The organism is Hymenobacter puniceus (assembly GCF_014333525.1).
GTDB lineage: Bacteria > Bacteroidota > Bacteroidia > Cytophagales > Hymenobacteraceae > Hymenobacter.
In genome coordinates, this window is sequence record NZ_JACSCX010000001.1 from 172,257 (window position 1) to 229,927 (window position 57,671).

The window sequence follows — 57,671 nt, forward strand, 5'->3', positions numbered from 1 at the left end:
AGCAGCACAAAAAACACCACGCCGGCCACCACACCCACCATCGTGCGGTCCGACTGCTTGGTAAGGCGCTCCACCCAGCGGTTGGGGTTGTAGTGCCGGAACAGCCGCAACCCGCAATACGCCGCCAATGCCAGCAGCAACGCATTAATGAACAAGTCGCCGAGAGACGGTGACAGCCAGGATGCCGCGTACACTCGTGGGTCGAAGAACGGCAGTTCGATAAAGGAAAACGGCAAGCCCAAATACAGCAGCACGGCCCGCAGTAGCCCCAGCGGCACCAGCAAGGCGGCAGAACCAGCCAGCACCCGCCCCGCACTGAATAGTCGCCGGGCCCAAATCAGCCAGCCAGCCAGGTACACAAGCAGGCCCGCCACCAGCAAGGCCATCGGGATATACTTGCCGGTAATTGGGTTGGGCTGCAGTCGTTCCAGCGAAAACAAGTAGTTGCCTTGCTCGGAATACAGCGTGGGCAGCGCCGGCTGTTTTTCAGTAACCAGCCGCACATTGAGCCCCCGGAACAACGCTTTTTCCGAACCGTCACGCAGGTAACGGTTGCTGATGCCGTAGCTCTTTTCCAGCGGCACGTAGGTCAGCACCACATAAGGGCCCGACGCCTGCCGCAACGCCAGGTACCGCCCAAACTGCATATCCACCAGCTTTTCGCTGAAGCTCTGCCCAACATTCTCGGGCTGTGGCCGGGTGGTGTGGTCTGACCAATAGCGGAGCTGCCCGTTCTGGTACACAAAGCACGGATAAGTGGTACGCCCCACCAGCGTACCGAAGCGCAACTCACCTTGGGTGGCCTGAGTCAGCACTTGAGTGGCTTCCCGCTCGGCTCGTTGCTCGGCTTCCAGCACCAGCTTTTGCAGCCGCAATGCATCAGCACGCAGCAGCACAGCGGGCGTCTGGCTGTATCGGTTGCTGAGGTAGGCCCCCGCAAAACAAAGGAAAGCGACCAGCAGCAAAGCGGGCGGCAGGAATCGGGCGAACTTCAACAGGCGCAGGATTGAGCGGCAGCACACGGCTCCGCAGAAGCCGCTACCAAACAAAAATGCCGCCAATTGGCGGCATTTCCTAGCTGGCCCTCATTCAGGATGGCGTACCAGTATTTTTCAATTCGGCAGTCTTGGCAGTTACTACCGGCGCGCCGGCTTCTTGGCTTTGGCGTTGCGATACCAGAAATAGCCGACAGCCCCCACCAACAGGTAAGGAATGGCTGCCATATACAGAATGCCTTTGTTGAGGCCCGAGAAGTCGTAGCCATCTTTCTCCGAACGGGCCGACTCCACCTGCGTTTTGCACATGGTGCATTGCGCGGCAACCTGGCGCGGCGTCAGGCAAAACAACACGCCCAACAGAAGGGCAAAAACCGAGGTAACAAACAGCTTTTTCATACTCTTACCAACTGCGTTTACAGCGTAATGGTTTGGTGACGTGGCCGGATAAGTGCGCCGGTTTTTTAGATTGTTGCGCGGGCTTCGTCAAATGGAGCTAGGTGCTAGCTATCGGCTACTCCAGCCACCTTCTTAGGTGTAGTAAGGCGAAATCATGAAGTACACAATCACACCCGTCACGGACACATACAGCCAGATTGGGTAGGTCCAGCGGGCAATGCGGCGGTGCTTCTGAAACTGCTCGGTGAGGGCAAAATAAAGCGTAAACAGCACCAGCGCCACTGTTACGGCCGCCAGTAAAATGTGCGTCAGCAGAATGAAGTAGTACACGCTCCGAATCAGCCCCTGGCCCCCAAATGTGGTGCTGGGCACCTGCGAGTGATACGCCACGTACGACACCAGAAACAACGAACCCATCAGGAACGCCAAGCCCATCATGGCGCGGTGCTTGGCCACATCCTTGCGCCGGATGAAATAGTAGCCAGCCATCAGCAGCAGCGCCGTCAGGGAATTCAATACGGCATTCACGGCCGGCAATGCCTTCACCTGCGCGCCCTCAATGCGGAACACGTTAGGAAAGTAATAGAGAACTGCCACGGCCACCGGAATGACTGCGCCAAGTACAGCAGCCAGCACTTTGAATTTGGTGTTACCACCAGCCGGAGCAGAAGGATTATTCGTGTTCATACGTGTAGAGCAGCACGTCGATTTCCGTCATGAGGCGTTCAACGTCTTTGGGTTTGGTACCGTCGTAGATGCCGCGCACGCGGCGGGCACGATCTATCAGGTAGAGGTTCTGGCTGTGCTCAATGCCGGGCGTTTCGCCGCGGGGAGCCTCCAACCGAAACTCATCGGTGATTAACCGGTAAAGCGCCGTTTTGTCACCGGTCAGAAAAAACCATTTACCAGCAATAGCGCCGTACTGCTCAGCGTAGCGTTCCAGTACGGCCGCTGAGTCGCGGGCCGGGTCTACGGTGAAGGACACGAGCTTTACCCGGGGGTCTTTACGGAACCGTTCCTGCACCCGGGCCATCTGGCTGTTCATGCGCGGGCAGGCTCCGGGGCAAGTGGTGTAGAAGAAGTTGGCCACATAGAGGCCGTTGGCTGCCACCTCGCGCTGCGTTACCACCCGGCCGGATTGCGACGTGAGTTGGAAATCAGCCAACTGGTGGAAAACAGTGTCGCGCCGCCACTTACCTTCCACCAAGGTCGAATCGACTTTGGTGGGCAGGTAAGTGGGCAGCGCGTAACGGTTGGTGCCGAAGGTGTATAGAAACACGAAAGCCAGCACCGGGACCAACAGCAAGAGGCCCAACAACAGGACGTGTTTGGGCCTCATGCAGTTAGTTGAATACGTTCCAGAACGAATTCTGGTAAGAACCCTCTGTTACCAAGGCAATCAGCAGCCAAACGAGCAGCGCCATTGGAATAAGGATGGTCCAGATCAGGGCTTTCACTTCATGCTTTAAGTGCATGAACTCAGCGACGATAAAGAACGCCTTGAAAATTGTGAGAACGATGAAGATAGAGTTGCGAAGTGTGCTCGGATCCATCAGGAATACGAACACGAACTCTAGAGCTGTGATACCAACCAGAATCCAGAAAGTCTTCCAGATCCAACCGGTATTTGGCTTGGCGATTTCGCCGGGAGCGGTAGGCTCAGTGCCTGCGTGGTTAGCCATTGTCGTGAATGGTTGAAGTGTTGAATAGCTGCGTAGCTGAGCTACCTGAGAGTACCTGGTGTACCCTTCGTAGCTCAGCTGCCAAGCCGATTAAACCAGATAGAAGAAGGTGAAGACAAACACCCACACCAGATCCACAAAGTGCCAGTATAGGCCAATCTTCTCGACCATCTCGTAGTGGCCGCGCTTCTCAAACGTGCCGTTGGTGGTGGCAATAAACGACCATACCAACAGGCAAACCCCTGAGAATACGTGCGTGCCGTGAAAACCGGTAATGAAGAAGAACAAGTCAGCAAACAGCACTGGGCCGTACTGGTTGACCGCTAGGTTGGCGCCATACACTGTGCTACCGTCCAGCATCTTTGTGCCTTCTTCGGTGCCGTGGATGAAGTGGCTCCACTCCCATGCCTGCGAGGCCAGGAAAGTTGCGCCGAACAGAATAGTCCAGAGCAGCCATTTCTGCACATCCTTTTTGTCCATGCGGTGACCAGCTTCTACGGCCAGCACCATCGTCACGGAACTGAAGATGAGAATCATCGTCATCAGGGCCACGAAGCCCAGCGGAACGTCCATGCCATGCAGGCCAGGAAAGCCGTTGAATACTTTGTCGGGCACCGGCCAGTACGCCGTCGAAAACTCGAATGCCTTGCCTGCAGCAGCATCAAAAGCTGGATAGCGGTGACGAATCAGGCCGTAGGTGGTCAGGAACGCGGCGAACGTGAAGGCGTCCGACAGCAGAAAGAACCACATCATCAGCTTGCCATAGCTGGCCTTGAAGGGCTCGTTGCCTCCGTCCCAGTTGCCGCTACGCGGCCGGTCGGCGGCGTTGGCAGTAGTGAGGGGCTGCGTCGTGGAAATCGTGGACATATAGTGCGGGGTAAGACGAAACTAGTGGTTCAAAAGTAGGAACAAATACAGGTACAACCAAAGCCCGCCCAGGAAGTGCCAGTAGATGGTACAGTTGGCAATAGGCATCATTTGCCGCGAATGCACCTGATAGCGAAGGGTTTTCAGGTAGGTCTTGACCAGAAAAATCACGCCGGTGATGAGGTGAAATCCGTGGACGCCCATTAGTACATACACAAATGAGCCGGAAGGGTTGGCATCTACCCCACCAAAATAGGTACGGCCGGCAATCAAATCACCCCACGAGTACCACTGGCCCACCAGAAAGGCGAAGCCCAAAAGCACCGTCAGGCCCATGGCCAGCTTGGCACGGCCCAACTCGTCGCGCTTGGCCGAAGCGTAAGCCCACTGCATAGTAGCGCTGCTCAGCACAATCACAATGGTATTATAGAGCAGACTGATTGGCAAGTCGAACTCGCGCCAGTTGCCTTCCTCGCGGCGCACGATGAAGCCGCTGGTGAAGGCCGCGAACATCATGATGATACTAATGATCATCAAAATCAGCAACAGCCGCATCGGGTGCAGGCCGGAGCCGGGCTCTTTGGTTTCTAAAGATTCGGTGGTTTGCATGAGAGTTGGGGTTTGTTACTCGCTTTTGGGGGCAGTGGTTGCGGCGTATGTCAGGCAGCAGGCTGGCCCCATAGCTTCAACAAACAACCACGCAAAAGAGTCAACAAGCAACACTAGAGTTTATCAAGAACGAGGGCAATCTGCACGATGGGCAGGTAAAGAAAGGAGCCGAACATGATGCTCATGGCTGCTTTCTTCGTGCAGGTGCGCATCAGGTAGAAAGTCTGCATCAAAAACAGCACGCCACACACCACCGCCACCAGCGCTGATACTTTACCACTGATGCCAAATTGCAGCGGCAGCAAACTCATCGGTATCAGCAGTAGCGTGTAAGTCATGATCTGAAAGGCTGTGCGCAGGTCCTTACGGCCTGGTGAAGGCAGCATCTTGAAGCCGGCGGCGCGGTAATCATCATCCAGCACCCAGGCAATGGCCCAGAAATGCGGAAACTGCCACATGAATTGAATGCCGAACAGCACCCACCCACCAATGCTGGCGTCGCCGGTAATGGCGTTGGTAGCGGCCACCCACCCAATAAACGGTGGCAGCCCGCCCGGAATGGCGCCCACGAACACGCAAATCGGTGACAGTTGCTTGAGCGGCGTGTAAATGAAGCCGTAAATAATCAGCGAAATCAGCGACAGGGCTGCGGCCAGCGGATTGAAGCAGTAGGCCAGCAGCGCAAGCCCAAATGCGCCCAAAACGATGGTGAACACCCAGGCTTCAGATACCGACAAGATGCCGAGCGGCAACGGCCGCTTCGCAGTGCGCTTCATCAGCTTGTCGAGGTCTTTCTCGTAGATCTGGTTAATGGTGTTTGCCGAGCCGGTGATGGCCAAGCCACCCAGCATTACCAGCAGCGCCCGGCCCCAATCAAACGCCTGAGCCCCCAATAAAAAACCAATGGCACTGGAGAAGGCGACCGTCAGGGCCAGCCGAAACTTAAGCAGTTGAAAATACGCCCTGGCTTTGATCATTAGCAGTTAAAACAACACGGGCGGCGGAAGCACTCCAAACCGGGCCGCAAAGTTACGCAACAACGCGCGGAATAGCGGCCTGCGTTGGTGTTTTCGTCTGGCGCCGGTAGCGGATGATGGTCAGAAACTGTGCGCCGAAAAGCACGGTGGCCAGCGTCAGGTGCACCGGCTGCACAGCAGCAGGCAGCGCGAAGTAGGCCAGCGTTACACCAGCCGCTATTTCCAGGCCCAGCAGCAGCAGCACAGCGTTGGCAAGCGTGCGCAGGTGCTGAGAGCGGGTCTGGTACAGCCGGAAAGCCACAAACAGGTTAAGCAACAGCAGCAGCAGCGAGAATGAGCGGTGTACCTTAAACGTCAGCCCCAGTTGCTCAACCCAAGTACCTCGGCTGCCATACTCGGCGGCAACGGCCACCACATCAATCTGCTCACGCACCTGCGTACCCAGAATAATCTGACCGAACGTAGCTAGCGTAATTACCCACAGCCACAGCGTAAGGCCCGACGCTGGTATCCAACTCGTATCGGGCTGATCAACAGCAGCCCTTTCGCGCTGAGAACGGTCCACGGCATAAATGAGCAGCGCCACAATCAGCAAGGCCACCGCCATGTGCACCGTTACCATCTCCGGCAGCAGGTTGGTAGATACCACCAAGGAGCCTAGCCAGCCCTGGAAACCCGTCAGCACCAACGAAATAAAGGCCAGCCAGAACACCACCGGGTCGCGGCGTAGATACGGCAACGCCAGCAACACCGTCAGGAAGATAAATACGCCAATCAGCGCCCCTAGCAACCGGTTCAGGTACTCAATCCAAGTTTTGGTAGCATTAAAGTCGGTTTCGACATACTGCGTAGGATGCGCAAAAATCTGTGCAGCTACCTCGCTGAAGCCTAGCTTATCCAGCGTCTTAGCAATGCGCTGATTTTTGGCCACCCGCTGCTCGGTATAGATTTCCTTGTAGTTGGCCGGCAACTGGCTAACAGTTGTGGGCGGCACCCATGTCCCGAAGCACTTAGGCCAATCTGGGCAGCCCATACCAGAGCCTGTGCTCCGGACAATACCACCTACCAAAATCAGCAGGTACACTGCTACTACCGTCAGAATGCCAAAGAAGCGGAAACGCCGTACGAAAGTAGATTGGGTCATAGGAAAAGGAGCGTCACCTACCATCACGCCATCAGTCAAAAAAAGAAAATCTAGTTGCCTTACGCCGATAGTAACGCCAAGTGTAAAACAGCACTACTGTGGGCTTAGTTTACTGCAAAACAAAACGGGCCGCCGTAAAAACAGCGGCCCGTTTCGGGAAGATTGCCAAATGTTGACTACTCCATTTCGCTTTCGTACGGCAGGTTCGAGGACTGGGTCTTCGAGTACGGTACGTTCTGCGGAATAAAGTCGTCTGCAGCGCCTGGTTTGCTATAATCGTAGGGCCAGCGGTAGACAGCTGGAATCTCACCAGGCCAGTTGCCATGGCCGGGAACAACCGGCGTAGTCCACTCCAGTGTGGTCGAGCGCCATGGATTTTCGCTGGCGCGGCGGCCGCGGAAGATGCTGTAGAAGAAGTTGAAGATGAACACAAACTGAGCGAAAAACGCCAGAATAGCAGCCACCGAAATAAACTTGTTCAAGTCAGCAAACTGGCTGAAAGAGTCGAAGCCAGTCCAAGCGTAGTAGCGACGAGGGAAACCGGCAATACCTACGTAGTGCATCGGCATGAACACCAGATATACTCCAATGAACGTCAGCCAGAAGTGGATATAACCCAGCTTCTCGTCCATCATACGGCCGAACATCTTCGGGAACCAGTGATACACACCAGCAAACAGACCAAAGAAAGCCGAGCTACCCATTACCAAGTGGAAGTGAGCCACTACGAAATAGGTGTTGTGCATCTGGATATCGAGGGCCGCGTTGCCGAGGATGATACCCGTCAGACCACCCGAAATGAACAGCGACACAAAGCCAATTGAGAAAAGCATGGCCGTGGTGAAGCGGATGTTACCGCGCCACAGTGTAGCCAGCCAGTTGAAGGTTTTCACGGCCGATGGCACCGCAATGATCAGTGTCAGGAACATGAAGACCGATCCAAGGAAAGGGTTCATGCCCGTTACGAACATGTGGTGAGCCCACACTACGAACGACAGCAAGGAAATACCCAGCAGCGAACCAATCATGGCGCGGTAGCCGAAGATGGGCTTACGAGCGTTGGTAGCGAGAATCTCCGATACCATACCCATAGCAGGCATGATTACGATGTACACCTCGGGGTGACCCAGGAACCAGAACAAGTGCTGGAACAGTACCGGCGAACCGCCCGTGTTATTCAGCGCCTGACCGGCAATGTAGATATCCGACAAGAAGAATGACGTACCGAACGAACGGTCGAAGATCAGAAGCAAAGCAGCTGAGAACAACACCGGGAACGACAACAGACCCAAAATAGCCGTCAGGAAAAACGACCAGATGGTGAGCGGCAGCTTGCTCATGCTCATGCCGCGGGTCCGGAGGTTGATTACCGTAGTGATGTAGTTAACACCGCCCAGCAGCTGCGAAACGATGAACAAAGCCATCGACACCAGCCACATCGTCATGCCCATGCCGGAGCCGGGAATAGCCTGAGGCAAGGCGCTCAGCGGTGGGTAGATTGTCCAGCCAGCCGAAGCAGGACCGGTTTCCAGGAACATCGAGGTGAACATGATGATACCGGAAACAAAGAAGAACCAGTACGACAACATGTTCATAAAGCCCGAAGCCATGTCGCGGGCACCTACCTGCAGCGGAATCAAGAAGTTGGAGAACGTACCCGACAGACCCGCAGTCAGCACGAAGAACACCATGATGGTGCCGTGCATCGTTACAAGCGCCAGATAGAACTCCGGGTTCAGCTTACCTGCCTCAATCCACTTGCCAAGGAAAGGAGTCAGCCACTCCATCGTCGACTCGGGCCAGCCGAGTTGCAAACGGAACAAGCTGGAGAGCGTACCACCCAGGATAGCCCAGAAGATACCAGTAATCAGAAACTGCTTGGCAATCACCTTGTGGTCCGTGCTGAACACGTACTTGAACAGCCAATGCTGGTCGTGGTGATGATCGTCGTGGTGCAGGTGCTCGTCGTGCTCGATGCCTGGCTCGGTTACCCCGATGCCGCCCTGCACTTGAGTGGGAAGATTAGCAGCCATAGAAAGCGTACAAATTAACTGCGTTGAATTAGAGAGAAGCATTGGCAGCAGGTACCGTCACGGCAGCAGCAGCCTCCTTTACAACCAGCTTTTCTTCTTTCTGTTTGAAGGAAGCCAGTACATCTGGGTTCTGCTCCGAGAAAGATTTCTGCTGACCAAACCAAGCAACATAATCGTCTGGCTCGTCTACCACAATGTTAAGCTTCATGGCAAAGTGACCACGGCCGCAGATCTGGTTGCAAGCAAGCTCATAGTTGAACTTTGGGTTGCCAAGCTGGGCGCGCATCTCGTCGGTGGTTTTGGTAGGCGTAAACCAGAACTTGGTCGGCATACCGGGTACAGCGTACATCTGCACACGGAAGTGCGGCATATATACAGCGTGCAACACGTCGCGCGAGCGAATCTTCAGCAATACCGGGTGGCCTTTTGGCACGTGGATTTCACCGGCAACAAAATCATCCAAACCCGTCTTATCGGTCAGGTCGAAGCCAAACTCGTTGGTGGCATCAATCAGGCGGTAGTTAACTACACCCAGCTTCAGGTCACGACCTGGATAACGTACCAACCAGTTGAACTGCTTGCCCATTACTTCCAGAACTACTGCATCCTTAGGAGCTGGCCCCGTAATACGGGTCCACTCCTTCCAGCCAGCGAATACAAGACCAGCCATCACAATAGCCGGAATTACCGTCCAGATGATTTCGATCTTGTTGTTATGCGGGAAGAAATAAGCACGACGGCCGTCTTTCTGCTGGTATTTATAGGAATAGTAGAACAGGGCAACCTGCGTCAGCACGAACACGATACCGATGATGATCATCGTAGTCCAGAACATGCGCTCTGTGGCCAAGCCGTGTACCGAGGCAATCGGCGGATTCATCTTATTGAAGTTGTCGCCAAACGACCAAGCGAAGGCCGCGCCACCAACTACCATAAAGATGATCATCAGCACCGCATTCACGCGGTTGCTCATCCCAAATTCGCGGGCCGAGCTGCCAGAGAAAATCGAGGTTAGAATCTGGAGGCGGAACAACAGGCCGAATACGACCAGCAGCAACACCAACACCAGCAGAATACCAAGAGCAGTCATTAGGTAAGGAAAGAGGTGAGATTTTTGAGAGTGGTAGCGGAGCAGCGAGATGCAGTGAAGCCTACGCTCCTCCCCTGCCAGTACTCATGTCTGATTAGGTGGTATGGTGCACGCTCTCGTCGAGGAATGGGTGGTGCAATGGCACCAGCGAAGCCTGCGACAACCGCTTGGTCATGAGCAGCAGGAAGCTACCCAAGAACACCAGTGCAACACCAAACTCAATAATGAACCCGTTATTCTCCTGCATAGTTGCAGGCATGATCATCAAATAGAAGTCAAACCAGTGGCCGATCAGAATAGCTATGGTAACAATTTTCAGCATGATCATCTGGCGCTTTGCATCCCGTGTCATAAGAACAAGGAAAGGAAAGGCAAAGTTGATGATCAGGTTGAAAAAGAATAGCCATGTATACTGGTTGTTAAAGCCGCCCAAACGCTGGTTGAAATACACCGACTCTTCAGGAAGGTTAGCGTACCAAATAAGCATGAACTGCGAGAACCACACGTACGTCCAGAAAATGCTGAAGCCAAACATGAACTTGCCCAGATCGTGCAGATGGCCTGCTTTCACCCAGCGCAGGTAGCCAGCATCCTTCAGCAGAATAGTGCACAACGTGGTGGCCGCAATGCCGGATACCCACCAAGAAGCGAATACATACCAGCCAAACATCGTCGAGAACCAATGTACGTCAACTGACATCACCCAGTCCCAGGCAGCAATCGACGATGATACTGCGAACAGTACCAAGAAGATTGCTGATACGTTGATGCATTTGTGGAAGTACTCGGTGCCACCGTTTAGATCTTCTGCCAACGACAGGTCGCGGAGCTTTTTGGTGAAGAATGCCCAGATGGCAATAAACAACACCATACGGAACAGATAGAACGGCATGTTCAGGAAGCCCGACTTGCCGGCAATGATGGCATCATAGGTTTCGCTGCCCTTCTCCATGATGCCTGGCACCGTCCAATGGAAGATGTCATTGTTGATCAGGCTTACCAAGAAAATGAGCACCATCAGTACACCACCTGGAATAACCCAGGCACTGAGAGCTTCATACACCCGCTTAATCAGAACCGACCAGCCGGCGTAGGCTACGTATTGAATAGCCATAAATACTGTACCTACCACCGATACTCCGGTGAAGAATACGTTGTTGTGCCATAGACTTACAATCAGGCGCTTCAGCCACAGAGGGCTGCCGTGGTGGCCTCCTGCATGACCAGCCACAGCACCATGGGCGCCAGCGGCGCCTTCAGCGTGCTCAGCACCGATGTTGAAGTAGGCGACAATCAAACCAATCACCAGCAGCAGAATGCCGGCCAAGATGATCATCATGAATTTCTTGCGAGTACCGGCTGAAACCTCCAGGTATTCCGCCGTAACGCCTTCGTGTTGCGTCAGAGTTGCCATAGTGGATTAGTTTGCGGTGCCGTTACGTGCCTGGTCTCCTTGGCCCGGATTTTCCGAAGCCTTGTTTGCCTGAGCTTCCTGAACAGGAGCCTGAGTTTGCGAGTCGGTAGTCTGCGACGAATCGGCAGCAGTTACGCCCGTTGCTGAACCACCATTGGCCTTCAGCAAGTCAGCAACTCCATCAGCGCCTTTGCCTAGCTGTAGGGCCCGAACGTACATGGAGATTTTCCAGCGCTCTTCAGGATTTACCTGTGAGCCATGCGGCATCATCCGGTTGCGGCCCCACTGAATGACGTGGTAAATGTGCCCGTCATTCATGGTTTTATAAGCACCTGCCGAGTAGTTCGGTACACCTTTGAACTTGATGCCTACCGGCCCCTGACCATCGCCTTGCTCGCCATGGCAGTGCTGGCAGTTACGCACATACAGTGCCTTTCCTTCCTCCAGATTTTCCTTGGTGTAGGAATAGGGGTTGCGCAGTTTGGTTTCGGCAGTAGCCACATCATCTTTGGCGATGTGCGAATAATACTCAGCTTTGCCGCGGGCTACCGTACCCACCACAGGGGTGCGCTGGTTGATGCCCATTGGATTTACTGTATTGGCATTCACCTGACGCAAGGGGTCGTACGGAATAGACTCGTACATCTCCGGGGCGTACTCAATGCCAGGATCATCGGCGCGGTTGCAGCCGGTGGTCAGCACCGAAGCAAACAGGATGGCCGACGCTTGCAGACCTAGTTTCAGCGAATGCGTCATTAGAATTTGGTCATTTCTTTTTCGTTCACCTCCGAGGCGCCGTTGGCGCGCAGCAGTTGCGTCAGATGGTTCAGGTCGGTCTTCTCGTTCAGCTCGATGGCCATCACAAACTTGTCGTCGGTGGAGCGCACATCCAGAACAGGCGTCTTCCAGCGAGGATACAGCTTGCTGATGGTATAGAAGGTAATCACCATACCATGGCAGCAGAAGAATACCGTCAATTCAAAGGATACTGGAATGAAGGCGGGAAGTGCGATGTGCGGCTTACCACCGATAATCATTGGCCAGTCGAAACCGAGCGTGTAGATCTGCAGCCAGAGGGCAAAGCACAGACCAACCAACCCGTAGAAGAAAGCGGCAATGGGCAGCCGGGAACGTTCAATGCCAAGGGCATCGTCGATACCGTGGATCGGAAACGGGGTGAAGACTTCGTAGATTTTAACGCCCGCTTCGCGGACGTTTTCAACGGCGTGCAGCAGCACGTCTTCGTCTTCGAAGATGCCGAGGGCGAAGCGCTTAGTCATGCTTATCGTAGTTTATGGGAGCCGAAGCCGGCACGCCGTGGGTGGCGGGTTGATGAACTGCGTTGTGGTGTGGATCGTGGCCGGTGTACGTCGGGCCGTTATCGACCGTGTACTTCAGCACTGACTTCACTTCAGCCATGTTGATTACCGGGAAGAACTTGGCGAACAGTAGGAACAAGGTGAAAAACAAACCCAGCGTACCAACATAGATACCGATATCGATGATGCTTGGGGAGAACATAACCCAGCTGGACGGCAGGTAGTCGCGGTGTAGCGAGGTAACAATAATCACGAAACGCTCGAACCACATACCAATGTTCACGATAATCGACAGCACAAACGTAGCTGGAATGCTGTAACGAATACGCCGAATCCACACTAGCTGAGGCGAAATTACGTTGCAGGTCATCATCGACCAGTAAGCCCACCAGTAAGGACCAGTTGCGCGGTTGATGAAGGCATACTGTTCGAATTCAACACCTGAATACCAAGCAATGAAGAACTCCGTAATGTAGGCCACCCCTACAATCGAGCCGGTTACCATCATGATTTTGTTCATGAGGGCAATGTGCTCCAGCGTAATGTAGTCTTCCAGCTTAAATACGACGCGGGTGATGAGCATCAGCGTCAGTACCATGGCGAAACCCGAGAAGATAGCGCCAGCCACGAAGTAGGGCGGGAAGATGGTGGTGTGCCAGCCTGGTACAACCGAGGTAGCAAAGTCCATCGATACAATGGTGTGTACCGAAAGTACCAGCGGGGTCGAAACACCAGCCAGAATCAACGACACCGTTTCGTAGCGGCTCCAGTGTTTGGCCGAACCTTTCCAGCCCATGCTCAGCAGCGAGTACGCTACTTTGGCAATCGGGCCTTTAGCCCGGTCACGGATGGTGGCGAAGTCAGGTACCAGACCCGTGTACCAGAACACCAGCGACACCGTGAAGTAAGTCGAAATGGCGAATACGTCCCAGAGCAGCGGCGAATTGAAGTTCACCCATAGTGAGCCCAGTGTGTTCTGCAGCGGAAACACGTAGAAAGCCAGCCACGGACGACCCATGTGCAGTACCGGGAACATGGCCGCGCAAATTACTGCGAAGATGGTCATGGCTTCGGCAGCACGGTTGATAGAGGTCCGCCACTTCTGACGGAACAGCAGCAGAACGGCTGAAATTAGGGTGCCGGCGTGGCCGATACCTACCCACCACACGAAGTTGGTGATGTCCCAAGCCCAACCAACGGTTTTGTTAAGGCCCCATTCGCCGATGCCGTACCATAAGGTGCGGTATACAGAATAGAAAAAGATGCCGAGGAAGAAAAGAGCCACGGCCAGAGCGGCCATCCAACGAACGTTGGGAGCGGCTTCTACCTGGCGGCACACGTCTTGGGTGACGTCGTGGTACGTTTTCCCCCCGGTTACGAGCGGCTCCCGTACAGGCGATACGTGCTGCATAGTTTTAGATTTTTGGGTCTTGGGAACTCAGGGGCTCAGCTTCTTGCGGAAATGGTATCTGGTTGAAAAACCAAGACCTCAGGCTCCCAAGCCCCCAACTACTGGTTTATGCGTTGCGAACTTCTTCCGTGTTGCGGATTTTTGTCAGGTAGGTCATGTTCGGCTGCACGTTGATGGCATCAAGTACATGGAACGCCCGCTCGCCATCTTCCCGACGCAACAGCTTCGACAGACGTGACTCAGGGTCACGCATGTCACCGAATACGATAGCCTGCGTAGGGCAGGACTGGGCGCAGGCCGAAACAATCTCACCATCCTTCGGACGACGCTTTTGCTTCTTGGCTTCAAGCTTACCAAGCTGGATACGCTGCACACAGAGCGAACATTTCTCCATCACACCACGAGCCCGTACCGTCACATCCGGATTCAGCACCATACGGCCGAGGTCGGTGAACATGTGGCCGTTTACAGCTTCAAACTTCTCGTTGGAGTAGTACGAGAACCAGTTGAAACGACGAACCTTATACGGGCAGTTGTTGGCACAATAGCGGGTACCTACGCAGCGGTTGTAGGTCATCTGGTTGAGTCCTTCCGAGCTGTGCGTGGTAGCCAGTACCGGGCACACTGTCTCGCACGGTGCGTGGTTGCAATGCTGGCACATCATCGGCTGGAAGATAACCGAAGGATTTTCGGATGGGTCTTCCATAGCGGCATAAGTAGCCAGCTTGCCTTTTTCCTCGAAATCCTCCTTGCTGGCGTCGGAGCTGTAGTAGCGGTCGATCCGCATCCAATGCATCTCGCGGCGGTTGATAACCTCCTGCTTGCCTACTACGGCTACGTTGTTTTCAGCCTGGCACCCCACTACGCACGAGCCGCAGCCAATGCACGAGTTGAGGTCGATGGCCATACCCCAGTGGTGATTCTTGTACTCGTAGTCCTGCCACAACGACACCTTGTTGGGCTTCACGTTGCCTTCCGGCGTCGTGAGCAGCTCATACTCGGTTACTTCTTTCGGGTTTTTGATGTACTGGGCCAGCGTCGACTCCTGCACCACCGGCTTGCGGTCCATGATGGTGTGGTGGGTCTGGGTCTGGGCGATGGGCGAGGTGGCACCGGTTTTTTCCAGCGTCACTGAGTTGGCGTACTGAATAGCCCCGTTGCGCATTACCGCGAAAGGCAATACGTTCTCCCCTACTTTGTCACCTACCTTACCAGCCTTGGTACGGCCGTAGCCCAGCGCAATCGAAACCGAACCGGCGGCTTGGCCTGGCTGAACAAGTACTGGCAGCTCAATGGACTTGCCGTTGGCCGTCACCTTCAACACGTCGCCTTGAGCCCAGCCTTTTTCTTCGGCCATTTTGCGTGGCACAGCCACGTAGTTGCCCCAAGTAGCTTTCGATACCGGGTCAGGCAGTTCCTGCAACCATGGGTTGTTGCCCTCCGAACCGTTGCCTACACCTACCTTTTCGTAGATGCAAAGCTCTGTGCCCGTAGGCTTGGGAGCCGAGTTGATTGCGCTGATAGCTTCAGCAGCCCCCATAACGGCACCTTGCGCTGGAGCAGCCGCCAAGGCCGAGCCCATAGCTACCCCATCGTGTACTGCCTTATCCCACGCTTTTGCATCGCCACCGAGCAGTGTTTGCCACTGGGCACGCAGGTAGTTGTAGTAGCTGGTCGGATTACCGGCCCAAACCAAAAGCGAATCCTGCGCCTGACGCGTAGCAAACAGCGGCGAAATAACCGGCTGCGCTAAGCTCAGATAGCCGCGCTTAGGCTCATAGTCGTTCCACGACTCCATCCAGTGGTGGTCGGGAGCGGCGTAGGTGCACAGGCTGCCGGTTTCGTCGAGACGGTCGTTCAGTGAGATGGTAGTCTTTACTTTACCACCTTTCAGTGCCTCTCCCAGCTGAGCACCCATTGGGTGGTCAAACACGGGGTTGGCGTGGTAGAAAATCACCGTGGCAATCTGGCCGCTGATGATATCTTTCACCAACCGGTCCATGCGGGCGTCGTCACCCTGGCGCACCATGGATGGTGCAGCTACGTCAACGGCGGCGCTGCCGAGGCTCTGGTTGATGGCGGTAACGAGGGACTGAACAGCCGGGTCGTTGGAACCCGAAACCACCAGACCGCGGCTACCAGCCGCTTTTAGATCAGCAACTGCTTTCTTCAGCTGAGCACTGCCGGCAGCAGCACCGCCTGAAATACCATTGTAGAGAGCCACTGCCGTAGCGCCCATTTCCGAAGGCTTCACTGGCACCCGCACGTCGGCGTTGGAGCCGGTCAGGGTTAGGGCGCTTTCGAACTGGTAGTGACGCGACATGGAGCGCTTTTCGGCGCTAACCTTGCGGTTAGTGACGTACTGACGGGCGTGTTCTACCGGCGAAATCCAGGTACCAAGGAAGTCAGCACCTAGGCTTACGATAATGTCAGCTTTACTGAAGTCGTAGCTGGGCAGTACCCCGCCGTTGGCGCGGAGCAGGCCTGAAGCTGAATTCACGTCGTACATGACGTGCTCGGTACCAGCGTATCGGCCCGCAAATTCAGCAATAACTTTCTTGGTGCTAGGGCTAATGATGGTTGGCGACACAATAGCAACGCGGCCACCCGCGGCCAGTGCCGTGCGGATTTCCTGATCGACCTGGTCTTTGTCCTTCTTCGCGCCTTTGATAGCGAAGTGCTGCAGACGAGCACCATCGTAGAGGCTCAGTACCGAGGCCTGCGCACGGGCCGACAGGCCACCACGCGTAATCGGCGACTCTGGGTTGCCCTCCAGCTTGATCGGACGACCTTCGCGGGTCTTCACCAGCACGCTGTTGTAATCCTGACCGGTGAAATAAGTGGAAGCGTAGAAGTTGGCAATGCCTGGATCAACCTCCTCCGGCTTATTCAGGTACGGAATTGCCTTTTTAATTGGGGTTTCGCAGCTGGCGAGGGTAGCGGCAGCCAGGCCGAAGCCCATTAGCTTGAGGAAGTCGCGGCGTGGGGCTACCGTAGAATCGGAAGAGCCATACGTTTCCTTCACCGGCAGGAAGTCTGCAAACTCGGTGAGTGCATTCTTCATGAACTCCGGTGAGTTCTCCAGTTCCTCAATTCCCTTCCAGTACTTGGGCGACTCTTGCATTTGTTATGGGGACTTAGGGTCTTGCAGGCGTGAGTCTTAGTTTTCTGACGCAGCACAGCCCGCAAGTTGAAGGCTTTTTTTAAGGGCTTTTCGGCGGAGAATCCTGCGCTGCCGGGAAGATAGTCATTCCGGCGCCGCAGGATTCAATCAGACGATTAGTAGTGGCACTTCGAGCACTCCGTACCGCCGTTCGACGACACTGTGAAAGGAGCGGCACCATTGGCGCTGTCGTGCAGCTTCACCAAGTTGTTGTAGTAGCCGTTGCCCTTCGTGTTGAGTGGAGTTTCGCGGTGGCAGTTGATGCACCAGCCCATAGTCAGGGCCGAATACTGGTACACTACTTCCATGTTCTGGATAGGACCGTGGCAGGTCTGGCACTCAATGCCGCCTACCTGCGTGTGCTGCGAGTGGTTGAAGTACGCCAAGTCGGGCAGGTTGTGCACGCGCACCCACTGAATAGGCTGCTTGCGCTCAATAGCACGGTAAATCTTTTTGATTTCCGGCGACTCTGTTTTGATCTGCGAGTGGCAGTTCATGCAGATGTTAGCCGAAGGAATGTTGGCCGACTTGCTCTTGTACACCGAAGTGTGGCAGTAAGCGCAGTTGATCTGGTTTTCACCGGCGTGCAGCTTGTGCGAGAAGGCAATCGGCTGCGTAGGCTGGTAGCCCTGGGTCAGGCCCACGCCCATGGCGCCCTGCACCGAGGTGTAAAGGATGGCCAGCACGAATACTACACCAGCAATACCACGCAACACCGGCGACTTGTAGAGCTTGCTCCAGTCGGTGCGCTGCTCCAGCACCTCTACGTCCCGACCATCCAGGTCTTTACGGCCGCGGAGCACGTCTTTCATGATGTTGGCAATGATAACCAGCGTTACCACCAGCACAATCAGCACCACTACCAATACGATGAGCAGGATGTCCATGTACTTACCGCCATCAGCTTCACCATTGGCAGCAGCCGTACCATCGATAGCGGCTTTGTCACCATCAGTGGGCTTAATACCGGTAGTAGTAGTCTGTACACCTTCTTGAGAAGTAACGTACGCCAGAATCGAGGTGATTTCGGTGTCGCTCAGCTGGAAGCTGGGCATCTGCTGCTTCTGGTACTGGTTGTAGATTTTCACGGCGTACTCGTCGCCGCTGGCTACTACTTTGCTGGAGTTTTTGATCCACGGAATCAACCAGGATACCGGACGGCGCTTGGTGATACCGGCCAGCGCCGGACCAACTACTACGTCGTTGATGGCATGGCACTGGGCGCAGTTGCCTTTAAAGAGGGCGTCGCCGGCAGCAATTGCAGCGGCGTCGCCACCGCCAGCAGCGGGAGCAGCCGCCGTGGCGGGAGTGGCGGCAGCCGTAGCGCCGGGTGCCACGCCTTCTTTGCTCACGGCCGGAGCCGACCCAACGTCCTGCGCCGAAGAGTTACCTACGGCAGCAAACGTCAGGAAAAGAGCGAGAAAGAGGCGGGAAAGGGGACGAAGTCGGATGCTATTCATAGCACAAATTGACTGGAAAAAAGAAACGCGGGGGGTGCTTCAAGGCCACAAATGTAGGTCGGGAAACCCAGAGAACAAACCGGTTCGGGCTAATTTTCGCCCTGTGCAGCTTGCTTAGAAGGATTCTAAAAGGGCATACTTACTCCTTAGTATATAGCTGACGTGAGCTTACTGCTCAGTGCTTTCCCTTTCTTCTTTAGATAACTGTTGCCTTCTTATAAGGTTTGCTTCTTGATAAACAAGCTGTTAAACCTTCTAAGGGTGGTAGCAATATTCTAGCTGACAGCACCAACAATAGGATAAAAAGCGTATCTTTGCCGGCTCATTGATTTTTTTTCACATCACAATTTCACCCCGTCGTAATGGAAGTAAGAAATTACGAGACGGTCTTCATTCTGACTCCCGTTCTGAACGAGAGCCAAGTGCAAGAGACGGTCGAGAAGTTCTCGCAGGTGCTTAAGGAAAATAGCGCCGACATCATCAACACTGAAGCTTGGGGCCTCAAGAAACTGGCGTACCCGATTCAGAAGAAAAACACTGGCTATTACTTCCTCGTGGAGTTTACTGGCTCAGGCAACATCGTAGACACGCTGGAACTTGCGTTCCGCCGGGACGAGCGAATCATCCGCTTCCTCACCACGGTGATGGACAAAAACGCAGTAGCCTACGCCGAGCGTCGTCGTAAAGGCGAAATGAATCAGCAGAAAGCTAAACAGTCAGAAGCAGTTGCCTAGTCAGCCTAAGAAGATGAGTCTCGCCAACGAACGTATCCACAAGCAGGATACCCGCAAGAAGTACTGCCGCTTCAAGAAAAACGGCATCAAGTATGTTGATTACAAGGATCCGAACTTCCTGCTGAAGTTTGTGAACGAGCAGGGCCGCATTCTGCCCCGCCGTATCACGGGCACCAGCCTGAAGTTCCAGCGCAAAGTGGCTCAGGCTGTGGCCAAGGCCCGCCACCTCGCGCTGATGCCTTACGTAACCGACTCGTTGAAATAAGTTGTCAGTGTTTAGTTGTCAGTTGTCAGTTAACGGTCTTGTGCCAGCACATGTACCAACAACCAACAACCAACAGCTAACAACTCAATAAAGACATGGAAGTAATTCTGAAAGACGACGTAAAGGGCCTGGGCTATAAGAACGACACCGTAACGGTGAAGCCTGGTTTCGGTCGCAACTACCTGCTCCCGCAGGGTCTGGCCATCCTGGCCGACAAGACCAATAAGAAAATCGTTGCTGAAAACATCCGTCAGGCTGCTCACAAGGCTGACAAAGTGAAAGGCGACGCACAGGCTATTGCCGACAAAATCGGTGATGTAGTTCTGGATATTCCGGCAAAAGTGGGGGAAAGCGGCAAAATCTTTGGCCGCGTAACCACGCTGCAGCTGGCCGATGCTCTGAAGGCGAAAGGTATCGATGTAGAGCGCAAGCGCCTCTCCTTCGACCAGGAGCCCGGCTCGGTAGGCGAATACACGGCTACCGTGGATTTGCACCGCGAAGTGAAGCACAAAGTGCGTTTCAACGTGGTAGCTGAATAAGCTCATTCTTCTGAAGAAAGGCCCGGCTGTCTGTACAGTCGGGCCTTTTTTTTACCTGTTTGTTTACTTCCTGCTCACGCGGCAGAAACAAGTGCTCTGCCTTTGTGTGTTTGGTTGAACGCACGATGTTGAGTAGGTTGCCCGTCCGTTGGCTTGATTTGGCCGTATCTTTTAGGAATGTTTCGCACTGAATTACCGCTACCTCCGCACCCCCACCAGCTGCCGCTTTCCGCGCGCGTGCTGACGATAGGCTCTTGCTTCTCGGAAAGCATTGGCTCGCGCCTGGCCGCCGATAAGGTGCCGACGCTGGCTAATCCGTTCGGCACTGTCTTTAATCCGTTGGCAGCGTGCCGCTTGCTGCGAGCTGCCGCCGGCGAAGACCAAGACTGGCAGCAGCACCTCGTGGAAGCCCGGGGCCGCTGGCAAAGCCTGGATTTGCATTCCACCATTGGGGCAGAGTCGCCGGTGGACTTGCTGCAGCAGCTGCAGCAGCTGTTGCGCGACACGGGCGTATTTGTAGCAACGGCCGACGTGGTGGTACTGACGCTGGGCTCAGCCTGGGTGTACCGCTACAAGGAAACCGGCGAACTGGTAAGCAACTGCCATAAGCTGCCCGCCGAGAAGTTCGACAAAGAGCTGCTGACGCCCGATGAGTTGATTAACGCCGTAGCAGAAACACACGCATATCTGCGCCTGCACAACCCCAAGCTGCGTTTTATCCTGACAGTAAGCCCTGTGCGCCACGCCAAGGACACGCTGCCACTGAATGCTGTAAGTAAATCGGTGCTCCGAGTGGCCTGCCATTACCTAAGTGAGCTGCTGCCCGATGTATCTTACTTTCCGGCTTACGAACTGCTATTGGACGATCTGCGCGACTACCGCTTCTACGCGGAGGACATGCTGCATCCTTCCAAAGTAGCCGAAGACTATATCTGGGAGCGGTTTGCCCGCACCTACTTCGATGCCGGCTTTGGCCGCTTCCGCAGAGAATGGGAAGCTGTACGCCAGGCGTTGAGCCACCGCCCGCTGTATGCCGCGGCGCCCGAACACCGCCAGTTTCTGGAAAGCACGCTGGCGCGGTTAGAGCGGCTGGCTTCGCAGGCCGACGTACGGATGGAGTTGCTGGAAATTCGGCATCAGCTGCAGAATCTGCCTGTGCCCACTGTTAAGCCTGAACCGGCGCCGGAAGACGATGGGGAAGAGCGAATTGATATTGGAACATATGCGGCTCCCGTTCCTGCCAAGCCAGTTCTGGTGGCGCCTGTGGAAGTGGAAGAGGTAGAAGAGTTCGAAGAATTTGAATCGATTCGGAACGAGGCAGCGCCAGACAGCTTCGCGGCCGAGGATAGCAACGACGAAGACTCGGAAGCTACAGCTGAAACCGACACCGCTGCCATACTCGATGGGTTAGCGCCTAAGAAAAAACGCCGCAGCCGTGGTGGGGCCAAACGCAACAAGAAAAAGCATGCAGCTCGCTTAGCCGCTGAATTAGCTGCGCAGGAAGGGACGGCAGTGGTAACGGCTGTGAATGCTGACGGGCAGCCAATAGCTTCCGTCCAGCATGAGGCGTCCACCCCACTTCCTGCTGCTCCGGCAGTGTCTATCCTAGCTGATCCGGACATGGCACCGCAGACAGCAATGGAACGCCGCAAACGCAACTCGCGGCGCGGGCGTGGACGGGACCAGCAGAATGTTCGGGCAGCGGAACATGCAGAAGACACTACGGCAACGGAATCTTCTACCAGTTCGTCGCCAGCTGCCGAGGATGTTTCTGAGCAGCCTGCACCTGCAGTGTCGCCAATGAGTTCAACTGCCCCGACACCTCAGCCTGCTGATGTATTTGAAGAGGCAGTTGCCACAACGGATACAGGTGCTGTGGAAACTGACGCCACACAACGCCCGGCTCGCACTGGCCGCTCGGCAAGCGAAAAGCGGGCCGACGCCTTGCGCAAACCTCACCGCGCAGGCTCTCGTCTGAAGCCATTATATGTGGCCCAGGCAGAACCAGGCAGTCAGCCACAGGGCAAGCAGCCAGAAAGTGCGGCGGAGATGCCAGTGAAAGCAGAACCTGCTATTCCGGTAACAATTGGCACCGGTGCATCAGGCAGATTAACAGAATCGGGCAAGGCTACGCTAACTGCGCGGGCCGCTGTTTCAGTAGCGGCGGCTCCAATACTGCCAGCACAGGAGGCTGCTTCCTTAGTATCGGAGCCGGACTCCACTATTCCAACAGAGGTGGCAGCAGCCCCATCAGCAGCTGATACATTGTCAGCGGGGAGTGAAAGCAGCCAGCCTGCGCTGGCAAAAAAGGCGAAAGCCACGCCGCGCCGGGCGCCTGCTCGCAAGGCAACAACTGCAGCCGCAGTAGCAACACCTGTAGTTGAGCAGCCCCATATAGCAAAACCAACCCGCGCACGGGCACCCCGCAAACCGCCGACGGCGCCAAAAGCAGCGCCGGTTGCTGAAGTGCCGGTGGCGGCTGCGCCTGCTGCTTCTCCACCAACTCCAGTTCGTAAGGCAGCCACGAGCAAAAAGCCAGCCGCTGAAAAGACAGCAGCAGCGGCCGGGAAGGCGGCACCAGCCAAAAAGGCAGCGGCTAAAAAGCCTACTCCACCAGTTCGTTCTAAAAAGAAGCCGGATACGCCCGCAGATCAATAAACCCTTGTCACTCGAAACCCGGCCACTAGTGGCCGGGTTTTGTTTTTTCACCTTCCCCCCTGCCCATGTCATCAGCTGCCGCCCCCAACCGTCTGGCGAAGGAAACCAGCCCCTATCTGCTTCAGCATGCGCACAACCCCGTGGATTGGTACGCGTGGGGCCCAGAGGCTTTGCAACGTGCCCAGGCAGAGCAAAAACCCATCCTCGTAAGCATTGGATATGCCGCCTGCCATTGGTGCCACGTAATGGAGCGGGAATCGTTTGAAGACCCACAGGTAGCGGCGGCCATGAACGCGCATTTTGTGTGCATTAAAGTAGACCGGGAAGAGCGCCCCGATATCGACCAAGTGTATATGGGCGCCTTGCATGCTATGGGCGTACAGGGTGGCTGGCCGCTGAATGTTTTCCTGACTCCGGAAGCCAAACCGTTTTATGGAGGTACCTACTTCGCGCGCGGCAGTTGGCTGCAGCTGCTTACCAGCATCGGGCAAGCCTACCAGACCGAAAACCGCCAGGAGCTAGACGAGTCAGCCGAACAGTTTGCACAGGTGCTGCGCGTCAGCGAACTGGAGAAATACCGGATTGCGCCTTCAACTGACCTGCTTTCCTTCGAGCAACTAGCCACCTTTCTGCAAAAGATAGCCGCCCGGTTCGACCTCGAAAAAGGAGGTCTGCTGGGCGCACCTAAATTTCCTATGCCTAGCGTGTGGCAGCTGCTATTGCGTGGCAGCCACCTTACCGGCACCACGGCCTTGCTGGCTCAGGCCATGCGCACGGTGCGCCATATGGCCTGGGGTGGCCTCTACGACCAGGTAGGCGGCGGCTTTGCGCGCTATGCAGTGGACGAAGATTGGCTGGCTCCGCATTTCGAGAAAATGCTCTATGACAACGGCCAGTTGCTCAGATTGTACGCTGAAGCTTACCAAGTGCAACCCGACGAATTGTTGCGGGAAGTGGTGTATGATACAGTAGCCTTTGTGCAGCGGGAGCTAACCAGCCCCGAAGGTGGCTTTTATGCGTCATTGGATGCCGATAGTGAGGGGGAAGAAGGTCGGTTTTACGTTTTTACCACTGCGGAGCTACAGCATATCCTGGGCGACGAAGAGCCACTAGCCTCAGCCTACTACAGCTGTACAGCGCTTGGCAACTGGGAGCATGGGCGCAATATCCTGCACCGCCGCCAGACAGCAGAAGTATTTGCGGAAATCCACCAGCTACAGCCTGCTGTAGTAGCTGAGTTGGTGCGAAGCTGGAAGCAGAAGCTGCTGGCTGCCCGTGCTCAACGCCCCCGCCCCGCCCTCGACGACAAGATCCTGACCAGTTGGAACGCCCTTTTATTGCAGGGGCTGCTGGATGCGCACCGGGCTTTTGCTGAGCCGGATTTTCTGGCGCTGGCCTTACAAAATGCCAGGTTTCTGCAAGCCAATGTGCGGCACGCAGACGGCTTGTGGCACAGTTATCAGCGCGGCCACGCCACCATTATAGGCTTTCTGGATGATTATGCGTTCCTGATTCAGGCGTACATCAGCCTCTACGAAGCTACTTTTCAGGAAAGTTGGCTGCAAGAAGCCGAGCAGCTAACTCAATTTACTCTCAGCCGCTTTTTTGACGCTGAAGAAGAGCAATTTTTCTACACCGATGCGCGGAGTGAGCAGTTGATTGCGCGCAGTAAAGAACTGATCGACAATGTCATACCCTCGTCTAACTCTGTAATGGCCCACAACCTGCACCGGCTGGGCTTGCATCTGGCGCGCCCAGCGTACACTGAGCTAGCCGCAGCTATGCTGAAGCGGGTGCAGGAGCTGGTGGCAGAGCAGCCACAAGCTGCGGCCAACTGGGCTATGCTTTACACCACTCTGCTACAGCCCACCGCCGAAATTGCCATCGTCGGCCCCGACGCTGAAGCCTACCGCCAGGAGCTGGGCCGCCACTTTTTGCCCAACGTGGTGGTGGCGGGCACTACCACCAGCAGCACGCTACCGCTATTGGAAGGCCGAACTGCCCTGCAGGGGCGCACCACGCTGTATGTGTGTTTCAGCAAAACCTGTCAGCGGCCGGTGCACTCGGTGGCCGAGGCACTGGCACAGCTGTAACCGCAACTTCTGCAGCACCGCGCCGGGCTAGCGTGTATCTTTACCTTTCGCTTTCTGATTGATTTCCCTTTGAGTCTTACGTTCGACTTTGTTCAGTTGCAGCCGGAGCCGGCCGCCGACCGGGTTACGCTCTTCGCCGACGTGATTCTGCCGCTGCCGCTGCCCAGGCTCTATACCTACCGCGTGCCTTTCGAGCTGAACGACCAGGTCGTGATTGGCGGGCGCGTGATTGTGCAGTTTGGGGCCAAGCGCACCCTGAGCTGCATTGTGGCGGCCGTGCACGAAACGCCACCCAAAGACTATCAGGCCAAATATATCCTAGAGTTCATCGACGAAACACCCGTCGTGACGCAGCCGCAGCTCAAGCTGTTTCGCTGGATGGCCGACTACTACCTCTGCACGCTGGGCGAGGTGATAAATGCCGCACTGCCGGCCGCCCTCAAGCTCAACTCGGAGAGCCGCGTGCAGCTGCATCCAGTGTGGCTGAACACCGACGAGGCCGACCGGTATCCGCTCAGCGAGCAGGAGCAGAAAGTGGTGGCGGCCTTGCTGGACGGCGAGGAAGGCAAGTCGATGACGTTCACGGAAGTGGGCGACGTGCTGGGCATTGCGTCTTTCCACAAGGTTATCAAGAGCCTGATGCATAAGGAAACTATCTTCCTGTTCGAGCATCTGGCCGACAAGTACTCGCCGAAAGTGGTCAAGAAAGTGCGGCTGGCCCATCACTACGTAGCCGAGGCGGCGCTGGAAGGCCTGTTTGCGCAGTTGGCCAGCCGCGCCAAGCAGCTCGATGTGCTGATGCGCTACCTGCAAAAGGTGCCCGTGTACCAAAACGAGCACGCCAACCACAACGGCATCGAGAAAGCCTACCTCACTTCTGCTCCGCACCTGTCGCCGTCGGCCGTCAATACGCTCATCAAAAACGGTGTGCTCGAGCAGTTCGACGTGATTGTGTCACGGTTTCCGCTGGATGATGCCACCGAAGCCAACATGCACTTTCGCCTCAGCGAATCTCAGCAAGCCGCCCACGACGACATCCTGGACCAGTTCAACACCAAGGACATTGTGCTGCTGCACGGCGTGACCGGCGCTGGCAAAACGGAAATCTACATCGAGCTGATCCGGCAGGCGCTGGACGGCGGCGGCCAGGTGTTGTACCTGCTGCCCGAAATTGCCCTCACTGCCCAGATTGTGACCCGCCTTATGCGCGTGTTCGGCTCGCGGCTGGGCGTGTACCACTCCAAGTTCTCCGACAACGAGCGGGTGGAAGTCTGGAACGGTGTGCTTTCCGGCCGTTTTCAGGTGGTGGTAGGCGTGCGCTCCTCGGTGTTTCTGCCCTTCGACAACCTGGCCCTGCTGATTGTGGATGAAGAGCACGAGAGTAGCTACAAGCAGTACGACCCCGCCCCGCGCTACAATGCCCGTGAGGTAGCCCTAATGATGGCCAACTTCCAGGGCGCCAAAACCCTGCTCGGCTCGGCTACGCCCTCGGTGGAAACCTACTACCAGACCCGCACCGGCCGCTACGGCCTCGTGAGCCTCACCAAGCGCTACGGCGAGGCCGGCCTGCCCGAAATTGAGTTGGTAGACACCCGCAAGGCCCGCGAAGCCAAAACGCTGCTCAACCATTTCACGCCCGAGCTGATGGCGGAAATGGAAAGCAAGCTGGCCCAGAAAGAGCAGGTGATTCTATTCCAGAACCGCCGCGGTTACGCGCCGTTCATCAACTGCCTGGACTGCGGCTGGATACCGAAGTGCACCAACTGCGCCGTGAGCCTCAGCTACCACAAGCAGGCCCACGAACTGCGCTGCCACTACTGCGGCCACCACGACCGGATGCCGGTGCAGTGCCCGGCCTGCGGCTCGCGCAACATCAAAACCGTGGGCTTTGGCACCGAAAAGATTGAGGACGACCTGAAGGTGATGCTGCCCCAGGCCAACGTGCAGCGCATGGACCTCGACACGACGCGCGCTAAAAACTCCTACCAGCAGATTATCAGCGACTTCGAGCAGCAAGCCACCAACGTGCTGGTGGGCACCCAGATGGTCACTAAGGGCCTCGATTTCGCCAACGTGAGCCTGGTAGGCATCATCAACGCCGACAGCATCATTCACTATCCCGATTTCCGGGCGCATGAGCGGGCCTTCCAGATGTTTGTGCAGGTGAGCGGAAGGGCGGGCCGCAAGGGCAAAAAAGGCAAAGTCATCATTCAGACTGCCGACCCGCAGCAGGTGATTTTCGACAAGGTGATTCGCAATGACTACCTGGAGTTCTACGAGTACGAAATCCTGCAGCGGCGCGAGCATGGCTACCCACCCTTCATGCGCATCATTCGGCTCACCGTCAAGCACATGGACCAACTACTGTGCGAGCGGGCTGCTATGTTGCTCACCGGCGAACTGGTAGAACGACTGGGCCGTGAGGCCGTGCTGGGGCCGGAAGCGCCATACATCTTCCGCATCCGCAACTTCTATCTGCAGGAAATCACCATCAAACTCAGCCGCGAGCATACGGTACTGCGGGCCGCCAAAGCCGATATCCTAGACGCCATCAACCTGATCCGTGACCAGAAAGACTACAAGCAGGCTCGTTTCGTGGCCGACGTAGACCCAATGTAGCGGCAGGCACTGAGCCAATAACTTGCCTGCTATACGCCGATGATGGACATGACTGCACCGACCAACAACACTATCACGGCTACAGGGAGCAGAAACAGGAAATAGCCACTAACCAGCAACCCCAACAGCCCTAGTACTCCGCCAGCTATCATCAGGCGAAACCCTGTTTTTTGCTTTTGACTTGCACGGTTATTAGGGCTTGCGGATTCTGGCGCTAGGTTCGGGCTTTGATCTGGAGCAGGTAGTAAAGCGGCTTTCCGGGACTCACGCAAACGACGGAGGCGACCGTTCTTCCCCTGAAAGAAAAGCAACCCGAGGCCTAGCAGAGCCAATATCAACCCTCCCAGAATACCTATAGCTTGCCCTAATCCACCCCACTCTGTTTGGGGAGCTTCGCCGGAATTGGCAATTGCTACTCCCAGTCCTACTGCGGTTATTGCACCGCCAATGCTATTTACTACGGTAGTTGCCGGATCGGGTTTGCTGTACGAAATCGGTGATGCCGCTGCTTTTACTGCAGTATCGGGTGTCAAAACTTGGGGAGCAGGTGGCAATAAACGGGGTGATGGCTGCTCGTAACCATTCCTGGTTTTGTCCCAGGCAGGTTGCTTTGGCAGGGCGGCTGTCAGCTCAGGAGCTGGTGCAGCATTAGGTTTCGGAGTAGGTACCAGTGGCTCGCGTACATCCGCCGTTACTGATGAATACATTTTGGCAGTTGGCCGAAACAGAAAAGCCTGCTGACTCTGGCAATTGCCTAATAGAAATACTGCACTTAGCAACGTTACTAGCGAATATCCTTTCATAGTAATTCAGTAGAATACAGCGCAAGAAAGCATTATTCCTGCCCACACAAACAAGACGCTTGAAATATAGCATCAACAAGGCTACCTGACGCACAAAAAAGCCCTTCCAGCATGCTGGAAGGGCTTTTTTGTGCGTCATTAAAATCTAAATGCTACAACTCATCGAGCAGCCAGAGGATGATGAAGATCAAGCCGATGATGGCAATGATGCCACCAACGAGGCCAAAAATACCGCTGATACCGCTGAACAGCGACACCAGCAAACCAATCAGCAACAGGATGATACCCGTGCGCAGGTTGCCGCTGATAGCATTGGCTTCTGCCGTTTCGCCTTTCTGCTTGATCTGCAGCTTAGGCGCATATTTGTCCAGCTTCTTGGCCACTTTATTGAGCGCCACGCGCTCGGCCAGACGCAACTTTTGTGGGGCCGCCGTAGCTGGTTCAGCTTTAGCTGTGGCTACCGTAGCAGGTTTATCAGCCGCAGCCGACGTAGCAGCAGAGGCCGCAGGTGTTACCACTGCAGTGGCCGTGGCAGGTGCAACTTTTTCTTCAACCACAGCAGCCGGGGCCTCAGCAGCTGCTACTGTTTCGGTGGCAACAGCCGGGGCCGGATTAGCCTTGGCAGTGCCATGATAGGTGGCGTGATACGGCGTGGTTTTGGGCAGCATGGCATACTCGGCGCGGTTGCAGCTGCTCATACTCAGGGCAATGGCGGCAACAGCAGCCAGCTTGGGCAGATGATTGAAGAGGTGCTTCATGGGTAGTAGGAGGGTTGGTGAAAGTGTTAAGAACGGACTTTGTACGATACAAACCAGAAGTAGGCGAAAAAAACACGCGTTAAAACAGCATTAGCGCCACTTTGATGGTTACTCCACCAGAGTACCAAATGACGCCGAACGCTTCTACCAACTGGTTTGTTGAGCGGAACACAGTTTATTTGCACCTGTGCGTATGACTCCTTACCCTTTATTTCAGGCGGCTCTCCTATTTGTTCTGCTGCTGCCAACAGCCTGCACCCAAACACCCATGGAAAGCTCTGCGGCCATGAGCGCAGAGCGCAGGCTGCTGGAGAATCAGTCGGCAACGCCCGATACCTCCGGCTACCGCATGGGCGCGCCACAGGACCCCAACGGCATTGGCAAGTATTACCAGGGCCGCCAGATTGCCCACGTAATGGGCCACGAAGGCGCCGACTGGCTGGAACGCAACGACCGGCAGCAGGAAGAAGGCACCGATATTCTGCTGCGTGAGCTGCAGCTCAAGCCGACCGATGTAGTAGCGGATATTGGAGCCGGCACTGGCTACTTCTCGTTCCGCATTAGTCCGCTAGTACCTAAAGGCAAGGTGCTGGCCGTGGATATTCAGCCGGAAATGATTGAGTATCTGCGCGACAACAAAACCCGCAACAAGGCGCCTAATGTGCAGCCGGTACTCGGCACCGTGCAAAACCCCAACCTGCCGACAGCAGGTGTAGATCTGGTGCTGATTGTGGATGCATACCACGAGTTCGACCACCCGCGCGAGATGATGCAGTCGATTTATAAGTCGTTGCGGCCGGGGGGGCGGCTGGCGCTGGTAGAGTATCGCGCCGAAGACCCTAACGTGCCCATCAAGCGCATCCATAAAATGAGTGAGGCCCAGGCCCGCAAGGAAGTGGAAGTCACCGGCCTGGAGTTCGTGGAAAACCGCCGGACGCTCCCGCAGCAGCATTTACTGATCTTCCAGCGCAAAAAGTAGAGCACCCCACTGCGCCAATGCACACAATGCAATTGTTGGTAGCATACGGCCCATTCTGAAGCCTGCGCTACCTTTGCGGCTATGCCGACCTCTTTGCCCGACCCGCGCCAGATTTCCATCCACGATTACACCTACCAGCTGCCATCCGAGCGCATTGCCCCGGAGCCGCTGGCCCAGCGCGACCAGTCGCGGCTGCTGGTAAGCCGGCAGGGCGCTATTGAGGACCGAACGTTTCATGAGTTGCCTGCCGAGCTACCGGCGGGCTCTTTGCTGGTTTTTAACGATACCAAAGTGGTGCGGGCACGCCTGTTCTGCCACAAGCCCACCGGCGGTCAGATCGAGCTATTCTGCCTGGAGCCAGTAGCGCCGCACCGCACCCTGGAGTTGGCCATGCAGCAAACCGGAAGCTGCGTCTGGAAATGCCTGGTTGGGAACGGCAAGCGCTGGAAAACCGGACCAGTCTTGCTCGAGTTTGAAGCACTGGGTGAGCCAGCTGAACTCACGGCCGAACGGCTGGAAGCCACTACCGAGGGCTATTCGCTGATTCGGTTCAGCTGGGAGCCCACCACGCTGCCGTTTGCCGAGGTGCTACGCGGCGCTGGCCACCTGCCCCTGCCGCCCTACCTCAACCGCGACGATACCGCCGTAGACGCTGTGCGCTACCAAACCGTGTATGCGGCCCACGAAGGCGCCGTAGCGGCCCCCACCGCCGGCCTGCACTTTTCTGATGCCGTACTGGCCGAACTAGCCAACTACGGCATGCAGCAGGCCCGCGTAACGCTGCACGTAGGTGCCGGCACCTTCCAGCCCGTGAAAGCCGACCGCATGGACGGCCACGCCATGCACGGCGAGCCCATCAGCGTGAGCCGAGTAGTACTGGAGCAGCTGCTGCATCATGCCCCACAGCCGATTATTGCAGTAGGCACCACCAGCCTGCGTACCCTGGAAAGCTTGTACTGGTTGGGTGTGCAGGCTGCCCAGGGCTTGCTCCCAACGGATAGTACGCCGCATGTAAGCCAGTGGCAGCCCTACGAACCGGGCTCCGACTTGCCTACCGCCGCCGCGCTGCAGGCGCTGTTCCAACACCTCGACGCCCAGCAGCAGGATGTGCTGCACGCCACTACCCAACTGCTGATTGCGCCTGGCTACCGCTTCCGCCTCATTCAGGGTTTGGTCACGAATTTTCACCAGCCTGAAAGTACCCTTCTGCTGTTAGTGGCGGCGCTGCTCGGACCTGACTGGCGCCGCGTGTACGACCATGCTTTGGCTAACGGCTACCGCTTCCTGAGCTACGGTGACAGTTCTTTACTGCTGCCGTAAGCTCATTTACGGTTCTGCTTGGTTACCGCCGTACTGTTCTGCTTGGCTTCAGCAGCACAATCTGACCACCTACAGCAACCTATTTCAGGAGTACCGTATAAAGGCTCAGGTTTACTAAAAACCTCTCCTAAAATCTGACTCCATGAAAAAGATGTTCATGCTGCTTGCTGCAGCAACCCTGTCCACCGCAGCTTTCGCCCAAGGCGACAAAGTAGTTGTGCGTGATGAAGCCACCGGTGCCAAAGCCGAAACTACCGTGCGCGACAACGGCACGGTGAAAACCGAAACCCGCACAGGCCGCACGGAAGCTGGCCAGAAGGCCTACAATACCAAAGAAGACGTAAAGTACGCTGGCAAGAAAACCGGCCGTACTGTAGAGAAAGGCGCTAAGAAAGCAGGCCGCGGCATCAAGAAAGGCGCCAAAGCTGTGAAAAACAAAGCAGAAGACGTAGTAGACTAAATTACAAACTCGGCCGAATAACCTGGATTTTTCCGAACTAGTTGGCTGATGTGATTACCGAAAAAAGGGCTTGCCAACTGGCAAGCCCTTTTTGTTGTTACGTTGCAGCAGCATCTTGTGCCGTCCGCAAAATCTGTGAAATCCCAATAACCCAGCTGAATCCGTGGTTCTATTGGCCCACGAAGAACAGCGCATTGCCAAACAGCAGCTTGCCGCCTTGCCAGAATCCCCGGAATAGCGGGTTATCAGCCATGTATATAACCTGGCCGCGGCCCATATCTTGGGCGCCGAACACGAACGTGTCGGTGAGCTTACGCCGGGCCTGGCGACCGGCGAAACCAGCGGCGTAGTTGTCGCGCTTGAGCACTCCCACGTTCCAGCCACCTTCGCCGAGGAAGCGGTAGTTGAGCGTGTCGCGCACCAGGGCATAATAGGTGTCGCCGTAGCCGAAGGCCAACGGGTGCGTGTTGTCGAGCTGCACCCGGTAGACGCTGCCCTGTACGCGCTGCCCGATCTGCTCCCGCTCGGCGTTGGCGTAGGGCTTGAGCAAACGATACGGGCTGGCTTTCTTGGTGGCAGAGCTGTCAGCAGGCTTCACTTTCAGCAAAAAGTCTTTTTTGCCGGCCAAAAACGCCGAGGCGCCCTCCATGGCAATCAGGCGGCCACCGCCGCGCACCCACGTTTTCAGGGCTTCCAGCTGCCGCTCATTGTACATGTCGGCGTAGTCACCGTCGGGCAGAATCAGCACGTCGAACTTGCTGAGCGGCACGGAACGCAGGTAGTCGGAGCCCAGCACCGTAACGGGGTAGCCAATCTGCTGCTCGAAGAAGTGCCACACCTCACCAAACGCCGTCGGGGTTACGCCTTCGCCAGCCACTACGGCTACGTTGGGTCGCGCCACGTTGCGCACATAGCCCGAGCCCAGGTCGGCGCCGGAGGTCGAGAAACCCGACTTCACCGCCTGCAGTATCACGCCCGACGAATCGGCTTGGGCACGCACCAGCTGGTCGAATTTCGCGCCCATGGTTTCGTTGCCGGTGCGCGTGATAACCAGCGTGCCGGGTAGGTACTTCTGGCCCTCGGCCTCGAAAGCGCGGCCTGCCACGCGCACCTTCACTTTTTGCTGCAGCAAACGGCTCAGAAAGCGGATATCCTGCAGGTTGTTCCAGCGCGCCACGTAAGCGTAGGGCTGGCCGGTGGCGGCCGAGTTGTTGAGCGTGGCTTTGCTGGGAGCCTTGCCGTCGGTGGCAATCCGGTCTTTCAGCGCGTACGATTTCAGACCAAACGAGTACGGCAGCGCCCAAGCGGTAATATCGTAAGTGAGCGAATCTTCCAAGGCCGGACGGGGTTCGAACAGCACTTTTACCAGCGTGGACTTCGGCTGGAACATGCTTACCACCACGTCCTGGGCTTCCACCTGCACGTTTTCCTCTTTGCCGGAAAAGTAGTTGAAGCCGCGGGTGCGCTGGCGGCGCGGCGCGTAGCCGTACTGAATCTGCTGACGCTCCAGGTACTGCGTGAAGGCCTTCAGTTGGCCCGGGTCGCCGGCCCCGGCCACCACGAACGTTTTGTAGGTGCCGCGCGGCTTGGTGCGGGCATCATCGAAGTACTTCTTGAACTCCCGGATCAGCTCGTGCTGGCGCTCCGAAGCGGCCCGGATGGTGGCTAGACTGGCGGCGTGGTGGTGGCTGATGCGCTGGGCCAGCGTGAGCGTGTCGCCATCGGACTTGGCGTAGCGCACACCGGCCCGGCCTGAGCCGCCCTGCTCATAGGTCATGCCGATGGCGCCATTGAAGGACGGATAGGTGTCGCCGTAGCTGGGGTAGAACAGGTCGTAGGTTTCGCGGGTGAAGTACAGCCAGTTGTTTTTGTCGAACACCGTGCGGTTGTAATCGCCGATGACGCCCTGGAACTTGCGCTGAAAATCGGTGATATCCTCGTGGTAAGGCTTGGCGGCCGGCGAGAAATAATACGGGTCATCGGGGCCCATTTCATGGAAATCGGCGTGCACCTGAGGCAGCCACTGGTTGTAGAGCGTGAGGCGCTGGCGGCTCTCCTGCTGGGTTTGCCAGGCCCAGTCGCGGTTCAGGTCGAAGTAGTAGTGGTTGTAGCGGCCGCCGGGCCAGGGCTCGTGGTGTTCCCAAGCGTAGGGCGAGGCATTCGGCGACTGGGCCCGCACGCGGTTGTACCATTGCGCGTACCGCTCGTGGCCGTCGGGGTTTACGCAGGGGTCAATCAGCAGCACGGTATGCTGCAGGTATTCGCGGGTCTGCTCGTTCTGGGGGTTAGCCAAATCGTAGAGCACCTGCATCACTGCTTCCGACGACACGGCTTCGTTGCCGTGAATATTGTAGCTGAGCCACACCACGGCCGGGGCATCGGTGCGGGCGGTGCCGGATTGCAGGCCGGCCAGACACAGGTTATTCTGGCGGATATCGTCGAGGCGGGCCAGGTTTTCGGGCGTCCCTATCTGCACCACTTCCAGCGGGCGGTTTTCGTAGGTGCTGCCGTAGGGCTGCACGCGCATGCGGCCGGTGGAATGGGCTGCCACGTGCTCCACGTAGCGCAGCAGCGTGGCGTGCGGCGTAAACCGGGCGCCCAACTCATAACCCAGAAACTGCGCGGGCGTAAGCAGGGAGCCGGTTTCGGCGGTAGGGGCGGGCGTGGTTTGGGCGGCAGCGGGCAGCGCGGCCGGGCCGCCCAGCAGCGCCAGCCCGCAGGCCAGCATAGCAGTAAGCCTACGGGGGAGGCGGTACACTTCTCTCATCAGGAAACGGAAAGGATTGGAAGCAGAAAGGTAAGCAGGATGCCGCAGCCCGGATTACTGCTCCACGAAATTCTAGTGGTGCGGAAACCTATTTAGCAGCATGCAGGCGGCGCGGCGCTGAAAGTCTGGATTACGAGCGAAAAGTTGCGCAGCCTATGGTAGCTTGGGGTGTCTGTTAAGCGTTATTTCCCCTTCTTCCTCTTCTCATGCCTCACTCCTACTTCCGTTCGGCGCTGCTGGCGGGAATTCTGCTGGCTGCCGCCGCCCCAGCGCACGCCCAGCTCGTCACGCCCGCCGAAAAGGCCTACCAGGCCCAGATGCTGGCCGATACGCTTTACATTCAGCAGCACTATACCAAAACGGAATACCAGATTCCGATGCGCGACGGCCGCAAGCTCTACACCATCGTGTACGCGCCCAACGACGCAGACAAGGTGAAGTACCCGATTATGCTCAACCGCACGCCTTATGCGGTAGGACCGTATGGCCCGGGCAAGTACAAGAAGGTGCTGGGCCCGAGCAGCACCATGATGCGCGACGGCTACATCTTCGCTTATCAGGACGTGCGCGGCCGCTACATGTCGGAGGGTGAGTTTGTGGACATGCGGCCCGAGAAGGACTCGCACAAAGGCAAGACCGACATCGACGAAGGCACCGACACCTTCGACACTATTGCGTGGCTGCTGAAGAATGGCCCCAAAAACAACGGCCGCGTGGGCCAATGGGGCATCAGCTACCCTGGCTTCTACACCGCCGCCGGCCTGCTCAGCCGCCACCCCGCCCTAAAAGCCGCCTCGCCCCAGGCCCCTATTGCTGACTGGTTCTGGGACGACTTCCACCACAACGGCGCGTTCTTCCTGCCCCACGCTTTCAACTTCTACGCCAGCTTCGGGCTGCCGCGCCCCACGCCAACGCCCACCGGCAACCCCGCCTTCAGGCACGGCACTCCCGATGGCTACGACTTCTTCATGAAAATGGGTCCGCTGAAAAACGCCGATGCCCGCTACTACAAAGGGCAGGTGGCGTTCTGGAAGGACCTGATGAGCCACCCCAACTACGACCAGTTCTGGCAGGAGCGCAACCTGCGCCCGCACCTCAAAAACCTCCACAAAGGCACCGCCATTCTCACCGTGGGCGGCTTCAATGATGCCGAGGACCTGTTTGGGGCGCTGGAAATCTACAAGAGCATCGAGCAGCAGAACCCCGGCCAGCGCAACGGCCTCGTGATGGGGCCGTGGGTGCACGGTGGCTGGGCCCGCGGCCTGGGCGAACTGGTCGGCAACGTTGACTACGGCCCGTCGCCGTCGCAGTATTACCAGACGGAAATCGAGGCGCCGTTCTTTAAAGCCAACCTGAAAGACGGCAAGCCCGCCGCCACGCCCGAAGCCACGGTGTTCGAAAGCGGCACCAACCGCTGGCGCACCTTTGATGCTTGGCCGCCCAGGGAGGCCAAGGAAAAAGTGCTATACTTCCACGGTGGTGGCGGAATTTCGTTTGAGAAGCCAGGAAATAGCAACCCGGCCGTGCAAGCCGCTCTCTACAATACTATTCCAAGCCTTGGGGCTGATCCTTCGGCAGCTTTCAACTACGACCAATTCATCAGCGACCCGGCCCACCCGGTACCGTCCAACGAAAACATGGCCACCGGCATGACCAAAGAGTACATGACCGACGACCAGCGCTTTGCCTCGCGCCGCCCCGACGTGCTCACCTACCAGACCGACGTGCTGACCGAGGATATGACGCTGGCTGGCCCCATCCAGGCGCTGCTGCAGGTGGCCACCACCGGTACCGACGCCGACTGGGTGGTGAAAATCATCGACGTATACCCGAACGACACGCCCGACAACCCGCGCCTGCTGCCCAACGTGCGCCTCGGCGGCTACCAGCAGATGGTGCGCTCCGAGGTGATGCGCGGCCGGTTCCGCAACAGCTTCGAGAAGCCCGAGGCGTTTGTGCCGGGTCAGGTGGCGGCCGTCCCCTTCACGGTGCAGGATTTGTGCCACACGTTCCGCAAGGGCCACCGCCTGATGGTGCAGGTGCAAAGCACATGGTTCCCGATGGTGGACCGCAACCCGCAGACCTTCGTGCCTAACATCTTCGAGGCCGACGAAAAGGACTTTCAGGTGGCCACGCACCGCCTCTACCACTCGCCGCAACACGCCTCCCAGCTCACGCTGAAAGTGCTGTAGCCAGCCACTGAAAGCAAAAAGCCCCGCCAGCAGCTGCTGGCGGGGCTTTTTGCTTTCAGTGGCTGGCTAGAAACGGGCCACGTTATTGTAGTCGAAGCTTTCTTCCTGCTCTTTTTCCTTGAGTTCATACAGCACGCCTTCCGCTACCCCTTTCCCAAACAAGCTGATACCGGCGTTGAACACGCCCAAGGCCACCGTACCGGCCGCCACCCATTCGCGGGTAGGAGCACCTCGTTCTTTCTTGCTAGCGGCCCATTGAATCAGGCAGGAACCGAAGCCGATAACCATCAGTCCGCCGGGAGCGAACAGCAGCCACTTTTTCTTGTGCGTCATCGTGAAAATGAAATTAGCAGGAGGGAATTTGAAGGGAAGATGAAGGTAAGCACGAAACGGCAGGAAAAGCCGTGCCGACGCGCTTTATTTCCAATCGTACCTTTGCAGCTCAGGGTTGCGAAATACCCTGTCTGGTTTCCTGCTTTTTCTTTTTTAGTACCCGTCAGCGACCTGGTTCAGGGCGTTGGCGCCCGCCTTCCCCTGCTGCCATGCCTGTTTTCGAAGATTTACTGCGCGAAGCGTTTCGCCGCACGCCCAATCCGGCCCCGTACCTTGCCCCCTCCACGCTTGCCGCTTACGCTGAACTGCAGCAAGCCTCTCCCCGCGACCTGTCGTTTCGGTTTGAGCGGGTGCGGCTGGCCACAGCCATGAGCATCCTGCAGCTGCTCTCCGACCTTGGCGACAATGATGACAGCCGCAAGGTGGTGGACGCCCTGCAGCGCGCCTTGCAGGCCCGTTCTACTGCCGAAATTGATACCGTGATGCACAAAGAGGCAAAAGCCTTCGAACGCCTCTACACCAACCTCTACGTCAACGATGAAGGCGAGTTACTCCTAAACCTGTTTGAGCGCACCCTCGACGCCGACTCGCAGGCCCTGATGGATGAGGTCATTCAAGAAGCCACGGCACTGGCTGGCACGCTGAATTTCGAGCGAGACGAAGACGATTACGAGTAAGCAAACCTGTTTTCCAAGCAGACTGCTGATCAATAAAAGTAAAAAAGCCGCTCCACAATTGTGGAGCGGCTTTTTTGGTGCTTTTAAGCGCGAAACAGGCTAGTAGCCGGGGTTCTGCACCAGTGCCTTGTTGAGGTTCAACTCATAAAGCGGAATGGGCAGTACAAGGCGTGGGCTGTTCCAGGCCAATGTGCCGGTGCTGCGCTGCCGCCGCCGGATATCATGAATCCGGACACCTTCGAAGGCCAGCTCCAACTGACGCTCCAGCAGGATATCGTTCAGCGTCAGGGCCGTCAGCGGGGTAGCTTCAGCCCGCGCCCGAATCGTATTGATGTCTGCCAGCGGCGTGGCGCCAACTGCAGTACCCAGCTCGAAGTTGGCTTCAGCGCGGGTCAGGTACATTTCGGAAAGGCGGATGATCGGCAAGTTCTGCCCAAACTCGTTCCACTTGGTTGTCCGGATGCGGCCAGCGCGGCCACCGGTGTCTTCCGTAAACAGCAGACCAGCCACTGGGCCACGCAGGTCGTCGTCCTCGAATAGTTCCAGGAACGGGTCCAGCACAGCTACGTCGCCACGGCCTTTGCTGGATGGCGCAAAGAAGGTGGTGAGGCCATCATTAGCCGTGCCGGCATTGTACTGGTCGTTTTGCTGAATTTCAAACAGCGACTCTGACGAGTTGCGCACCCGGAACGGAGCCGTAACGGATGGCGTCAGCATCAGGCCAATATCGGCGCCATCTTCGATTACCTCGCTGGCCAGATTGCGGGCCTGTGCGAAGTTGCCTTGCTGCAGGTACACCCGCGAGAGCATGGCTTTTGCCGAAAACTTGTTTACCCGGCCGTTACCACGGGGGTTTTCTTCGGGCAGCAGCTGCTCGGCAGCACGCAAGTCAGCCAGAATCTGCGTATACACTTCACCTACTGTGGAGCGGGCAATCTGCTGTGCAGCCTGTTCTTCGGTTTTGTTGGGCGTCAGCGTGAGCGGCACCCCAGGGTTAGCCTGGCCTGCCTGGAAAGGCAGCGCATAGAGGCGTACCAGCTCGAAAAACAAGGCACCACGGATAAAACGGGCTTCGCCTTCGTACTGAGCTTTGTCTTCGGCGTCTGTCACAACGGGCAGGGCCTCCAGAATCAGGTTGGTGAAGTTGATGGTCTGGTAAGCCAGCTGCCAAGTGCGTGCCGCCTCTGTGTTGGTGTTGGTTAGCTGCCGACGGAATACGTCGCGGTAGCTGGTGAAGGTACCCTGCCACAGCACGTAGTTGTCGGAAGCCAGCAGCTCGGGCAGCAGCGTGAAGTTGGTGCCGTAGAGGTTGCCGGTGCCCATGCGGGCGTAGGCTCCCACAATGGCGCTCTGAATTTTCTCGGGCGTGTCCAAGGCCGAGGCAGCGTCAACTTGTTGCCGGGGGTCTAGGTCCAGCTGCTTTTCGCACGCCGACAGGCCGAGCGTCAGCAGCAGCCCAAGGGCAGCGGTGCGGCTAAAAGAAGATATTTTCATGAGGAAAGTCGTCGTTAAAGATTAAAAACCGAGGTTCAGACCCACCAGCCACGTTTTAGCCAGCGGCGGCGTATAGAAGTCGTGGCCCAGGATGTAGTTGCCGTTCTGCACGCCTGCAGCCGTGTTGCCGCCCACGAAGCCCGTATTCACTTCGGGATCATAACCGTTGTAGTTGGTCAGCGTCACCAGGTTTTGGCCTGTTACGTACACGCGGGCCGACTGCAGAAATGCCTTTTTGGCCAGATCAGCCGGGATGGTGTAGCCCAGCGTCACGTTTTTCAGACGGAAGAACGAGCCATCTTCAATCCAGCGCGACGACACCTGCGTGCCGTTGCTCTCAAAGTAGCGGGCCTGCGGTACGTTGGTCACGTCGCCGGGCTTCTGCCAGCGAGTAAGCTGGTCGAGGGTCTGGTTGTCGAAGTAGTCGCCGTTCACCGACTGGTACACCCCGGCAATGTTGTAGATGTCGTTGCCGTAAGTGAACTGCGTGAGTACCCCCAGTTCGAAGCCTTTGTAGCTGAAGGTGTTGTTGAAACCACCCGTGTACTTGGGGTTCGGGTTGCCGATCCGCTGAACAGCGCCTCTGCTATACACGTTGGTTTTGTTGCCATCGGCATCAAAGAACAGTGCGTCGCCATTCTCAGGATCTACACCAGCGTATTTCACGCCGTAGAACACCCCAATTGGCTCACCTACCCGCACCCGGCTCAGGTTGCGGCCGCCCGCAATGATTTCCTGGCCGCTCAGGTCAGTGATTTCGTTGCGGTTAAACGAAACGTTGAAGTTGGTCGTCCACTTGAACTCGCCGTCGAAGTTGCGCGTGTTCAGCGAGATTTCCAGACCCCGGTTGCGCATTTCGCCCAGGTTTTTGTAGATGTTGTTGTAGCCGCCAGTGTAAGGCAACTGACGAGCCAACAGCAGGTCGCTGGTGTTCTTCTGGTACACATCTACCTCACCCGAAATGCGGTTGTCGAGCACACCAAATTCCAGACCGATGTCGGCCTGTGCGGTATTTTCCCAAGTCAGCACGTCGTTGCCGAGCTGCGTGGGCCGGATGCCGGCCTGGTCGGCGTAGGGAACAGCTTCGTAGAGGCTGCGGGAGAAGTAGTTGCCAATTTCGGCGTTGCCGGTGAGGCCATACGAGGCACGCAGCTTCAGCAAACTCACCACATTGTTTTCGCTCAGGAAATCCTCGTTGGAAATCACCCAGCCCGCCGAGCCCGCTGGGAACACACCTGTCCGCTTGTCGGCCCCGAAGCGCGACGACTTATCGGCCCGGATGCTACCCGACAGCAGGTATTTCTCGCGGAAGTTGTAGTTCAGACGCCCGAAGTACGACAAGAACACATATTCGTTCACTCGTGAGTCGCCGGCCGTAATTTTGGCGGCGCTGGCAATCTTGCGGAACTGGTCGTTGGGGAACGTAGTGCCTTCCGACGACACCGACTTCTGGTTGTAGCGCTGGAACGAGAAACCCGCCAATGCCTCAATAGAGTGGTCTTCGTTGAAGCTCGTGGCGTAAGTGGCCGTGTTGTTGGTGGTGTAGTTCACCACGTTGCCCTGGCTTTCGAAAGCATAGCCATTGCGCGAGCGGCCGGTTTCGGTTTCAATGCCGCGGTACAGCTCCTCGTTGATGTTGAGGAAGTCACCGCCCACTTCAGTGCGCAGCGTTAGTTCCTTAATGGGGTTGTACGACAAATACGCCGAGCTGAACGAGCGGTAGTTACCCGAGCGGTTGGTAGAGCTTAGCTCCGCGAGGTTGTTATAGTAGAGCGTTGCTGGATTTACTTTGCCGTTAGGCAGATACTTGGCCTGCAGTGGTGGCAAAGCATTCAGCTGCACAGGGTTGGCAAAGTCGTTGTCGTCGGCTACCCGGTCATTGACAGAGCGCACCAGCGAAACGTTCACGCCTACGCGCATCTTGTCGCTGATGCTGTGGTCGAGGTTGGCGCGGAAGCTGCCCCGGCGGTAGCGGTTACCGATGATGATACCCGTCTGATCGTTGAAGGTGCTGCTGATGAAGAAACGTGTTTTGGCGTCGCCGCCGCTCACGTTGAAGTCATACTGCGACACCTTGCCTTTGCGGAACGCCGCCCCGGCCCAGTCGGTATCCAGTGTCGAGTTGTAGTCGATACCGGCTTCGCTGGCAAACACCTCTGCCAGGTCCGGATTCTCGCCGTAGAAGAAGTTGATGTACGAATCCTCAATGAGCGAGGCGTTGGTAATGGCTTCGCCAAACAGCTCCTTATACTGCGCTGCGTTCAGGAATTCGCGGGTGCGAGTGGCTTCGCTGGTACCAAAGTAGGCGCCCACATTCACGCGGGTTTGCCCCTGACGGCCTTTTTTGGTGGTTACGAGCACTACCCCGTTGGAAGCCCGCGACCCGTAAATGGCCGACGAGGCAGCATCCTTCAGAATCGAAATGCTTTCAATATCATTGGGGTTGAGGTCAGCCAGGGGGTTGGTGGTTTCCCCGAACGCCACCCCCACGTCGTTGGACGTTACGGGAATACCGTCGATTACGTACAGTGGCTGGTTGGACGCCGTCACCGACGACGAACCCCGCACCCGGATATTCACCCCCGCGCCCAGCTTGCCCGAGCCCTGGTTGATTTGCACACCGGGCGTGCGGCCTTGGATAGCCTGCTCGAAGCTGACAGTTGGCACGTTCTGCACGTCCTTGGCCATCACCTGCGTTACGGAGCCCGTCAGCTCTGATTTCGACTGGGTACCGTAGCCAATTACTACGGCCTCGCTAAGCGCCACCGAGTTTTCCTGCAGCGTAATGGCTACCGTGGTCCGGTCGCCTACCACTACGTTCTGGGTGTTGTAGCCGATAGAGCTTACCACGAGTGTGGCCCCGGGCTGCACGTTCAGCGAGAAGCTGCCGTCGGCGCCAGTGCTGGCACCGTTGGTGGTGCCGCGCTCCAGCACCGTCACGCCCGGCAGGCCAGTGCCATCGGCACCCGTGATGCGGCCAGTAACAGCCCGCGTCTGCGCCATGGCTGGCACCGACGTAGCCGCTGCAACGGCACACAGTATTGGAATGAGTGAAGTTTGTTTCATACTACCTGACCCTGAAACGGCCTATTAGAGTGAAAAATGCCGGCGGAAGCCGCCGGGTGAAAAGAACAGGCAAGACAACGCAGCGGGAGCTTCTACTCAGATGCCAACTGCCTTAAATTTGCACGCAAAATCATCATATATTTTTAAACAAACTATCGGCGCGCTTTAACCGGCCTTTAATATGTGGTTGGGTTTGCGGAGCGCGGCTAACTACCTTTACCAAAGTTGGCCTGGCCAGTACCCAGCGGCCGGCGTTGTCTGCCGCCTTCTTCCCTTGTTTGCGAATGTCTGCCATTCAATACCTTACCACTGCCGCCGAAGTGCAGCAGGCCGCCCTGGCGCTCAGCACAGCTCCCCGCATTGCCATCGATTTGGAATTTGATGACATGCGCCACCGCTATGGCCGTAACCTGGCACTTATTCAGATTTTTGATGGGCAGTCGATGCTGCTTATTGACCCGCTGCCTCTCACCAACCCAGCTCACGACTTGGAGCCGCTCTGGGCTATTTTGCGTGATCCGGCGGTGGAAAAGGTGTTTCACTCCTGCAAATCCGACATTCTGCTGCTCGATGAGCTGTACGGCGTGCACGTGCGCAACATCACCGATACCAGCGTGCAGTACACCTTGCTGGCCGAAGCCGACAATAATATCTCGCTGGGCCGCCTGATTCAGGCCGAGTTGGGGTTGGAAGTAGACAAGGGCGAGCAGAAATCCAACTGGCTGAAGCGTCCCCTCACGGAAGCACAGAAGCTTTACGCCGCCAACGACGTGCTGTACCTGTTTGAGTTGGCTGACCGCCTCCGCGACAAGCTGGCTGCCCTGGGCCGCCTGCACTGGGCCGACGAGGAAAATGCTGCTCTGGAAGAAGTACGTTATACCCGCGACGAGCGCCCTTATCTGCGCGTGGCCGGCAAATACCGCATTCTGCCCCAGGAAATGCCACTGTTCCGCGACCTGTACATGCTCCGCGACCAGGTAGCCCGGCAGCTCGACCGGCCGCCGTACATGGTATTTGCCAATGAGCGGCTGCCGGAGCTGGTGCGCGACACTCCGCGCAGCCTCAACGACTGGAAAAATGCCCGCGGCCTGCACCCCGAATTGAAGCGCACCCCATACCTGGAGCAGCTCACGGCCCTTTCGCCCGACAACTTTGTGGCCGTGCCCGAGCCGGCCGTAGTGGGCGAGCAGCGCCGTTTCCCATTCCGCCGCCGCCTTAGCGGTGAGAAGGCCAACCGCGCCGATGCCCGCGAGCAGCTGCTACTGCAACTCAAAAACCACATCACCACCGACCAGAACAGCTACGTGGCTAACCTCGTGCTATCCAACCGCCTCGTGGCCGACATCATCGAACTGGGCGCCGACCAGGTACTGCGTCCCTGGCAGAAAACCATCCTGCAGGAAACCACCCAGCGCCACGGCTTAGATTATGGCCAGATAGCTGAGCCGTTTTAATTGCGGATTTGGCGGATTTTAATGACGATTGAAAGCAAAAGAGGCTTGCCACATGGCAAGCCTCTTTTCGTTGTAACCTTCCGAATACGCAGTTTAGCGCCGTCCACAAAATCCGTGTAATCCGTGGAAAATCCGCGTCAATCCGTGATTCAGAATTGCGCTTCCTCGGTACTGCCCACCAATGCAGCAGTGCTGGTGAGGTTGCTGGTTACCACGTTCTGCACGGCATCGAAGTAGCCGGTGCCGACGAAGCTTTGGTGCTTTACAGCCTTGAAACCGTGCTTTTGCAGCGCAAACTCCCGCTCCTGCAGCTCTGAGTAGCCAGCCATGCCGCGTGCTTTGTACGCCAGCGCCAGCTCAAACATGCTGGTGTTGAGGGCATGGAAGCCAGCCAGCGTGATAAACTGGAACTTGTAGCCCATTGCGGCCAGCTCCTCGCGGTAGGTTTCCATCTGTTCCACGCTCAGCTTGGCAGCCCAGTTGAACGACGGGGAACAGTTGTAAGCCAGCAGCTTGCCCGGGAATTGCGCATGAATGGCATCGGCAAACTGGCGGGCCTGCTCCAGGTCGGGGTGCGAGGTTTCCATCCAGATTAGGTCGGCATAGGGGGCGTAGGCTAGGCCGCGGGCAATGCCGGCTTCTACGCCGCAGCGCACCCGGTAGAAGCCCTCGGAGGTGCGCTCGGCTTCCTGCAGGATAAAAGGCTGGTCGCGCGGGTCCACGTCGGCAGTGAGCAGGTCGGCGGCATCGGCGTCGGTGCGGGCCACTACCAGCGTGGGCGTGCCTTGCACGTCGGCGGCAAGGCGGGCCGCTACCAGCTTGTTGATGGCTTCCTGAGTGGGCACCAGCACCTTGCCACCCAGGTGCCCGCACTTCTTCGCCGACGATAACTGATCCTCGAAGTGCACGCCGGCCGCGCCGGCCTCAATCATCATTTTCATCAGCTCAAACGCGTTGAGGTTGCCCCCAAAGCCGGCCTCGGCATCGGCCACAATCGGTACCATCCAATGCACGTCGCCCTCGCCGGATACGCTCTGAATCTGGTCGGCGCGGAGCAGGGCGTTGTTGATGCGCTTCACTACGACGGGCACGCTGTCGGCGGGGTACAGGCTCTGGTCGGGGTACATCTGGCCGGCGCCGTTGGCATCGGCAGCCACCTGCCAGCCCGAGAGGTAGATGGCATTGAGGCCGGCCTGCACTTCCTGCACGGCCTGGTTGCCGGTGAGGGCGCCGAGGCCGGCCACGTACTCCTCGGTATGCAGCAGGTGCCAGAGCCGCTCAGCGCCCTGCCGAGCCAATGAGTACTCAATCTGCACCGAGCCCTGCAGTTTCACCACTTCCTCGGCGGTGTATGGCCGCGTAATGCCGCTCCAACGCGGATTCGTGGCCCAGTCCTGCTTGATGGCGGCAATACGTTCCTGCTTGTTCATGGTAGTTGGGGTTGAGAAAGTGGACGTTCAATTAGGACAAAGAGGTAGCCGGCCAGCTCTTGGAGCGGCTGAAAAAGTAGAGCAGAGTGGTACTCCGCTCTGCCGCAAAGCGGCAATCAGTGGTCAGGGAATACTCTTGGTGGCGCCAGTAGCGGACCGATTCGAGGAAAACAAGTGGTGCGAAACTGCCTTGGCGCTGGCGCATCAGAACAGAGTGTCACTCTGTTCTACTTGAGCTGCTCGTAGGCGGCTACGGTCAGAAATTCGATGAATTTCTCGCTCATCACCAGCTTATCAAACAGGCGGGCGGCTTCCAGGTAGCGGCCGGCGGCGTAGCGCTCCTCTCCTACCAGCGCCCGTATTTTCTCCAGCTGGCCGGGCACCAGGCTGCGGTAAAGCTCTACCGTAAGCGGGCGGCCATCGGCGAGGACGGTGCCAGGCGTGTGCAGCCACTGCCACACCTGGGCGCGGCTGATTTCGGCGGTGGCGGCGTCTTCCATCAGGTTGTAGATGGGCACGCAGCCGTTGCCGCCCAGCCACGATTCCAGGTACTGCACCGCCACGTCGATGTTGAGCTTGACGCCCTCCTCGGTGATCTGGCCTTGCGGGGCCCGCACCAAGTCTTCGGCCGTTACCACTAAGTCTTCGCGCTTGTTGGCAATCTGATTAGGCTCGGGCATCAACTCGTCAAACACGGCCAGCGCCACCGGCACCAACCCTGGGTGCGCCACCCAAGTGCCGTCGTGGCCGTTTTTGGCTTCCCGCACCTTGTCCAGCCGCACTTTCTCCAGGGCAGCTTCGTTAGCTTCGGGGTTGTTCTTGATGGGAATCTGGGCGGCCATGCCCCCGATGGCGTGCACGCCGCGGCGGTGGCAGGTCTGAATCACGAGTTGCGAGTAGGCAGCCATGAAGGGCACGGCCATGGTCACATCGGCGCGGTTGGGCAATCTAAATTCAGGCTTCAGGCCGAGGCGCTTGATGTAGCTGAAAATGTAGTCCCAACGGCCGCAGTTAAGGCCGGCACTGTGCTCACGCAACTCATACAGGATTTCGTTCAGCTCAAATGCCGCCGGCAGCGTCTCAATCAGCACGGTGGCCTTAATCGTGCACTTTGGCTGCTTCAACGACCACTGCGCAAACCCGAACACGTCGTTCCAGAGGCGCGCCTCCAGGTGGCTTTCTATTTTGGGCAGGTAGAAGTACGGGGCCGTGCCGCGGGCGCACAGCTCGTGGGCATTGTGGAAATAGTAGAGGCCGAAGTCGAACAGTGCGGCGCTGACCGGCTCGCCATCTACCAGCATATGCTTTTCCAGCAGATGCCAGCCGCGGGGCCGCACCATCAGCACGGCAGTTTTCTCGTTGAGTTTGTATTCTTTGGTGGGTGTGCTCAGCGAAATAGTGCCGCGCACGGCGTCGCGCAGGTTGCGCTGGCCTTCCACCACGTTCGTCCAGGTGGGCGAATTGGAATCTTCCAGATCGGCCATAAACACCTTGGCGCCCGAGTTCAGAGCGTTGATGATCATCTTCCGCTCGACCGGCCCCGTGATTTCCACCCGGCGGTCCTGCAGGTCTTCCGGGATGGGGGCTACGGTCCAGGGCTTTTCGCGGATCAGGCGCGTTTCGGGCAGGAAGTCGGGTAGCTGGCCGGCCTCAAATGCCTGCTGCCGCTCCTCGCGGCGCTTGAGCAGCGCCTGCCGCGTGTGGTCGAAGCGGCGGTGCAGCTCGGCCACAAACGCCAGCGCCGATGGCGTCAGGATTTCAGCAAACTCCGGCGAATACGTGCCGGTGATTTTCACGCGCTCCGGCGTCAGGAACTTCGGAGTGGATACGGCGGGCTCAAGGTCGGCGAAGGGTGACATCAGGAATCGGTTGAGAGTGAGAACAATCGGGGCCCTGCGCTGAGGACACAACAAACGTAACTCAGCGAATTTTATTAAACAAGCGAATTTTCGCTAATTTTTATAACCCATTGAATTTGCGTTGATTTGCGTGGTTCCGGATGCCGCAACGCTGCTTATTGGAGCTGATACGCGCTGCTGCTAGCCTTACCTCCTCTCTCGCTTCTACATCTCTCTCCATAAATGCTAAGCCACGGTCAGGTTGTCCGACTTATTTTCGGGCTGAAACTGCGCGAGCTGCGCCAGGAACGCGGCTTCACGCCCGCCGAACTGGCCCGCGCCTGCGACGTGTCGGTGTCCTACCTCAACGAGATTGAGAAAGGCAAAAAGTACCCTAAGGCGGATAAGATTCTGGGGCTGAGCAAGGTGCTGGGCGTGAGCTACGACCAGCTAACGTCCTTGACACTGAGCCGGCGGCTAGAGCCCATTTCCGAGCTGCTGCAGTCGGATTTGCTGAAGGAGTTTCCGCTGGAGATGTTCGGGCTGGACCCACTGCGCATTGTGGAGCTGATTGCGGATGCGCCGGCTAAGATGAACGCCTTTATCAGCACTATCTTCGAAATAGCGCGCAACTACGAAATGCGGCAGGAAAGCTTCTTTCTGGCCGCGCTGCGCTCCTATCAGGAGATGCACGACAACTACTTCGAGGAGCTGGAGCAGGACGTGCGCACCTTCTGCGGTGAGCAAAACCTGAGCACTCAGGCCCCATTCGACACCACACAGCTGGAGCGCGTGCTGACCAACAAATACAGCTACCGCCTCGACCGCCAGAAGCTGGCCGAGTATGCGGCGCTGGGTCGGCTGCGGTCGGTGTTTCAGCCAAAAACCCGCTGTTTGCTGCTGCGGCCGGGCTTGAGCAAGGCGCAGGAGTCGTTTGTGCTGGGCCGCGAGGTGGCCTTCAACTACCTCAACCTGAAAGAGCGGCCCTACGTGAATGCCACCTTCCCGGTGCATTCCTTCGATGAGGTTCTCAACAACTTCAAGGCGTCTTATTTTGCGGGGGCCCTGCTAATGGAGGAGGAAAGCCTCGTACGCGACCTGCAGGACTTTTTCGGGCAGGCCACCTGGCAGCCGGCGCGTCTGCAGGCCATGCTCACGAAGTATGACGTGTCGCCGGAGATGTTCATGCAGCGCATCACCAACCTGCTGCCGCGCTACTTCGGCATCCAGAGCTTGTTTTTCCTGCGCTTCGACCAGGCCGATGCCGACGCGGCGTATCTGCTGAGCAAAGAGCTGCACCTCTCGCGGCTGCACAACCCGCACGGCAACGAGCTACACGAAAAGTACTGCCGCCGCTGGGTGTCTATCCGCCTGATTCGGGAGGCGCGGGAGCAGGCGGCCGGTCCGGCACCGGCCTTCGTGCTGGGCGCCCAACGCTCGCGCTACCCCAACGAAGACGAGTACCTGTGCCTTTCGCTGGCCCGCGCCGGCACGGCCACCGAGCCCGCCGTGAGCGTGACCGTAGGCTTGCTCTGCGACGACAACCTGCGCCAGAAAGTGCAGTTCCTCAACGACCCGAACATCGTGCAGAAGCGCGTAAACGAAACCTGCGAGCGGTGCTCCATCCCCGATTGCGAGGTGCGGGCCGCGCCGCCTGTGGAAATTGCGCGCCGCCAGCGCCAGCAGGAAGCCGCCGATGCCATTGCGGCCCTGGTCAACGGCGAGTAAGCTTTTGCTGGCTGCTGGTTGTTAGTTGTTAGCTGTTAGTTGTTGGTTGTTGGTTGTCAGAAAGCATGCTCATTGCCTGACAGCTGACAACCAGCAACTAACAACTTACCTGATATTACTCTGATAGTACATAGCGGCTGCCCCAACAGGGCAGCCGCTATCTTTAAGGCTTCTTCGGTTCTGTATTTCTCGCCAGTTGACTTCTTCCACTCGTTCTTCCGCTCGCCGCAGTCTGGTACTGGCGTTGCTGTTTCTGCTGCTGCTGAGTGGCGGCGCGGCGCTGTATGGCGCGTGGCGCGTGCTGTGGCAGCCCAACGTGGCTGAGTCGCCGTATGGGGCGGCTTACCTGTACATCCGGACGGGTGCAAACTGGCCGGCCGTGCGCGACTCACTGCGCCGGCAGGAGCTGCTGCTCGATCCAACTACGTTTGAGTGGCTGGCCGATCAGCGCGATTATCCGACGCAGGTGCGCCCCGGCCGCTACCGGCTGGAACCCGGCCTCAGCAACGCCGCGCTGCTGGACATGCTGCTGGCCGGCCGCCAGGACACGGTGGCTTTCACCCTCGATGCCTTTAAATACAAGCCCCAGCTCACCCGCCAGATCAGCCGGCAGCTGGAGGCCGACTCGCTGGAGCTGCGCCAACTGCTGCAGGATAACACGTTTCTGCGCCGCCGCTACCAGCTCGATACCACCACCATCCTGACGCTGTTTCTGCCTGGCCCCTACCGAGCGTTCTGGAACACGTCGGCCCGGCAGTTTCTGGACTCGGCGGCGGCCACGCACCGCCGGTTCTGGACCACGCAGCGCCGCCAACGGGCCGATTCGTTGAAGCTGACCGTGCCCGAGGTGCACGTGCTGGCTAGCATCGTGCAGCGCGAAACGGCCAAGAAAGAGGACAAACCGGTAATTGCGGGCGTGTACCTCAACCGGCTGCGACGTGGCATGCGCCTCCAGGCCGACCCTACGCTGCTGTGGGCCATCGGCAACTTTGGGGTGAAGCGGGTGCTCAACCGCGACAAACTCGTGGATTCGCCCTACAACACTTACCGCCATAAGGGGCTGCCACCGGGCCCTATTACGTCGGCCAACCGCCAGAGCCTTGATGCGGTGCTGCAGCCCGCCGCGCACCGCTACCTGTTTTTTTGCGCCCGAGCCGACCTGAGCGGCTTTTCTGACTTCGCCGAAACCTACGCCGAACACCGCCAAAATGCCCGCCGCTACCAGCACGCGCTGGACAGCCTGGGTGTGAAACGATAACCGGGAAAACGTTTTTAAAACCGGCGCAGCAGAGCCTATTGATAGCAGAACTGGATGCAGAAGAGAGCATCGGAATTTCCCGCTCAATTGGCTCATCGTCTACTCACTTAATCACCTCAGTACGCTACCTTTGCGGCCTATTGTCCGAAACCCTGTCTGCATGGCGCGTCATTACTTTCTTTCTGGTTTCCTGTTTCTTTCGCTTTCCGCCACCGCCGGGGGCTTCCAGTCGGCGCCGCAGAGTGCGCGCCTGCTGGGGCTGGGCGGCGCCGGCACTGCTTACGTGCGCGACATTGCCGTGCTCTACTACAATCCCGGAGCGCTGGGCCACCTCGATTCGCTGACGCATGTGAGCATGGGCGGTTTGGGCACCGCGCGCCTGTCCTCGTTTCTGGGCACTGACTCGCGGCGCCTGACGCGCCAGGAGCTGCAGCCGCAACCGAATGGCTACTTCTACGCTGCCACCCGCATCAACAGCAAGCTCAGTGTGGGGTTGAGCGTGAACCAGCCTTTCGGCTACAATACCAAATGGCCTGCGAACTGGGAAGGCCGTAGTGTGGTGCAGGAAGCCAGCCTCAGCAGCCTCTACGTGCAGCCTACGGTTGGCTACCAGATCAACGAAAATTTCAGCGTGGGGGCCGGCGTAATCTATGCTTACGGCGACATGCGCCAGCAGCGCGCCCTGGGCCAGTACGACGACCCAACCGCACAGGCCCTGTTTACGGGCAGCGGCAGCGGCTACGGCGCCAACGTAGGTTTGTACGGCCGTACTGCCGACAACCTGGCTTTTGGCATCAGCTACCGCACGCCCGTCACGCTGAAAGTGCGGAATGGAGAAGCTACCTACTCCGGCATTCCGGAGCGTGACGCCGCACAGTTTCCGGCCAGCGCTGGTTTCCGTACCGACCTGGAGCTACCGTCTACGCTGGCAGTGGGCATGGCTGACCGCATGACCAGGAACCTGCTGGTGACGTTCGATTTTCACCTCACCAGCTGGAGCCGCTACGATTCGTTGAATTTCGAGCTCGACAACGCTTCGCGCGTGACGGCCGGGCGCCGCTACGAAGACGCCATGGCGTTCCGGGTTGGTGCCGAGTACACCGTGACGCCCAGCCTGAGCGTGCGCGGCGGCGTGAGCTACGACGAAACGCCCGTGCGCGATGAGTACATTTCGCCGGATCTGCCCGATGCCAACCTGCTCGGTGGCTCGGTGGGACTGAGCTTGGCGCTGAAAGCCAATCTGATGCTGGACCTGGCGTATAGCTACGCCCAGAGCGGCGAGCGGCGGGCCCGCGTGAATGCCTCCCGCGACGTGGTGAGCAACATCGACGGCTCGTACCGCACGGCGGTGCAGACGGCGGCGGTGGGCATCTCCTACTCGTTTGGGGGCCGCGCTACCAGCTCGGTTAAGTAGTCGGCGGCGTTTGCCCGCTTTCCTGTTCATTTAAGGCCTGACTTCAGTGCACATTTTTTCCTCTTCTACTCTGCGTACGGCGCTGCCCGCAGCAGCCAGCGCGCTCCTGCTACTGGCTGGCTGCTCGCCCGACCAGCCGGTGCCAGCTCTGAGCAGCAATGGCCTCGACCTGACCCGCTACGTAGCCGTTGGCGACTCTTACACCGCGGGCTTCGCTGACGGGGGCCTCACGAGCGCCAGCCAGTCGTATTCCTACGCCAACCTGATTGCCGGGCAGTTTACCAAGGTTGATGCCAACGCTACGTTTACGCAGCCACTGCTGGCAAGTGGCGCCGGCACCGGCTACCTAACCCTGACTGGCTTTGATGCCAACGGCCTGCCCCGGACGGCGCGGGTGAAGCCTGCTTCTACTTCGGCCCGATTTATCAACACAGCTGGCTGCAATGGTGCCGATACGCTGTACCTATATCCTCGGGCCGCTACTACACTGCCCCAGAACCTGGGCGTACCGGGTTTGCGCCTCAGCCAGATTGGCATTGCGGGCATTGGCAACACGGCCAACCTCAACCGCGTCGGCCTGTTCAATCCTTATTTCGAGCGGCTGCTGCCAGCCAACGACAACCGCACCTACCTGCAGGTGGTCACGTCGGCCAGCGCCAATGCCTCGTTTTTCACGTTTTTTGCGGGGCTCGATGATCTGCTGCCGTATGTGGTGAGCGGCGGCAGTTGTGGTCCGCTGCCGGATGCTTCCGCCCTTACGGCCAACGCCCGCTTGTTGCTTGCGCAGCTTTCTGCCGGTGGCCGGCCCGGCGTGGTAGCCCTGCCGCCTTCCCTATTTACGTTGCCCGTACTGCGCCTGAGCCGCGGCCTCGACGTGCAGCAGCGCCTGCGCCAGAACAGCGCCACGGCCAACGATACGCTGTTTGTGCGCACGTTTACGGGAGCCATTCAGGCTGTTTCGGGCGAAGATTATGTACTGCCCAACGGCCAGCGCCGCATCGGCCGGCTGGAATCAGTGACGGGTGCGCCCCAGACCCGCCCCTACGGCAGCCGCCAAAACCCGGTAACTGGTGCCGATGTGCTGGACTACTTGGAGGTAGCTCGTATCAGCCAGGTGGCAGAGGACTTCCGCACAGGCATGTTGGGGCTGGCCAATACTACCTTCAGGCTACCGTTGCTCGATACCAACGACGCACTGTTTTCGCAGGTTGCCGGCAACATCAATGTCAATGGGGTGAATTACACGCCGGAACTGGTGCGCGGCAATTTCTACTCGCTGGACCGTATCACGCTGACACCCCGTGGCAACGCGTTGCTGGCGAACCTGTTCTTGCGTAAAATCAATGAAAGCTACAACACCAGCATACCGTTGATAAACGTGAACAACCTGCCTACGCAAGCCAATCCGTAAGCTGAGGCTGCGTGCGTGTCCTTGCATACAAAAAGCAGCCTCCGGGCTGCTTTTTACTTTTCCAGAACGCTCTCAGGCGTGGTAGGCACATATATGGATGCCTGGCTTCAACAGCTTCTCAGGGCTGCAGGTGGTACAGCTGTAGTTGCCGGGAATGGCGGGCGGCAGCGCGCTGCAGTTGCAGGGTTTCCTCGTAGCCGAGGCCAGTGTATTCGGAGTGCTCCAGGAACAGCAACGGGGAGGTAAGCAGCGGCTCCGGCCACATAGCCAGCGGCAACTGGCGGCGCAACGAGTCGAAAACCGGCGCATTCACAACGCGCCAGGAAGCATCGAGCAGGGCGTACTGCATACCCTGGCGACGTGCCTCACTCAGCTCAGCTTCGCTCACGATGACGGAAACAGTATCGGAAGCGGCCAGGAATGGGGCAACGCCGAGGCTAAGCGTGCTGGCCACGCGCACCGGCCCCGGCTGCTGCTGCTGCAACCAGGCAGCCACCTGCCCGTAGCGGGTGGGCGCGTAAGCATAGATTTCGCGCTGAATCCGGAACAGGTTGAATGCTACGGCCAGCAGCACGGTGGCAGCCAGCAACCATTGGCGGGCTTTTGCACCAGCCCAACGGCTCAGCACTTGCCGTACGCCCCAAAACGCCAGCACATACAGCAGCGGGTATGCCAGCAGCAACCCGCGCGGCGCCTTCAGCAACAGTGACATACCTACCACAAAGCAGCCCGCCCACACCGCCATATACAGCAGCAGCCCCGGCGCCGGCCACGGCCAGCGCGGGCCGGCCAATGTCCGCAGGCGCCGCCCCAGCAGCCACAGGCCCGCCGCCAGGCCCGGCCCCAGCAGCGGCGACTCGAAGTCGTGCAGGAAGCGCAGGTAGTAGAGCCCATCGAAGCGCAGGTGGCCGGTGCGGCCGGCGGCGTTTTGCGCCCCCGGAAACACGAGGTTGTAGTACACGGCCGGCCACCGATACCACGGCACGCCACCAATGGCTCCGAGCGCGCCCAGCAGCACGTAAGGCGCAGCCAGCACCAGCAGCACCCGCCCCAGGTTGCGCCATTGCCAAAGCAGCCGGCCGCCATAGAGAAGTTCCAGTACCAGCAGGATGGGCAGCGTCAGCAAGAACTTATAGTTGATACTGAGCCCGGCGGCCAGCCATACCGCCGCCCTTAGCAACGCCACCGTAGTAGGCTGCCGCAGCCGCTGATAGTGTGCCCGCAACAGCCCCACAAACAGCAGCAAGCTCCACGAACCCATGGTAAAGTCGCGGCCCGAAAAGGTGAGGAACACTGAGGTGCCGACGAATAGCAGCAGCAACGCCGTTTCCGGCGCGGTAAGGCGCAGCTCGCGGGCTACCAGCTGGCATAGCCAAGCCAGCGCGGCCACGGCTATCAGCGCATTCAGGTGCTGGAATACGTGGTAATCAGAGGTCAGCCAGGCCACCGGCGCATAGAGCAGCGAGAAGCCGGGGCTGCCGTGGTGAAACAGGTTGTGCAGGTTGCCATGTGCCACCTCCTGCACAATCTGCCAGTTGCGCACCGAGTCGTAATCGGGCAGTGCCACTTGGCTTAGGTTGTGCAGGCGCACAGCCACCACGGCCAGCAACGCCAGCAGCGGCAACCAGAAAGCAGACAACCGAAACGACAGACGCAAGATGGTGGAGTGGTGGGTTGATGCGGTAGTGGGCTGGCAAAGATACAGTCATCCTGAGCGGATCCTGGAGCACTATCTTTGGTGCCAATCCACCACTCCCACAACCCAACAATCCACCATATGCGCACCGTTATTCAGCGTGTCCGGCACGCCAGCGTCACTGTAGAAGGCCGCATTACGGGACAGATCGGGCCGGGCTTGCTGGTGCTGGCAGGCTTCGCACCCACCGATACGGCGGCGTCTCTCGACTGGATGGCGCGCAAGCTTACGCAGTTGCGCATCTTTTCCGATGCCGAAGGCAAAATGAACCGCTCAGTGCAGGATGTGGGCGGGCAGGTACTGGTAGTAAGCCAGTTTACGCTGCTGGCCGATGCCCGCAAAGGCAACCGCCCCAGCTACACCGGCGCTGCCCCGCCTCCGCTGGCCATTCCGCTCTACAAGCAGTTTGTGCGTCAGCTGGAGCAGCTGCTGGGCCAGCCCATACCGACCGGCGAGTTCGGGGCCGACATGCAGGTGGAACTGCTCAACGACGGCCCGGTTACCATCGTGCTGGACTCGCCGGAGAGCAAAGAGTAACTGAGTAGAACGGTATTGTATCAGAATGTCCTACTCAGTTACTCTCTACTCAGTTACTCCCTTATTCAGCTACTCTCCCATGACCATCGAAGAAGCCCAGCAAACCGTCGATAATTGGATTCAGACCACCGGTGTCCGGTATTTCAACGAGCTAACCAACATGGCCATGCTCACGGAGGAAGTGGGCGAAGTGGCTCGCATTATTGCCCGGCAATACGGCGAGCAGTCGTTCAAGGAGTCCGACAAAGACAAAGTGCTGGCCGATGAGCTGGCTGACGTGCTGTTCGTGGTCATCTGCCTGGCCAATCAGACCGGCATCAACCTCACGGACGCCTTACAGCGCAACCTGGCCAAGAAAACCCTGCGCGACGCCGACCGCCACCGCAATAATGAGAAGCTGAAATGAGGTGATGGGGGTGCTAAAGTAAGAACGTCATTCCTTGCTCCGCTCGGAATCTCGCTAGGTTGGTAAATAATACCACTGCAACTTCAGCACGCGAGATTCCGAGCGGAGCAAGGAATGACATTCTTACTTCATCACCTCGATTCGCCCTTCACGGAACAGCGGCACGAGGTCGTATACGTCGGGACGCACGCAGAATTCCATGTCTTTGTGCAGCTCCAGGCTGTTGAGGCGGCGCACGTGCGACGATTTGAGCAGGTAGCCGGCCACATCCGCTTCGGCGGCGCGCCACAGGTCGAGGGCAGCCAGGGTGGCGTCGGAGGCAGTAGTGTCGAAGGTGCCCGTGAGGCGGGCGGCCAGCGCGCCACCGAAGAGCGTGTCTTCGAGGCAAAACTGGCCTTTCCAGCCGGCACAGACCACCACCACGTCCTTCTGCTGCTGGCGCACATAATCGGCCACGGCCTGCAGATTCAGGAAGGCGCCCACTGCTACGGCATCGGCGGTTTGCGCGAGGTGCAGGGCGCGGGTGCCGTTGGTGGTGGTGATGGCCACGGCCCGGCCGCGCACCGGCACCACGCCGTCGAGGTAGCCGAAGGGTGAGTTGCCAAGGTCCACGCCTTCGGCCTGGCGGCCGTCGCGCTCAGCAGCGGTGAGGTAGCCCTCAGCCGCCAGGGCCCGGCATTCGGCCAGCTCACTCACCGGCACCAAATGCGTGACGCCCGAGGCCAGCGCCGCCACAATGGAAGAAGTAGCGCGCAGCACGTCCACCACTACCGCCACGCGGCCCCGCAGGTCGAAAAGTGGCAGCAGCTCCGGTGAGAAGCAGATATCTATCGTTGGCATGAAACAGAATCAATTATGCGGTGAGGATATAAAAGAACGTCATGCAGAGGCGCAGCCGAAGCATCTCGCCAGCGCAGTAATTGAGCTTACTACATTGGCGAGATGCTTCGGCTGCGCCTCTGCATGACGTTTATTGCCTGACGTTCAATTGAGCACTTCGTCGGCTACGCTTCCTCCGTGCCAGGAACGAAGGGCAGCTTCACGACGGTGGCTGGCTGGTTTTTACCTCGGATCTGCACGAACACCTTGCTGCCAGGCTTGCTGAGTTCGGTTTGCACGTAGCCCAAGCCGATGCCCTTGCTCAAGCTCGGCGACTGGGTGCCGCTCGTCACGTCCCCGATTTTCTCACCGGCTTCGTTCACCAGCTCATAGTGGCCGCGCGGAATGCCGGGGCCGTCCATCAGGAAGCCGACCAGCTTGCGCGCCACACCTGCTTCTTTCTGCTGCTTCAGGCTTTCGGCGTTGGTGAAGTCCTTGGTGAACTTGGTCACCCAACCCAGGCCGGCTTCCAGCGGCGAGGTGGTGTCGTCGATGTCGTTGCCGTAGAGGCAGTAGCCCATTTCCAGGCGCAGCGTGTCGCGGGCGCCGAGGCCGATGGGCTTGAGGCCGTAGGGCTGGCCAGCTTCCATCACCTTGTCCCACACCGTTTTGGCGTGCTCGTTGGGCACATATAGCTCGAATCCGCCCGCGCCGGTATAGCCCGTGGCCGAAATAATGACGTTATCGACGCCGGCAAACTGGCCCTGCACAAACGAGTAGTACGGAATCGTGCTCAGGTCTACATCGGTGAGGGTCTGCAGCGCCTGGCTGGCTTTGGGGCCTTGCACGGCAAACAGGCTCATCTGGTCCGACACGTTTTCCAGGTCGGCGCCCTGCGTGTTGTGCTGGCTGATCCAGTTCCAGTCTTTGTCGATGTTGGAGGCGTTTACCACCAGCATGTAGTCTTCGTCGGCCAGCTTGTACACCAGCAGGTCGTCCACGATGCCGCCCTCGGCGTTGGGCAGGCACGAATACTGCGCTTTACCGTCGGTGAGCTTGCTGGCGTCGTTGCTGGTTACGCGCTGAATCAGGTCGAGGGCCTGCGGGCCGCGCACCCGGAACTCGCCCATGTGCGACACATCGAAGATGCCCACGGCCCGGCGCACGGTGTGGTGCTCATCAAGGTCGGAGGAGTAGCGCACCGGCATGTTGTAGCCAGCGAAAGGCACCATCTTGGCACCCAGCTGCTGGTGCACATCATTCAGAACAACGGTTTTGAGAGTTTCGCTCATGGAGAAGGTGGGTGGGAAGGTGAGGGCGCCGCCCGGCGGCGGGGCGAAATTAGCCATTTCCGCGTGGC

At 57.9% G+C, this 57,671-nt stretch carries 46 protein-coding genes (1 of these 46 only partly in view); 18 read left to right on the forward strand and 28 right to left on the reverse strand.

Features of this window, described 5'->3' with window-relative positions:
• The 17 genes from H8B14_RS00710 to H8B14_RS00790 all read right to left on the reverse strand — a co-directional run.
• A protein-coding gene (locus H8B14_RS00710; protein ID WP_187313720.1) for a sensor histidine kinase crosses the window boundary here: on the reverse strand, positions 1-995 show its start. 2,728 nt of this gene lie to the left of the window's left edge; only the first 995 of its 3,723 coding nucleotides appear in the window; its start codon is at positions 993-995; its stop codon lies beyond the left edge, outside the window.
• Between the two features lie 141 nt (positions 996-1,136).
• Positions 1,137-1,394, reverse strand: coding sequence for a hypothetical protein (locus H8B14_RS00715; protein WP_187313721.1), 258 nt, complete (start codon positions 1,392-1,394; stop codon positions 1,137-1,139).
• Positions 1,395-1,526: 132 nt separating this feature from the next.
• On the reverse strand, positions 1,527-2,081 hold the full coding sequence (locus tag H8B14_RS00720; protein ID WP_187313722.1) for a DUF420 domain-containing protein: 555 nt from the start codon (positions 2,079-2,081) through the stop codon (positions 1,527-1,529).
• Positions 2,068-2,733 carry an SCO family protein gene (locus H8B14_RS00725; protein ID WP_187313723.1) on the reverse strand — a complete coding sequence of 222 codons (666 nt, stop codon included), beginning with the start codon at positions 2,731-2,733 and terminating at the stop codon, positions 2,068-2,070. Before H8B14_RS00725 ends, H8B14_RS00720 begins: the two co-directional genes overlap by 14 nt.
• Before the next feature lie 4 nt (positions 2,734-2,737).
• A complete protein-coding gene (locus H8B14_RS00730) occupies positions 2,738-3,076 on the reverse strand; it encodes a cytochrome C oxidase subunit IV family protein (protein ID WP_187313724.1) in 339 nt (112 codons plus the stop codon).
• Positions 3,077-3,166: 90 nt separating this feature from the next.
• Entirely contained in the window at positions 3,167-3,943 is a 777-nt protein-coding gene (locus H8B14_RS00735) for a cytochrome c oxidase subunit 3 (RefSeq protein ID WP_187313725.1), read from the reverse strand.
• A gap of 21 nt (positions 3,944-3,964) precedes the next feature.
• On the reverse strand, positions 3,965-4,552 hold the full coding sequence (locus tag H8B14_RS00740) for a cytochrome c oxidase subunit 3 (protein ID WP_187313726.1): 588 nt from the start codon (positions 4,550-4,552) through the stop codon (positions 3,965-3,967).
• 113 nt (positions 4,553-4,665) lie between these two features.
• On the reverse strand, positions 4,666-5,529 hold the full coding sequence (gene cyoE / locus H8B14_RS00745; RefSeq protein ID WP_187313727.1) for a heme o synthase: 864 nt from the start codon (positions 5,527-5,529) through the stop codon (positions 4,666-4,668).
• Between the two features lie 52 nt (positions 5,530-5,581).
• Positions 5,582-6,673, reverse strand: coding sequence for a COX15/CtaA family protein (locus tag H8B14_RS00750; protein ID WP_187313728.1), 1,092 nt, complete (start codon positions 6,671-6,673; stop codon positions 5,582-5,584).
• Positions 6,674-6,849: 176 nt separating this feature from the next.
• The gene (locus tag H8B14_RS00755) at positions 6,850-8,706 is read right to left on the reverse strand and encodes a cytochrome c oxidase subunit I (RefSeq protein ID WP_261989836.1); all 1,857 of its coding nucleotides are present in this window, start codon (positions 8,704-8,706) and stop codon (positions 6,850-6,852) included.
• Between the two features lie 28 nt (positions 8,707-8,734).
• Positions 8,735-9,796 carry a cytochrome c oxidase subunit II gene (locus tag H8B14_RS00760; protein WP_187313729.1) on the reverse strand — a complete coding sequence of 354 codons (1,062 nt, stop codon included), beginning with the start codon at positions 9,794-9,796 and terminating at the stop codon, positions 8,735-8,737.
• Between the two features lie 94 nt (positions 9,797-9,890).
• Complete coding sequence (locus H8B14_RS00765; protein WP_261989837.1) at positions 9,891-11,132, reverse strand: quinol:cytochrome C oxidoreductase; 1,242 nt, start codon at positions 11,130-11,132, stop codon at positions 9,891-9,893.
• Positions 11,133-11,216: 84 nt separating this feature from the next.
• Positions 11,217-11,966, reverse strand: a complete 750-nt coding sequence (locus H8B14_RS00770; protein WP_187313730.1) for a c-type cytochrome — start codon at positions 11,964-11,966, stop codon at positions 11,217-11,219.
• The gene (locus H8B14_RS00775; RefSeq protein WP_044016625.1) at positions 11,966-12,490 is read right to left on the reverse strand and encodes a DUF3341 domain-containing protein; all 525 of its coding nucleotides are present in this window, start codon (positions 12,488-12,490) and stop codon (positions 11,966-11,968) included. The genes H8B14_RS00770 and H8B14_RS00775 overlap by 1 nt, the downstream gene beginning before the upstream one ends.
• Positions 12,483-13,940 (reverse strand): NrfD/PsrC family molybdoenzyme membrane anchor subunit, encoded by a 1,458-nt coding sequence (gene nrfD / locus H8B14_RS00780; RefSeq protein WP_261989838.1) that lies wholly within the window; start codon positions 13,938-13,940, stop codon positions 12,483-12,485. The genes H8B14_RS00775 and nrfD overlap by 8 nt, the downstream gene beginning before the upstream one ends.
• Positions 13,941-14,046: 106 nt before the next feature.
• A complete protein-coding gene (locus tag H8B14_RS00785) occupies positions 14,047-17,064 on the reverse strand; it encodes a TAT-variant-translocated molybdopterin oxidoreductase (protein WP_187313731.1) in 3,018 nt (1,005 codons plus the stop codon).
• Positions 17,065-17,219: 155 nt separating this feature from the next.
• Positions 17,220-18,563 carry a c-type cytochrome gene (locus tag H8B14_RS00790; RefSeq protein ID WP_187313732.1) on the reverse strand — a complete coding sequence of 448 codons (1,344 nt, stop codon included), beginning with the start codon at positions 18,561-18,563 and terminating at the stop codon, positions 17,220-17,222.
• Between the two features lie 362 nt (positions 18,564-18,925).
• Here H8B14_RS00790 and rpsF point away from each other — a divergent pair, with 362 nt between their 5' ends.
• The 6 genes from rpsF to priA all read left to right on the forward strand — a co-directional run bounded on the left by rpsF (position 18,926) and on the right by priA (position 27,471).
• Entirely contained in the window at positions 18,926-19,297 is a 372-nt protein-coding gene (gene rpsF, locus H8B14_RS00795; RefSeq protein ID WP_187313733.1) for a 30S ribosomal protein S6, read from the forward strand.
• 13 nt (positions 19,298-19,310) lie between these two features.
• The gene (gene rpsR, locus H8B14_RS00800) at positions 19,311-19,562 is read left to right on the forward strand and encodes a 30S ribosomal protein S18 (RefSeq protein ID WP_022822548.1); all 252 of its coding nucleotides are present in this window, start codon (positions 19,311-19,313) and stop codon (positions 19,560-19,562) included.
• 95 nt (positions 19,563-19,657) lie between these two features.
• Positions 19,658-20,101 (forward strand): 50S ribosomal protein L9, encoded by a 444-nt coding sequence (gene rplI, locus H8B14_RS00805; protein ID WP_044016618.1) that lies wholly within the window; start codon positions 19,658-19,660, stop codon positions 20,099-20,101.
• 177 nt (positions 20,102-20,278) lie between these two features.
• Positions 20,279-22,759, forward strand: coding sequence for a GSCFA domain-containing protein (locus H8B14_RS00810; RefSeq protein ID WP_187313734.1), 2,481 nt, complete (start codon positions 20,279-20,281; stop codon positions 22,757-22,759).
• 65 nt (positions 22,760-22,824) lie between these two features.
• Entirely contained in the window at positions 22,825-24,852 is a 2,028-nt protein-coding gene (locus tag H8B14_RS00815; protein ID WP_187313735.1) for a thioredoxin domain-containing protein, read from the forward strand.
• A gap of 69 nt (positions 24,853-24,921) precedes the next feature.
• Positions 24,922-27,471, forward strand: coding sequence for a replication restart helicase PriA (priA, locus tag H8B14_RS00820; protein WP_187313736.1), 2,550 nt, complete (start codon positions 24,922-24,924; stop codon positions 27,469-27,471).
• Between the two features lie 29 nt (positions 27,472-27,500).
• Here priA and H8B14_RS00825 read toward each other — a convergent pair whose 3' ends face one another.
• Together H8B14_RS00825 and H8B14_RS00830 are read right to left on the reverse strand one after the other, a co-directional pair.
• Entirely contained in the window at positions 27,501-28,274 is a 774-nt protein-coding gene (locus H8B14_RS00825; RefSeq protein ID WP_187313737.1) for a hypothetical protein, read from the reverse strand.
• A 152-nt stretch (positions 28,275-28,426) separates the two neighbouring features.
• Positions 28,427-29,032 carry a hypothetical protein gene (locus tag H8B14_RS00830; RefSeq protein ID WP_187313738.1) on the reverse strand — a complete coding sequence of 202 codons (606 nt, stop codon included), beginning with the start codon at positions 29,030-29,032 and terminating at the stop codon, positions 28,427-28,429.
• Positions 29,033-29,300: 268 nt separating this feature from the next.
• Here H8B14_RS00830 and H8B14_RS00835 point away from each other — a divergent pair, with 268 nt between their 5' ends.
• The 3 genes from H8B14_RS00835 to H8B14_RS00845 all read left to right on the forward strand — a co-directional run bounded on the left by H8B14_RS00835 (position 29,301) and on the right by H8B14_RS00845 (position 31,791).
• Positions 29,301-30,011, forward strand: a complete 711-nt coding sequence (locus H8B14_RS00835; protein WP_187313739.1) for a class I SAM-dependent methyltransferase — start codon at positions 29,301-29,303, stop codon at positions 30,009-30,011.
• 81 nt (positions 30,012-30,092) lie between these two features.
• Complete coding sequence (locus tag H8B14_RS00840; protein WP_187313740.1) at positions 30,093-31,331, forward strand: S-adenosylmethionine:tRNA ribosyltransferase-isomerase; 1,239 nt, start codon at positions 30,093-30,095, stop codon at positions 31,329-31,331.
• A gap of 142 nt (positions 31,332-31,473) precedes the next feature.
• Positions 31,474-31,791 carry a hypothetical protein gene (locus H8B14_RS00845; RefSeq protein WP_187313741.1) on the forward strand — a complete coding sequence of 106 codons (318 nt, stop codon included), beginning with the start codon at positions 31,474-31,476 and terminating at the stop codon, positions 31,789-31,791.
• 169 nt (positions 31,792-31,960) lie between these two features.
• Here H8B14_RS00845 and H8B14_RS00850 read toward each other — a convergent pair whose 3' ends face one another.
• Positions 31,961-34,558 (reverse strand): M14 family metallopeptidase, encoded by a 2,598-nt coding sequence (locus H8B14_RS00850; RefSeq protein WP_187313742.1) that lies wholly within the window; start codon positions 34,556-34,558, stop codon positions 31,961-31,963.
• 206 nt (positions 34,559-34,764) lie between these two features.
• Here H8B14_RS00850 and H8B14_RS00855 point away from each other — a divergent pair, with 206 nt between their 5' ends.
• The gene (locus H8B14_RS00855; protein WP_187313743.1) at positions 34,765-36,750 is read left to right on the forward strand and encodes a CocE/NonD family hydrolase; all 1,986 of its coding nucleotides are present in this window, start codon (positions 34,765-34,767) and stop codon (positions 36,748-36,750) included.
• A gap of 66 nt (positions 36,751-36,816) precedes the next feature.
• Here the strand turns inward: H8B14_RS00855 and H8B14_RS00860 are convergent, their stop codons facing one another.
• Complete coding sequence (locus H8B14_RS00860; protein WP_187313744.1) at positions 36,817-37,083, reverse strand: hypothetical protein; 267 nt, start codon at positions 37,081-37,083, stop codon at positions 36,817-36,819.
• A gap of 209 nt (positions 37,084-37,292) precedes the next feature.
• Between H8B14_RS00860 and H8B14_RS00865 the strand changes: the two genes are divergently transcribed.
• A complete protein-coding gene (locus tag H8B14_RS00865) occupies positions 37,293-37,760 on the forward strand; it encodes a hypothetical protein (protein ID WP_187313745.1) in 468 nt (155 codons plus the stop codon).
• A 99-nt stretch (positions 37,761-37,859) separates the two neighbouring features.
• On the opposite strand, the gene H8B14_RS00870 is transcribed toward H8B14_RS00865, so the two are convergent.
• Together H8B14_RS00870 and H8B14_RS00875 are read right to left on the reverse strand one after the other, a co-directional pair.
• Complete coding sequence (locus H8B14_RS00870) at positions 37,860-39,254, reverse strand: RagB/SusD family nutrient uptake outer membrane protein (protein ID WP_187313746.1); 1,395 nt, start codon at positions 39,252-39,254, stop codon at positions 37,860-37,862.
• Between the two features lie 21 nt (positions 39,255-39,275).
• Positions 39,276-42,320: a SusC/RagA family TonB-linked outer membrane protein gene (locus H8B14_RS00875; protein WP_187313747.1), complete on the reverse strand. Its 3,045-nt coding sequence runs from the start codon at positions 42,318-42,320 to the stop codon at positions 39,276-39,278.
• A 284-nt stretch (positions 42,321-42,604) separates the two neighbouring features.
• Here H8B14_RS00875 and H8B14_RS00880 point away from each other — a divergent pair, with 284 nt between their 5' ends.
• On the forward strand, positions 42,605-43,774 hold the full coding sequence (locus H8B14_RS00880; protein WP_187313748.1) for a ribonuclease D: 1,170 nt from the start codon (positions 42,605-42,607) through the stop codon (positions 43,772-43,774).
• Between the two features lie 149 nt (positions 43,775-43,923).
• Here H8B14_RS00880 and aceA read toward each other — a convergent pair whose 3' ends face one another.
• Together aceA and aceB are read right to left on the reverse strand one after the other, a co-directional pair.
• Entirely contained in the window at positions 43,924-45,204 is a 1,281-nt protein-coding gene (aceA, locus tag H8B14_RS00885; protein ID WP_187313749.1) for an isocitrate lyase, read from the reverse strand.
• Between the two features lie 227 nt (positions 45,205-45,431).
• Positions 45,432-47,063, reverse strand: a complete 1,632-nt coding sequence (gene aceB / locus H8B14_RS00890) for a malate synthase A (protein WP_187313750.1) — start codon at positions 47,061-47,063, stop codon at positions 45,432-45,434.
• A gap of 222 nt (positions 47,064-47,285) precedes the next feature.
• Between aceB and H8B14_RS00895 the strand changes: the two genes are divergently transcribed.
• From H8B14_RS00895 to H8B14_RS00910, 4 genes are all read left to right on the forward strand, one after another.
• Complete coding sequence (locus H8B14_RS00895; protein WP_187313751.1) at positions 47,286-48,770, forward strand: helix-turn-helix domain-containing protein; 1,485 nt, start codon at positions 47,286-47,288, stop codon at positions 48,768-48,770.
• Positions 48,771-48,966: 196 nt separating this feature from the next.
• Positions 48,967-50,028, forward strand: coding sequence for an endolytic transglycosylase MltG (mltG, locus tag H8B14_RS00900; protein ID WP_187313752.1), 1,062 nt, complete (start codon positions 48,967-48,969; stop codon positions 50,026-50,028).
• A 160-nt stretch (positions 50,029-50,188) separates the two neighbouring features.
• Positions 50,189-51,442, forward strand: a complete 1,254-nt coding sequence (locus tag H8B14_RS00905; protein WP_187313753.1) for an OmpP1/FadL family transporter — start codon at positions 50,189-50,191, stop codon at positions 51,440-51,442.
• Between the two features lie 46 nt (positions 51,443-51,488).
• A complete protein-coding gene (locus H8B14_RS00910; protein WP_187313754.1) occupies positions 51,489-52,853 on the forward strand; it encodes a hypothetical protein in 1,365 nt (454 codons plus the stop codon).
• Between the two features lie 118 nt (positions 52,854-52,971).
• Here H8B14_RS00910 and H8B14_RS00915 read toward each other — a convergent pair whose 3' ends face one another.
• Positions 52,972-54,510 (reverse strand): hypothetical protein, encoded by a 1,539-nt coding sequence (locus H8B14_RS00915; RefSeq protein ID WP_187313755.1) that lies wholly within the window; start codon positions 54,508-54,510, stop codon positions 52,972-52,974.
• A gap of 120 nt (positions 54,511-54,630) precedes the next feature.
• On the opposite strand from H8B14_RS00915, the gene dtd reads away from it, so the two are divergent.
• Positions 54,631-55,086: a D-aminoacyl-tRNA deacylase gene (dtd, locus tag H8B14_RS00920; protein ID WP_187313756.1), complete on the forward strand. Its 456-nt coding sequence runs from the start codon at positions 54,631-54,633 to the stop codon at positions 55,084-55,086.
• Positions 55,087-55,165: 79 nt separating this feature from the next.
• Positions 55,166-55,492: a nucleotide pyrophosphohydrolase gene (locus tag H8B14_RS00925; protein ID WP_187313757.1), complete on the forward strand. Its 327-nt coding sequence runs from the start codon at positions 55,166-55,168 to the stop codon at positions 55,490-55,492.
• 123 nt (positions 55,493-55,615) lie between these two features.
• On the opposite strand, the gene H8B14_RS00930 is transcribed toward H8B14_RS00925, so the two are convergent.
• Together H8B14_RS00930 and gcvT are read right to left on the reverse strand one after the other, a co-directional pair.
• A complete protein-coding gene (locus H8B14_RS00930; protein WP_187313758.1) occupies positions 55,616-56,332 on the reverse strand; it encodes a 2-phosphosulfolactate phosphatase in 717 nt (238 codons plus the stop codon).
• 164 nt (positions 56,333-56,496) lie between these two features.
• On the reverse strand, positions 56,497-57,603 hold the full coding sequence (gcvT, locus tag H8B14_RS00935) for a glycine cleavage system aminomethyltransferase GcvT (RefSeq protein ID WP_187314490.1): 1,107 nt from the start codon (positions 57,601-57,603) through the stop codon (positions 56,497-56,499).
• Between the last annotated feature and the right edge of the window lie 68 nt (positions 57,604-57,671).

What these genes read in the sequence shown, in the direction of transcription:
- H8B14_RS00870 (WP_187313746.1), bottom strand. Translation starts at nt 39,254, where the DNA reads ATGAAAATATCTTCTTTTAGCCGCACCGCTGCCCTTGGGCTGCTGCTG.
- H8B14_RS00760 (WP_187313729.1), bottom strand. Translation starts at nt 9,796, where the DNA reads ATGACTGCTCTTGGTATTCTGCTGGTGTTGGTGTTGCTGCTGGTCGTA.
- H8B14_RS00810 (WP_187313734.1), top strand. Translation starts at nt 20,279, where the DNA reads ATGTTTCGCACTGAATTACCGCTACCTCCGCACCCCCACCAGCTGCCG.
- H8B14_RS00895 (WP_187313751.1), top strand. Translation starts at nt 47,286, where the DNA reads ATGCTAAGCCACGGTCAGGTTGTCCGACTTATTTTCGGGCTGAAACTG.
- H8B14_RS00750 (WP_187313728.1), bottom strand. Translation starts at nt 6,673, where the DNA reads ATGACCCAATCTACTTTCGTACGGCGTTTCCGCTTCTTTGGCATTCTG.
- nrfD (WP_261989838.1), bottom strand. Translation starts at nt 13,940, where the DNA reads ATGCAGCACGTATCGCCTGTACGGGAGCCGCTCGTAACCGGGGGGAAA.
- rpsR (WP_022822548.1), top strand. Translation starts at nt 19,311, where the DNA reads ATGAGTCTCGCCAACGAACGTATCCACAAGCAGGATACCCGCAAGAAG.
- H8B14_RS00850 (WP_187313742.1), bottom strand. Translation starts at nt 34,558, where the DNA reads ATGAGAGAAGTGTACCGCCTCCCCCGTAGGCTTACTGCTATGCTGGCC.
- H8B14_RS00755 (WP_261989836.1), bottom strand. Translation starts at nt 8,706, where the DNA reads ATGGCTGCTAATCTTCCCACTCAAGTGCAGGGCGGCATCGGGGTAACC.
- H8B14_RS00875 (WP_187313747.1), bottom strand. Translation starts at nt 42,320, where the DNA reads ATGAAACAAACTTCACTCATTCCAATACTGTGTGCCGTTGCAGCGGCT.
- H8B14_RS00840 (WP_187313740.1), top strand. Translation starts at nt 30,093, where the DNA reads ATGCCGACCTCTTTGCCCGACCCGCGCCAGATTTCCATCCACGATTAC.
- H8B14_RS00855 (WP_187313743.1), top strand. Translation starts at nt 34,765, where the DNA reads ATGCCTCACTCCTACTTCCGTTCGGCGCTGCTGGCGGGAATTCTGCTG.
- H8B14_RS00880 (WP_187313748.1), top strand. Translation starts at nt 42,605, where the DNA reads ATGTCTGCCATTCAATACCTTACCACTGCCGCCGAAGTGCAGCAGGCC.
- H8B14_RS00720 (WP_187313722.1), bottom strand. Translation starts at nt 2,081, where the DNA reads ATGAACACGAATAATCCTTCTGCTCCGGCTGGTGGTAACACCAAATTC.
- H8B14_RS00835 (WP_187313739.1), top strand. Translation starts at nt 29,301, where the DNA reads ATGGAAAGCTCTGCGGCCATGAGCGCAGAGCGCAGGCTGCTGGAGAAT.
- H8B14_RS00845 (WP_187313741.1), top strand. Translation starts at nt 31,474, where the DNA reads ATGAAAAAGATGTTCATGCTGCTTGCTGCAGCAACCCTGTCCACCGCA.
- H8B14_RS00735 (WP_187313725.1), bottom strand. Translation starts at nt 3,943, where the DNA reads ATGTCCACGATTTCCACGACGCAGCCCCTCACTACTGCCAACGCCGCC.
- H8B14_RS00825 (WP_187313737.1), bottom strand. Translation starts at nt 28,274, where the DNA reads ATGAAAGGATATTCGCTAGTAACGTTGCTAAGTGCAGTATTTCTATTA.
- gcvT (WP_187314490.1), bottom strand. Translation starts at nt 57,603, where the DNA reads ATGAGCGAAACTCTCAAAACCGTTGTTCTGAATGATGTGCACCAGCAG.
- H8B14_RS00790 (WP_187313732.1), bottom strand. Translation starts at nt 18,563, where the DNA reads ATGAATAGCATCCGACTTCGTCCCCTTTCCCGCCTCTTTCTCGCTCTT.
- H8B14_RS00830 (WP_187313738.1), bottom strand. Translation starts at nt 29,032, where the DNA reads ATGAAGCACCTCTTCAATCATCTGCCCAAGCTGGCTGCTGTTGCCGCC.
- rpsF (WP_187313733.1), top strand. Translation starts at nt 18,926, where the DNA reads ATGGAAGTAAGAAATTACGAGACGGTCTTCATTCTGACTCCCGTTCTG.
- aceB (WP_187313750.1), bottom strand. Translation starts at nt 47,063, where the DNA reads ATGTCACCCTTCGCCGACCTTGAGCCCGCCGTATCCACTCCGAAGTTC.
- rplI (WP_044016618.1), top strand. Translation starts at nt 19,658, where the DNA reads ATGGAAGTAATTCTGAAAGACGACGTAAAGGGCCTGGGCTATAAGAAC.
- H8B14_RS00930 (WP_187313758.1), bottom strand. Translation starts at nt 56,332, where the DNA reads ATGCCAACGATAGATATCTGCTTCTCACCGGAGCTGCTGCCACTTTTC.
- H8B14_RS00725 (WP_187313723.1), bottom strand. Translation starts at nt 2,733, where the DNA reads ATGAGGCCCAAACACGTCCTGTTGTTGGGCCTCTTGCTGTTGGTCCCG.
- aceA (WP_187313749.1), bottom strand. Translation starts at nt 45,204, where the DNA reads ATGAACAAGCAGGAACGTATTGCCGCCATCAAGCAGGACTGGGCCACG.
- H8B14_RS00765 (WP_261989837.1), bottom strand. Translation starts at nt 11,132, where the DNA reads ATGATCATCTTGGCCGGCATTCTGCTGCTGGTGATTGGTTTGATTGTC.
- H8B14_RS00775 (WP_044016625.1), bottom strand. Translation starts at nt 12,490, where the DNA reads ATGACTAAGCGCTTCGCCCTCGGCATCTTCGAAGACGAAGACGTGCTG.
- H8B14_RS00865 (WP_187313745.1), top strand. Translation starts at nt 37,293, where the DNA reads ATGCCTGTTTTCGAAGATTTACTGCGCGAAGCGTTTCGCCGCACGCCC.
- H8B14_RS00715 (WP_187313721.1), bottom strand. Translation starts at nt 1,394, where the DNA reads ATGAAAAAGCTGTTTGTTACCTCGGTTTTTGCCCTTCTGTTGGGCGTG.
- H8B14_RS00730 (WP_187313724.1), bottom strand. Translation starts at nt 3,076, where the DNA reads ATGGCTAACCACGCAGGCACTGAGCCTACCGCTCCCGGCGAAATCGCC.
- H8B14_RS00905 (WP_187313753.1), top strand. Translation starts at nt 50,189, where the DNA reads ATGGCGCGTCATTACTTTCTTTCTGGTTTCCTGTTTCTTTCGCTTTCC.
- H8B14_RS00925 (WP_187313757.1), top strand. Translation starts at nt 55,166, where the DNA reads ATGACCATCGAAGAAGCCCAGCAAACCGTCGATAATTGGATTCAGACC.
- H8B14_RS00770 (WP_187313730.1), bottom strand. Translation starts at nt 11,966, where the DNA reads ATGACGCATTCGCTGAAACTAGGTCTGCAAGCGTCGGCCATCCTGTTT.
- cyoE (WP_187313727.1), bottom strand. Translation starts at nt 5,529, where the DNA reads ATGATCAAAGCCAGGGCGTATTTTCAACTGCTTAAGTTTCGGCTGGCC.
- H8B14_RS00815 (WP_187313735.1), top strand. Translation starts at nt 22,825, where the DNA reads ATGTCATCAGCTGCCGCCCCCAACCGTCTGGCGAAGGAAACCAGCCCC.
- H8B14_RS00785 (WP_187313731.1), bottom strand. Translation starts at nt 17,064, where the DNA reads ATGCAAGAGTCGCCCAAGTACTGGAAGGGAATTGAGGAACTGGAGAAC.
- H8B14_RS00860 (WP_187313744.1), bottom strand. Translation starts at nt 37,083, where the DNA reads ATGACGCACAAGAAAAAGTGGCTGCTGTTCGCTCCCGGCGGACTGATG.
- dtd (WP_187313756.1), top strand. Translation starts at nt 54,631, where the DNA reads ATGCGCACCGTTATTCAGCGTGTCCGGCACGCCAGCGTCACTGTAGAA.
- H8B14_RS00740 (WP_187313726.1), bottom strand. Translation starts at nt 4,552, where the DNA reads ATGCAAACCACCGAATCTTTAGAAACCAAAGAGCCCGGCTCCGGCCTG.